The 57,671-nt window shown below is 51.1% G+C and carries 51 protein-coding genes and 1 riboswitch (1 of these 52 running past the window's edge); of the genes, 21 read left to right on the plus strand and 30 right to left on the minus strand.

What is annotated here, in order from left to right; genetic code table 11:
* Positions 1-76: 76 nt before the first annotated feature.
* Positions 77-154, minus strand: a complete 78-nt coding sequence (gene azuC, locus B4923_RS21310) for a stress response protein AzuC (RefSeq protein WP_136156311.1) — start codon at positions 152-154, stop codon at positions 77-79.
* Between the two features lie 363 nt (positions 155-517).
* Here azuC and B4923_RS11355 point away from each other — a divergent pair, with 363 nt between their 5' ends.
* The 3 genes from B4923_RS11355 (at position 518) to ydfZ (ending at position 2,396) form a co-directional block, all read left to right on the plus strand.
* Complete coding sequence (locus tag B4923_RS11355; protein WP_109054486.1) at positions 518-1,711, plus strand: multidrug efflux MFS transporter; 1,194 nt, start codon at positions 518-520, stop codon at positions 1,709-1,711.
* Between the two features lie 151 nt (positions 1,712-1,862).
* A complete protein-coding gene (locus B4923_RS11360) occupies positions 1,863-2,048 on the plus strand; it encodes a type 1 periplasmic-binding domain-containing protein (protein WP_109054487.1) in 186 nt (61 codons plus the stop codon).
* A 141-nt stretch (positions 2,049-2,189) separates the two neighbouring features.
* Positions 2,190-2,396 carry a putative selenium delivery protein YdfZ gene (gene ydfZ / locus B4923_RS11365; RefSeq protein ID WP_109054488.1) on the plus strand — a complete coding sequence of 69 codons (207 nt, stop codon included), beginning with the start codon at positions 2,190-2,192 and terminating at the stop codon, positions 2,394-2,396.
* A gap of 115 nt (positions 2,397-2,511) precedes the next feature.
* Here ydfZ and B4923_RS11370 read toward each other — a convergent pair whose 3' ends face one another.
* The 5 genes from B4923_RS11370 to manD form a co-directional block, all read right to left on the minus strand.
* On the minus strand, positions 2,512-3,198 hold the full coding sequence (locus B4923_RS11370) for a GntR family transcriptional regulator (RefSeq protein ID WP_109054489.1): 687 nt from the start codon (positions 3,196-3,198) through the stop codon (positions 2,512-2,514).
* A gap of 173 nt (positions 3,199-3,371) precedes the next feature.
* Positions 3,372-4,838, minus strand: a complete 1,467-nt coding sequence (locus B4923_RS11375) for a mannitol dehydrogenase family protein (RefSeq protein ID WP_109054676.1) — start codon at positions 4,836-4,838, stop codon at positions 3,372-3,374.
* Between the two features lie 40 nt (positions 4,839-4,878).
* Positions 4,879-6,249, minus strand: a complete 1,371-nt coding sequence (locus B4923_RS11380) for an MFS transporter (RefSeq protein WP_109054490.1) — start codon at positions 6,247-6,249, stop codon at positions 4,879-4,881.
* Between the two features lie 203 nt (positions 6,250-6,452).
* Entirely contained in the window at positions 6,453-7,472 is a 1,020-nt protein-coding gene (locus B4923_RS11385) for a Zn-dependent oxidoreductase (RefSeq protein WP_109054491.1), read from the minus strand.
* Between the two features lie 15 nt (positions 7,473-7,487).
* Positions 7,488-8,702, minus strand: coding sequence for a D-mannonate dehydratase ManD (manD, locus tag B4923_RS11390; protein WP_109054492.1), 1,215 nt, complete (start codon positions 8,700-8,702; stop codon positions 7,488-7,490).
* Between the two features lie 985 nt (positions 8,703-9,687).
* Here manD and B4923_RS11395 point away from each other — a divergent pair.
* The 3 genes from B4923_RS11395 to B4923_RS11405 are packed head-to-tail and all read left to right on the plus strand — an operon-like array spanning position 9,688 to position 12,727.
* Positions 9,688-10,392 carry a 4Fe-4S dicluster domain-containing protein gene (locus B4923_RS11395; RefSeq protein WP_109054493.1) on the plus strand — a complete coding sequence of 235 codons (705 nt, stop codon included), beginning with the start codon at positions 9,688-9,690 and terminating at the stop codon, positions 10,390-10,392.
* Positions 10,385-11,347 (plus strand): cytochrome c nitrite reductase subunit NrfD, encoded by a 963-nt coding sequence (nrfD, locus tag B4923_RS11400; RefSeq protein WP_109054494.1) that lies wholly within the window; start codon positions 10,385-10,387, stop codon positions 11,345-11,347. Before B4923_RS11395 ends, nrfD begins: the two co-directional genes overlap by 8 nt.
* A 3-nt stretch (positions 11,348-11,350) precedes the next feature.
* Positions 11,351-12,727 carry an MFS transporter gene (locus B4923_RS11405; protein WP_109054495.1) on the plus strand — a complete coding sequence of 459 codons (1,377 nt, stop codon included), beginning with the start codon at positions 11,351-11,353 and terminating at the stop codon, positions 12,725-12,727.
* A gap of 9 nt (positions 12,728-12,736) precedes the next feature.
* Here the strand turns inward: B4923_RS11405 and alkB are convergent, their stop codons facing one another.
* Positions 12,737-13,393: a DNA oxidative demethylase AlkB gene (gene alkB, locus B4923_RS11410; RefSeq protein WP_109054677.1), complete on the minus strand. Its 657-nt coding sequence runs from the start codon at positions 13,391-13,393 to the stop codon at positions 12,737-12,739.
* A gap of 26 nt (positions 13,394-13,419) precedes the next feature.
* The gene (gene ada / locus B4923_RS11415) at positions 13,420-14,574 is read right to left on the minus strand and encodes a bifunctional DNA-binding transcriptional regulator/O6-methylguanine-DNA methyltransferase Ada (RefSeq protein ID WP_109054496.1); all 1,155 of its coding nucleotides are present in this window, start codon (positions 14,572-14,574) and stop codon (positions 13,420-13,422) included.
* A 265-nt stretch (positions 14,575-14,839) separates the two neighbouring features.
* Here ada and B4923_RS11420 point away from each other — a divergent pair, with 265 nt between their 5' ends.
* On the plus strand, positions 14,840-15,574 hold the full coding sequence (locus B4923_RS11420) for a DNA-3-methyladenine glycosylase family protein (protein WP_109054497.1): 735 nt from the start codon (positions 14,840-14,842) through the stop codon (positions 15,572-15,574).
* Here the strand turns inward: B4923_RS11420 and B4923_RS11425 are convergent.
* Positions 15,516-15,980 (minus strand): multidrug/biocide efflux PACE transporter, encoded by a 465-nt coding sequence (locus B4923_RS11425; protein WP_146187256.1) that lies wholly within the window; start codon positions 15,978-15,980, stop codon positions 15,516-15,518. The genes B4923_RS11420 and B4923_RS11425 overlap by 59 nt on opposite strands.
* A 156-nt stretch (positions 15,981-16,136) precedes the next feature.
* Between B4923_RS11425 and B4923_RS11430 the strand changes: the two genes are divergently transcribed.
* From B4923_RS11430 to tehB, 3 genes are all read left to right on the plus strand, one after another.
* Entirely contained in the window at positions 16,137-17,018 is an 882-nt protein-coding gene (locus tag B4923_RS11430; protein WP_109054499.1) for a LysR family transcriptional regulator, read from the plus strand.
* Positions 17,019-17,526: 508 nt separating this feature from the next.
* Positions 17,527-19,170 (plus strand): class I fumarate hydratase FumA, encoded by a 1,644-nt coding sequence (fumA, locus tag B4923_RS11435; RefSeq protein WP_109054500.1) that lies wholly within the window; start codon positions 17,527-17,529, stop codon positions 19,168-19,170.
* A gap of 219 nt (positions 19,171-19,389) precedes the next feature.
* A complete protein-coding gene (tehB, locus tag B4923_RS11440; protein ID WP_109054501.1) occupies positions 19,390-20,256 on the plus strand; it encodes an SAM-dependent methyltransferase TehB in 867 nt (288 codons plus the stop codon).
* 190 nt (positions 20,257-20,446) lie between these two features.
* Here the strand turns inward: tehB and ribB are convergent, their stop codons facing one another.
* Positions 20,447-21,100 carry a 3,4-dihydroxy-2-butanone-4-phosphate synthase gene (gene ribB, locus B4923_RS11445; protein WP_109054502.1) on the minus strand — a complete coding sequence of 218 codons (654 nt, stop codon included), beginning with the start codon at positions 21,098-21,100 and terminating at the stop codon, positions 20,447-20,449.
* Between the two features lie 129 nt (positions 21,101-21,229).
* A riboswitch (FMN riboswitch) is annotated at positions 21,230-21,420 on the minus strand.
* 170 nt (positions 21,421-21,590) lie between these two features.
* Between ribB and ubiK the strand changes: the two genes are divergently transcribed.
* Positions 21,591-21,872 (plus strand): ubiquinone biosynthesis accessory factor UbiK, encoded by a 282-nt coding sequence (gene ubiK, locus B4923_RS11450; protein WP_109054503.1) that lies wholly within the window; start codon positions 21,591-21,593, stop codon positions 21,870-21,872.
* A 65-nt stretch (positions 21,873-21,937) separates the two neighbouring features.
* Here ubiK and yjeH read toward each other — a convergent pair whose 3' ends face one another.
* Entirely contained in the window at positions 21,938-23,191 is a 1,254-nt protein-coding gene (gene yjeH / locus B4923_RS11455) for an L-methionine/branched-chain amino acid transporter (RefSeq protein WP_109054504.1), read from the minus strand.
* A 155-nt stretch (positions 23,192-23,346) separates the two neighbouring features.
* On the minus strand, positions 23,347-24,321 hold the full coding sequence (zipA, locus tag B4923_RS11460; protein ID WP_170116048.1) for a cell division protein ZipA: 975 nt from the start codon (positions 24,319-24,321) through the stop codon (positions 23,347-23,349).
* A 221-nt stretch (positions 24,322-24,542) separates the two neighbouring features.
* Between zipA and cysZ the strand changes: the two genes are divergently transcribed.
* The 5 genes from cysZ to crr all read left to right on the plus strand — a co-directional run bounded on the left by cysZ (position 24,543) and on the right by crr (position 29,586).
* Positions 24,543-25,319, plus strand: a complete 777-nt coding sequence (gene cysZ / locus B4923_RS11465) for a sulfate transporter CysZ (RefSeq protein WP_109054505.1) — start codon at positions 24,543-24,545, stop codon at positions 25,317-25,319.
* A 162-nt stretch (positions 25,320-25,481) separates the two neighbouring features.
* Entirely contained in the window at positions 25,482-26,450 is a 969-nt protein-coding gene (gene cysK, locus B4923_RS11470; RefSeq protein WP_109054506.1) for a cysteine synthase A, read from the plus strand.
* A 432-nt stretch (positions 26,451-26,882) separates the two neighbouring features.
* Complete coding sequence (ptsH, locus tag B4923_RS11480) at positions 26,883-27,140, plus strand: phosphocarrier protein Hpr (RefSeq protein ID WP_005971891.1); 258 nt, start codon at positions 26,883-26,885, stop codon at positions 27,138-27,140.
* A gap of 46 nt (positions 27,141-27,186) precedes the next feature.
* Positions 27,187-28,914, plus strand: coding sequence for a phosphoenolpyruvate-protein phosphotransferase PtsI (gene ptsI, locus B4923_RS11485; RefSeq protein ID WP_109054508.1), 1,728 nt, complete (start codon positions 27,187-27,189; stop codon positions 28,912-28,914).
* A gap of 162 nt (positions 28,915-29,076) precedes the next feature.
* Complete coding sequence (crr, locus tag B4923_RS11490) at positions 29,077-29,586, plus strand: PTS glucose transporter subunit IIA (protein WP_109054509.1); 510 nt, start codon at positions 29,077-29,079, stop codon at positions 29,584-29,586.
* A gap of 97 nt (positions 29,587-29,683) precedes the next feature.
* Here the strand turns inward: crr and B4923_RS11495 are convergent, their stop codons facing one another.
* Together B4923_RS11495 and B4923_RS11500 are read right to left on the minus strand one after the other, a co-directional pair.
* The gene (locus tag B4923_RS11495; protein WP_109054510.1) at positions 29,684-31,030 is read right to left on the minus strand and encodes an ATP-binding protein; all 1,347 of its coding nucleotides are present in this window, start codon (positions 31,028-31,030) and stop codon (positions 29,684-29,686) included.
* A complete protein-coding gene (locus B4923_RS11500; RefSeq protein ID WP_109054511.1) occupies positions 31,030-31,710 on the minus strand; it encodes a response regulator transcription factor in 681 nt (226 codons plus the stop codon). The genes B4923_RS11495 and B4923_RS11500 overlap by 1 nt, the downstream gene beginning before the upstream one ends.
* Before the next feature lie 186 nt (positions 31,711-31,896).
* Between B4923_RS11500 and B4923_RS11505 the strand changes: the two genes are divergently transcribed.
* Positions 31,897-33,090: an efflux RND transporter periplasmic adaptor subunit gene (locus B4923_RS11505; RefSeq protein ID WP_109054512.1), complete on the plus strand. Its 1,194-nt coding sequence runs from the start codon at positions 31,897-31,899 to the stop codon at positions 33,088-33,090.
* Between the two features lie 3 nt (positions 33,091-33,093).
* Positions 33,094-35,046 carry a MacB family efflux pump subunit gene (locus tag B4923_RS11510; RefSeq protein WP_109054513.1) on the plus strand — a complete coding sequence of 651 codons (1,953 nt, stop codon included), beginning with the start codon at positions 33,094-33,096 and terminating at the stop codon, positions 35,044-35,046.
* Between the two features lie 221 nt (positions 35,047-35,267).
* On the opposite strand, the gene B4923_RS11515 is transcribed toward B4923_RS11510, so the two are convergent.
* The 4 genes from B4923_RS11515 to B4923_RS11530 form a co-directional block, all read right to left on the minus strand.
* The gene (locus B4923_RS11515) at positions 35,268-36,560 is read right to left on the minus strand and encodes a TRAP transporter large permease (RefSeq protein ID WP_109054514.1); all 1,293 of its coding nucleotides are present in this window, start codon (positions 36,558-36,560) and stop codon (positions 35,268-35,270) included.
* A 58-nt stretch (positions 36,561-36,618) separates the two neighbouring features.
* Positions 36,619-37,155 (minus strand): TRAP transporter small permease, encoded by a 537-nt coding sequence (locus tag B4923_RS11520; protein WP_109054515.1) that lies wholly within the window; start codon positions 37,153-37,155, stop codon positions 36,619-36,621.
* A gap of 109 nt (positions 37,156-37,264) precedes the next feature.
* Positions 37,265-38,302, minus strand: a complete 1,038-nt coding sequence (locus tag B4923_RS11525) for a DctP family TRAP transporter solute-binding subunit (RefSeq protein WP_245929564.1) — start codon at positions 38,300-38,302, stop codon at positions 37,265-37,267.
* Between the two features lie 100 nt (positions 38,303-38,402).
* Positions 38,403-39,170 (minus strand): SDR family oxidoreductase, encoded by a 768-nt coding sequence (locus B4923_RS11530; RefSeq protein WP_109054516.1) that lies wholly within the window; start codon positions 39,168-39,170, stop codon positions 38,403-38,405.
* A 400-nt stretch (positions 39,171-39,570) separates the two neighbouring features.
* Here B4923_RS11530 and B4923_RS11535 point away from each other — a divergent pair, with 400 nt between their 5' ends.
* On the plus strand, positions 39,571-40,824 hold the full coding sequence (locus B4923_RS11535) for an enolase C-terminal domain-like protein (protein ID WP_109054517.1): 1,254 nt from the start codon (positions 39,571-39,573) through the stop codon (positions 40,822-40,824).
* Positions 40,825-40,864: 40 nt separating this feature from the next.
* On the opposite strand, the gene B4923_RS11540 is transcribed toward B4923_RS11535, so the two are convergent.
* From B4923_RS11540 to B4923_RS11580, 9 genes are all read right to left on the minus strand, one after another.
* Positions 40,865-41,584, minus strand: a complete 720-nt coding sequence (locus tag B4923_RS11540; protein WP_109054518.1) for a FadR/GntR family transcriptional regulator — start codon at positions 41,582-41,584, stop codon at positions 40,865-40,867.
* A 185-nt stretch (positions 41,585-41,769) separates the two neighbouring features.
* Positions 41,770-42,657, minus strand: a complete 888-nt coding sequence (cysM, locus tag B4923_RS11545; RefSeq protein ID WP_109054680.1) for a cysteine synthase CysM — start codon at positions 42,655-42,657, stop codon at positions 41,770-41,772.
* 193 nt (positions 42,658-42,850) lie between these two features.
* The gene (locus B4923_RS11550; RefSeq protein ID WP_109054519.1) at positions 42,851-43,750 is read right to left on the minus strand and encodes a Dyp-type peroxidase; all 900 of its coding nucleotides are present in this window, start codon (positions 43,748-43,750) and stop codon (positions 42,851-42,853) included.
* Positions 43,751-43,876: 126 nt separating this feature from the next.
* On the minus strand, positions 43,877-44,464 hold the full coding sequence (locus tag B4923_RS11555) for an RpoE-regulated lipoprotein (protein ID WP_109054520.1): 588 nt from the start codon (positions 44,462-44,464) through the stop codon (positions 43,877-43,879).
* Between the two features lie 198 nt (positions 44,465-44,662).
* The gene (locus B4923_RS11560; protein WP_109054521.1) at positions 44,663-46,330 is read right to left on the minus strand and encodes an ABC transporter ATP-binding protein/permease; all 1,668 of its coding nucleotides are present in this window, start codon (positions 46,328-46,330) and stop codon (positions 44,663-44,665) included.
* Complete coding sequence (locus tag B4923_RS11565; RefSeq protein WP_109054522.1) at positions 46,327-49,098, minus strand: M16 family metallopeptidase; 2,772 nt, start codon at positions 49,096-49,098, stop codon at positions 46,327-46,329. Before B4923_RS11565 ends, B4923_RS11560 begins: the two co-directional genes overlap by 4 nt.
* Before the next feature lie 101 nt (positions 49,099-49,199).
* Positions 49,200-51,812: a TonB-dependent receptor plug domain-containing protein gene (locus B4923_RS11570; RefSeq protein ID WP_109054523.1), complete on the minus strand. Its 2,613-nt coding sequence runs from the start codon at positions 51,810-51,812 to the stop codon at positions 49,200-49,202.
* 70 nt (positions 51,813-51,882) lie between these two features.
* The gene (locus B4923_RS11575; protein WP_245929566.1) at positions 51,883-52,797 is read right to left on the minus strand and encodes a TonB family protein; all 915 of its coding nucleotides are present in this window, start codon (positions 52,795-52,797) and stop codon (positions 51,883-51,885) included.
* A gap of 356 nt (positions 52,798-53,153) precedes the next feature.
* A complete protein-coding gene (locus B4923_RS11580) occupies positions 53,154-53,579 on the minus strand; it encodes a GNAT family acetyltransferase (protein WP_109054525.1) in 426 nt (141 codons plus the stop codon).
* Positions 53,580-53,767: 188 nt separating this feature from the next.
* On the opposite strand from B4923_RS11580, the gene hemF reads away from it, so the two are divergent.
* Positions 53,768-54,703, plus strand: coding sequence for an oxygen-dependent coproporphyrinogen oxidase (gene hemF / locus B4923_RS11585; protein ID WP_109054526.1), 936 nt, complete (start codon positions 53,768-53,770; stop codon positions 54,701-54,703).
* Between the two features lie 6 nt (positions 54,704-54,709).
* Positions 54,710-55,165, plus strand: a complete 456-nt coding sequence (locus tag B4923_RS11590) for a YaiI/YqxD family protein (protein ID WP_109054527.1) — start codon at positions 54,710-54,712, stop codon at positions 55,163-55,165.
* A gap of 32 nt (positions 55,166-55,197) precedes the next feature.
* Here B4923_RS11590 and B4923_RS11595 read toward each other — a convergent pair whose 3' ends face one another.
* The 3 genes from B4923_RS11595 to B4923_RS11605 form a co-directional block, all read right to left on the minus strand.
* Positions 55,198-55,911 carry an RraA family protein gene (locus B4923_RS11595; protein WP_109054528.1) on the minus strand — a complete coding sequence of 238 codons (714 nt, stop codon included), beginning with the start codon at positions 55,909-55,911 and terminating at the stop codon, positions 55,198-55,200.
* A 10-nt stretch (positions 55,912-55,921) separates the two neighbouring features.
* Entirely contained in the window at positions 55,922-57,223 is a 1,302-nt protein-coding gene (gene dctA / locus B4923_RS11600; protein WP_109054529.1) for a C4-dicarboxylate transporter DctA, read from the minus strand.
* 100 nt (positions 57,224-57,323) lie between these two features.
* Positions 57,324-57,671: the 3' end of an amidohydrolase family protein gene (locus B4923_RS11605; protein ID WP_109054530.1), read on the minus strand. Its footprint extends 534 nt past the window's final position; only the last 348 of its 882 coding nucleotides appear in the window; its start codon lies beyond the right edge, outside the window; its stop codon occupies positions 57,324-57,326.

Below are 57,671 nucleotides of genomic sequence, written 5' to 3' on the forward strand. Positions count from 1 at the left end.
TTGCTGACCACCTCCATAGGAGGTGGTGTTTATGCAGGGATAAAAAAGGCCGTTTACACGGCCTTTTATCAGATAGTTAGTGCATGGCACCCGGCGGGATGTCTTTATGCGCATTGATGTAGATTTCCAGAATTTTTTTCAAAAAATTACGCATTTTATTCACCTTGAAACGTTGTCATGTTGTTATCTCTAGGTAAAAGATTGTACGATTCAGCATCATCCATTGCAATATTTTTGTGATGTGCATCACAAAAATATTGCAATTTCCTATCTCATAGAACGCTTCTCACCAGCGGTGTCAAAAAACCGCCTTATCCCGCCATGCGCGGTGACAATACGTTTTGTAGCGAATAGTTACCGGACATTTGAGCAACAAAATAGCGCGCTATGTTATGCTTTTCATAAGAGATGAAAGTTTAGTCACCCTTCGTTATTTGTTGATATTAAAACAATTCAGCGCGCGGCTGCCTGATTTTCACCGTTGGTAATCCGCTTATTGAGGCTTGCTCCGCACACCATGGAAACCTGGAAACTCAATTTATTTTCTGCCTGGCTGGGGTGCTTTTTTACCGGTCTGGCCATGAGCCAGATATTACCCTTTTTGCCGCTGTACATTGAGCAACTTGGCGTACATTCACATGAGTCCTTAAGCCTTTGGTCTGGTTTGATTTTCAGCTCTTCATTTATGATCTCTGCGGTAGCGGCGCCGCTATGGGGAAGTCTGGCCGATCGCAAAGGACGTAAACTCATGCTGCTGCGTGCCGCGTTGGGGATGGCGATTGTCATGACTCTGCAAGGCTTTGCCACCAACGTATGGCATTTGTTTATTCTGCGCGCCATGATGGGGCTGACGTCCGGTTACATCCCCAACGCCATGGCGCTGATCGCCTCACAGGTGCCGCGGGATAAAAGCGGTTGGGCATTGGGTACGCTGTCTACCGGACAGATCTCCGGGGTCATTATCGGCCCGTTATTCGGCGGATTTATGGCCGATCATGTCGGTCTGCGGGTGGTATTTTTTATTACCGGCGGCATGCTCTTCATCAGTTTCCTGATTACGCTTTTCGCCATTAAAGAAAACATGATAAAAGTCAGCAAAGCGAACCGCCTGAGCGGCAAGGCGGTGTTTTCTTCCCTGCCTTATCCGGCATTGATGGTCAGCCTGTTTGTCACCACCATGATGATCCAGATGGCAAACGGCTCAATCAGCCCCATTCTGACGTTATTCATCCGCGATCTCGCGCCCGGCACTGACAATATCGCCTTTATCAGCGGCGTGATTGCCGCCGTGCCGGGCATCTCGGCCCTGCTCGCCGCGCCTCGTCTTGGCCAACTGGGCGATCGCATTGGCGCGCATCGCATATTGATTGTTTCTTTAGCCTTCAGCGTCCTGCTTTTTTTCATCATGTCCGTGGTGCAAACGCCCACTCAGCTAGGGATACTCCGATTCATGCTGGGCTTTGCCGATGGTGCGCTTATGCCTGCCGTACAGGCGCTGCTGGTAAAATACAGCAGCCAACAGGTTACAGGCCGGATCTTTGGCTACAACCAGTCATTTATGTACTTAGGGAATGTGGCCGGCCCGCTGATTGGCTCCGGCGTGTCCGCCATGATGGGGTTCCGTTGGGTATTTCTGGTCACAGCAGTCCTGGTATTGTGCAACACGATACAGATTATCTTCAGCTTCCGTCGGGTGCCGGGAAAAACCTGAGTACATCAATCATCGCCATTTATTCTTCACCGCCCATTCATGTTGCTGTCATTTCTCCCCCCCAAAGATAGCCCTGTGCAAACGTATGCATTCATAAAAAACGCCGGAAGCGTTTTTCAACGTTGCCTGGCAGCAGCCCTAAGGGGGCGGGGTGAGGAAAATCATCGGTTGTGACGACACGCCGCTGGCGGCATGGGAAGGTTATAGACTGACCACGGCGCGCCAGCCGGTTGAACAACTGGTGGAACAGGTGCTGATCAATTTGGCATTAGTACTCACCGATACCGCGAGCGGCGGTGTTATCGTACGCGTAAAGCCCATGTTGGTCATACGTTAACATGCCGGTATTTTTATTGGCATTCGATAATAACACGATGGTTTATATATGGATTCTCTATAAAAACCGTAATCTGCTGGTGAGGGGTTCCGGAGCGCAGTAGGATCGATTCGGTTTTATCGTCAAACGAAGGAGCTTAACGTGTATAAAGCGTATGACAGATACAGAAATCCGATCAACTCCGGTTGCCGCGTCATGCAGGCCGGTTCCCGTCTGGTCGGCACTATTGCGGCGATCCACGCAGAAAACCTGAAACGCGAAGAAGTTCGTCGGGCAAAATGCGTTGAACTGCAAGGTGTGAGTGGGTACTTTGCCCCGGAAGAGCTGATGCGTCTGGGACGTTCCTAGTTAGGTTTGTTTTTTTATTAAGCCTCGTTTTTATTCGGCTTGAGTTTTGTTATTCGGGCGTCGCTATGTCGCCCGACATGGATTGTCATCCCATGCCGATGCTCACATCGCCCCGTCAGGAATGTTCGAACCAGTCGCTGTTCTGCTGCGAAATAGGTGTAATCGAGTAAATCATTTCCTGTAGGTGTTCGCGAATCGCCTTTTCGGTGGCATCCGGATCGCGCGCCTTCAACCCGCTAAAAATCAGGTAATGTTGCTGAATCAGACTCACCGGCGGCGAAACCTGACTCAGACTGAGAAAACGGACTCTGTCCATTGTGGCTTTGATGGATTCAATGGTTTCCCACGCCAGCGGACAATTGGCAATCTGCGTCAAAAACTGATGAAAGCTATCATCCAGGCTAAGAAATTCACGTATCCGATTATTCTGTGCCGCCAGTTCCTGCCGGCGCAGATTATGTTCCAGAATCAGCAGTTGCTCATCGGTGACCGCTTCTGCCGCACGGCGGGCAATCGCACATTCCAGCGCCTGGCGGATAAAACGCGCATCGGCTACCCGTTGTTCAGAAATTTTCATCACAAACGTGCCGCGTTGCGGCAGGATTTGTACCAAACCGGCTTCAGCCAGTTTAATAAACGCTTCTCTGACAGGCTGGCGAGACACGTCAAAACGCGTGGAGATTTCTTTTTCAGACAGCAGTTTACCCGGAGGAATATTGCATTCCACAATGTCTTTACGCAGCACACGGTAAATTTGTTGATTTACAGGTTCGTTGTTGTTGATCTGAAAAGAAGTATCCATACCGTCGCTTTTTACACCAAATGTTTATGGATTATGATACATGTTTCACGCTCGTCGCCCTAGGTGTAATTGTCGCTAAAATTTCAATAACCCGGGATTTCCGGTGATAAAAACCGCGTAAAAAAAGCACGGATAGCATCCGCCACCGTGCTTCTTTCCGGCAAAGTCCCTATTTACCAGTCAACGGTTGCCAACGTTCCCCGAACGCCTTTCTCCAGCAACGTCAGGTAGTACTGCATCACCGTGTCCACGAAGATGGTGTTTTTCGGTAAATCCAGACCAAAGATAGCGTCCAGGGAAAGCAGCGCCGTCACACGGGCTTCACCTTCGGCACTGTTCTGCACGGTGTGGGCGATGACATCCTTCAGCGGATCGCTGATTTCAATCGGCTGCCCTTGCTCATCCACGCCGCCGACGTAACGCATCCAGCCTGCAACCCCCAACGCCAGCGCATCGAAACGGCTATCGTGCGCCAGATGCCAGCGAATAGAGTCCAGCATACGCTGCGGCAATTTTTGCGAGCCGTCCATCGCAATCTGCCAGGTGCGGTGCTTTAACGCCCGATTGCGGTAGCGCGCCAGCAATGCATCCGCATAGGCAGCGAGATCGACGCCCTGAGTACGCAATGTCGGGGCTTGCTCCCGCAGCATGAGATGGTGAGCGGCGGCGACCAGCATGTCATCCTGCATGCACTCGCTGATATGCTGATACCCGGCAAGATAACCCAGATAAGCCAGAAACGAGTGGCTGCCGTTCAGCATACGTAGCTTCATCTCCTCAAATGGCAGCACATCCCGCACCAGTTCCGCGCCGGCCTTTTCCCAATCGGGGCGGCCGTTGACAAAGTTGTCTTCGATAACCCATTGAAAGAATGGCTCACAGGCAACGCCTGCCGGATCGACAACCCCCAGTTGCTGATGAATCGTCTCCAGTGTTTCAGGCGTAATCGCCGGAACAATCCGATCGACCATCGTTGACGGAAAGGTGATGTTTTTTCCAATCCACTGCGCCAATTCGGTGTCCTGCTGCTCGGCCAGTTGCACAATCACATTGCGGGTAACGTGACCATTTTCCGGCATATTGTCGCAGGACATCACGCTGAAAGGCGACACCTGACGTTCACGCCTGCGTTTAATGGCAGCCAGGATCACGCCGGGCAGGGAGCGTGGCTGGTCAGGAAACGACAAGTCATGGCGAATCAGCGGATGTTCGATATTTAACTGGCCCGTTGCCGGAGAATGGCAATAGCCTTTTTCAGTGACCGTAATCGATACGATAGCAATATCCGGCGCACTCAAGGCCTCCAGAACCGCATCAATACCTTCAATTTCGGCATGCAGGGCTGACGTCGCGACGCCAATCACCCGGCTCTGCCATCCGGTATCCGCCATTTCGGACACCGACCAGAGCAAACCCTGCTGGCGAATCGCGTCGATTTGCTGTTCGCCGCCAATCAGATTGATCTCGCAATATCCCCAGTCGCTGCCGAACTCTGATGCCAGCTTATCCGCACACACGGCCTGGTGCGCCCGGTGAAAGGCGCCAAAACCAAGATGGGCGATACGCGTTTTTAACTTGCTGCGATCGTACCGGGGTACGATAACCTGCGGTTTAAGTTCATTAAACTCAGTGATATTCATAATTTTCTCTGATTTTATACTCAAAAAATACAGCCTGGATTTATGCCGCGTCTTCCAGCTCATCCAAATCGCGATCTTTTACCTCAGGCATACAGATTGCGGAAAATAGACCTATCAGCGAATAAACAATCACCATTACCGCAATAGGCCACCAGGAGTCGGTGATATTACAGAAAATACCCGCCAGTACCGGACCGAATCCGACGGCAACCAATCCACCGGTTTCTTTGGAAATCGCCATTTGCGTAAAGCGGTTCCGGGCGCCGAACATTTCCGCCATCGTGATATTTTCCAGCGCAAACAGACCTAATACGGCAAAGTTATGGATAACAATGATGCAGGTGATAATAATGTTAACATCTGCATTTTTATCCACGATAATTGAGAGCATCGGATACGCTAATAAAATCGCAGAGATATTCAGAATAATATAAGGCGTCCGACGACCTATTTTATCAGAGAGCCACCCCAGCAATGGAATCGTGATAAACCCGATAATAGAGCTGATCATAAGCGCATCGGTGGGAATATATTTCTCAAATAACAGCGTCTGTACCAAATAGCCTGCCAGGAATGTCTGAATCAGCCCCGAATTACCGGCTTGTCCAAACCGTAATCCCGTCGCCAACCAGAAAGACTTGCCTTTGAACATTTCCAGTATGGATTTCGGTCTGTTTTGCTCAACAGCGGCAGTCGAAACGGTATTCACTTCCGCCGCCTCGTTGCTGACTTTTTCAAAGACCGGACTTTCCTTGAGGTTCATACGCAACCAGATGGCGAACAGCATCACTATTACGCTGGCCAGGAAAGGAATACGCCAGCCCCAGGCCAATAATTCTTCTCTGTCGAGCGCAAAGAACATCACCGCCCATATCGCCGTGGCGCTGAGTGTCCCGCAGTTGGTTCCCATCGCCACCAAAGAAGAGATAATGCCTCGTTTGCCTTTCGGCGCATATTCAGCCAGCATCGTACCGGCGCCAGATATCTCCGCGCCCGCGCCCAGCCCCTGAACAATACGTAACGTCACCAGCAGTATCGGCGCGAAAATACCGATCTGGGCGTAGGTTGGTAACACACCGATTAACGTCGTACAGATCCCCATCATCGTGATGGTAATAAACAGCACTTTCTTTCTGCCTACCGAATCGCCCATTCTGCCGAAGATAAAGGCGCCGACAATACGCGCCACATAGCCTGCGCCGTAAGTGCCCATTGCCAGAATCAACGCCATCGCCGCCGATTGTTCAGGAAAGAAGATCTCATGGAAAACCAATGCCGCACCGAGTGAATATAACTGAAAATCCATAAACTCCAATGCAGTCCCTAACCAACCGGATACAGCCGCCTTGACCAAATCAGCGGTACTCCTTACAGGCTTATTTTGTCCAGACTCTATTTTATGCTTATTCATATATACTCTCGACGGTTTTAGTTATGGGTAGAGCACAGCAATAAAATCACTGCTTATAATGGTGTCATAATGCGATCCAGGTCTCATAAAATAAGATCTGGATCAGTACAAAAAGAAATAACTGCGATTAAATAAATCGTTACATTTGAATATAATCTATATTGGCTTACCTCTTAAAAATAACCCCAATATTATTAACGTCATCAGTCGTTAAATGTCAGTAACACTTTGCAACAGTTTTTCTGATCTTTCTCAAAAACCTCAATAGCTTGAATTACCTGCTGATATTCAAATTGATGTGTAATTAATTTTGACGGATCAATGCTTTTATTTTTCAACCAGTCAATCACTATTGGGAATTTATTGGCATTCAGTCTGGACGAGAATATAGACAGTTCCTTGCTGGTTATTCCCTGCTGGCTTACCTGACAAGGCTCGCTGGAAAAACCCATGATGGCGATGCGCGCAGCAGGCGAAGCAATAGTAATCGCTTCTTGCAAAATGGACGGGTGACAAGCAGCGTCAATAATCAACGTGGGCTTGATATTCAGCGCGTCCAGTTCTTCTTTCAATGACAGCGACGTATTATTAATGACTCTGTCCGCTCCATTACGCTGCGCCATTTCCAACCGTTCGGGGATACGGTCAACGACAATGATCTCTTTAACCTTGTACACCCCTTTCAGAACCTGCACGGATGTCAGCCCCATTGGCCCCGCACCGTAAATCAGCACAACGTCCTGTTCCGTCGGTTTTACCTGCGCGGTCACATTGGCGGAAATGGTAAACGGTTCCACCATCACCGCGAATTCATCCGGGATATCATCCGGGATGTGGTATGCATTTTTCGCCGGTACGACGGAATATTCACTGAACCCGCCATCACGGTGTACACCCAGCACCACCAGTGATGTACAGACATTCGGTTTGCCGATGGAACAAGGATAGCAATGGCCGCAGCTCACCACGGGATCGACCGATACCCGTTCGCCAAGGCGCGCCGGATCGACGCCATCGCCTACCGCGTCGATGACACCAAAGAATTCATGTCCAATCACCCGCGGATATTTGGCAAAAGGATTATGTCCCCGGTAAATATGGCTGTCTGAGCCGCAAATACCCGCCAGTTTTACCTTAACCCGCACGTCTCCTGCGCTGGGCTGGGACAGGCTGCGCTCTTCGATCACCAGTGTATCCGGCTGCTGTATCACAATACTTTTCATGTAATTAACCTCTTATTACCAATTCCACAGCGTGCCATCTTCCAGGCGTGCCACCGGCAGGTAGGCAGGCTCATAGGGATATTTGGCTGCCAGCTTTTCATCAAACTCGATACCCAGCCCAGGCTTGTCGCCAGGGTGCATATAGCCATCGTCAAAGACCCAGCTATGCGGGAACACTTCCAGCATTTGTTCCGAATACCCCATATATTCCTGTACGCCAAAATTAGGCACCCAGAGATCGAAATGCAGTGCCGCCGCCATACAAATCGGTGACAAATCCGAGGGGCCATGAGAACCGGTGCGAACCTGATACAGGGATGCGAAATCAGCAATCCGGCGCATACCGGTAATCCCGCCGGTGTGGGTGATCGTGGTACGGATATAGTCGATTAACTGCTCTTCAATCAGCTGCTTACAATCCCAGATACTATTGAATACTTCACCTACCGCAATCGGGGTAACGGTGTGCTGGCGGATTAAACGGAAACACGCCTGATTTTCAGCCGGGGTGGGATCTTCCATCCAGAACAGGCGGTAATCTTCAATACTCTTGCCGAAACGGGCGGCTTCTATCGGCGTCAGCCGGTGGTGCATGTCATGCAGCAAGTGTTCCGAGAAACCGAATTTGTCACGTACCGCTTCAAACAGTTTTGGAGTGAAATCGAGGTATTTTTCTGTTGACCACAGTTGCTCTTCCGGCCAGTTTCCTTTGGTTGCCGGCTCATAGGCCAGCCCCTTCCCTTTTGCCATACCGTAAGTCGTTTTCATGCCGGGGACGCCGCATTGCACGCGGATAGCCTTAAATCCCATATCGCGGTGTTTGGCATAATCATCCAGCACTTCATCAATGGTATGCCCGGTAGTGTGGCAATACACCATCACGCCAGTACGCGATGCGCCGCCCAGTAGCTGATAAAGCGGCATATTGGCCACTTTGCCTTTGATATCCCACAGCGCCATATCCACCGCAGAAATGGCCGACATCGTCACGGGGCCGCGACGCCAGTAGGCGCCCTTATAGAAATACTGCCAGATGTCTTCAATCTGATGCGCATCACGCCCAATCAACTGCGGGCATACATGATCCTTGAGGTAAGAAGCGACCGATAGTTCACGACCATTCAGCGTCGCATCACCAATACCGGTCACACCGCTGTCTGTCGTAATTTTCAGGGTAACAAAGTTACGCCCCGGGCAAGTAACAAACACTTCAGCGCTGACAATTTTCACTTTACTTATCCTTCTCTACTCATGACTGTTCATATCTTCAATGACAACTACCATACAAGTATATCTAGTATGATAATTTGAATCACTTCACATTTATGTTGAAAAAATGTTCAAGAGGTGGGAAGGCGGCGTGTGAATGGATACAGATGAGCGGCGCTAATCAATACATTCGGCATCCCCCATCAAAACGGGAATACGATAATGAGGGCACTGAAAAAGAAATATAAATCCCGGTATTACCTATTTCCTCGGGTAAACCGGTACTTCCCCTGTCAATAAAAGCGATTTCAATATTCAGGCAACGCTTATGAAATAGCGTAAAAATGTTGTAATAGTTCAAGTGATTGAAAGTTGGAATAACATCCAATAGCAATAAGTTGCCCGATCTTTCCCCGACTTATTGCAAATGACACATTTGGCGTTCGTAATACGGAACAATACTTTATCAGCGGTCTACATTTTCATCTGAGAGCTAAAGCGTTTACACCACCTTAACAAAATCAATTAGTTATAAAAAATCAATTCAATAACCTCATTATAACATGACATAAATCAACTAATATAAAAATGCGATAACAACCAAATAAAAACAGATCTCATTACCAAAACCATTATGCAAAAATAAATACTGGTTATGCATAAAATATTCACACGCGATAAAAATGAAGAATTACCCGACTCGCTCAGATAACAGGCATTTATAATAAGCCGATAGGAAATTTATATCGCAGTATGAATAAATAAATGTGACTAAGAGCACAACTACATTCCGGCCCCTATGGTCAAATAAAATGCATAATAAGAGTATGGTTTACGAGTAAATATGTTGTCTGAAATGCAATATTTTCAGTCAATATCCCCGACCGGATTTCAAGACGCAGGACGCCAAACGCCCTGCGGTTAGAGAGCCGATCGGGTATCAATGATTTCTTATTCCCGGTGCTGTCTCAGCGCGGCTACCGCTTCAATGTGAAGGTTTAATGTTATGGAAGAATTTTCTCGCCGTCGTTTCATTGCTTATATAGGAAGCGCGATTGTCGTCACCGGGAACACCAGCCTCGCGCGAGCGCAGACGCAGGACGAACCCGCGAACACCGCCAAATCAACCGCTGTCAAATATGGTCTGTTACACAACGAACAACGCTGCATCGGCTGTAATGCCTGCATCGGCGCCTGTAAAACCACCAACAGCGTGCCCGATGGCGTTACCCGATTGGAGATACTGAAAACCGTCGATATACCGGCGACGGAAACCGCTCGCTCCTTCAAACAGTATTTCCGCAAATCCTGTCAGCACTGTGAAAATCCGCCGTGTGTTTCGGTATGTCCGACCGGAGCGTCCTTCAAGGATGCGTTGACCGGCATTGTCGATGTTAACGATAAACGCTGCGTCGGCTGCCGTTATTGCATTGCCGCCTGTCCTTATCATGTCCGCTTTATCAACCCGGTCAGCAAGACGGCGGATAAATGCAACTTTTGCCGGGAAACCAATCTGGCAGCCGGGAAACAGCCGGCCTGCGTGGAAATATGCCCGACCAAAGCGCTGGTGTTTGGCGATCTGAACGATCCCAACAGCGATATTTCAAAAATGATCAAGAGCAATTCAACCTATCGGTCAAAGGTCTACCTTGGCACCGAACCGCAACTCTATCGTATTCCGGGTAGACGGGGAGAAATCGACAATGCATAACGCCTTCCAGTTTGACTCCCTCGTCTGGGATTGGCCCATCGCCATTTATCTATTACTTGTCGGCATTTCGGCAGGGATGGTATCGCTATCGATTCTGATCAGGTATTACGTTCCTGCGGAATACAGCGGCAGCAATATTGTGATTAAATCCACGGCCATCGTCGCCCCGTTGGCCGTCATTTTGGGTCTGGTCATCCTGATTTTTCACCTGACGCGGCCAATGACGTTCTGGTATCTGATGGTGTTCTATAATCCAACCTCCATCATGTCCCTCGGGGTCATGCTATTTCAGGTGTACTTTGTGGTCATCCTGCTATGGATCATTAATCTCTATAAGGAAGGGCTACTCAGCCTGATTGAAACCCGATTGCATCGCCCGGCGCTGACGTCGCTGGCGCAAAGAATCACGGCCATCATCGCCAAAAAATCCGCTTTGATTGAAAACGTGCTGCTGGTGCTGGCTATTTTGCTCGGCTGCTATACCGGTTTCCTGCTCTCCGCGCTGAAATCTTTCCCGCTGCTCAACAACCCGGTGCTCCCCGTGCTGTTTTTGGCCTCAGGAACAACATCCGGCATTGCCGTGATGATGCTTGCCAGCGCCATGAGCCGCCAGTCCTCCGGTAATACGGCAACCATGCACTTCATTCACCGGATAGAAAACCCGGTTGTCTATGCGGAACTGTTCCTGCTGTTTGCCTTCTTTATCGGCTTGTTGCTGGGAGGGGGACAGAAAACCGTTGCCGCGCACACGGCGCTCAGCGGCTTCTGGGGCGGCGTATTCTGGATCGGTATTATCGGTGCCGGCATTGCCGTACCACTGATTGCCGGTTTTATGCGTAACCCGCATGCGCATCCTGGTAAAGGACACCTTGTTGCCATGGCGACGCTAAGCTTGCTCGGCGTGTTCCTGTTACGCCTGTTCGTGCTCTACGCCGGACAAATGACGGTGGCCTAGTCAATGAATACGTCATGGGTCTTATTCTGGATTGCATCTATCACCTTTTTTATGCAATCCCTGGATACCACCATGCTGTATATCGCTATTCCGGCCATCGCAGATTCACTGCATCAACCGGTGCTGCATATGGAAATGATCGTGATTTCCTATGTCATTACCGTCGTGGCGTTTACGCCAGTCAATGGTTGGCTGGCGGAACGTCTGGGGGAAAGAAAGACTTATTTGCTGGCGATAGGCATCTTTTCACTGGGTTCACTGTTATGCATCACCGCGAATTCTGTTATCAGCTTAAGCGCCTTTCGTTTTATTCAGGGGATCGGCGGTGCATTGATGTTGCCCATCATCAGAACCGTGATATTAAAAACGACGCCGCAGACCATGAAGCTGATCTTCCTCAATCGGATTACCCTGCTGGGTTTATTGGGAACGATGATTGGACCGGTATTAGGCAGTTTTACTGTTAATCTTTTTTCATGGCGGGCGATTTTTATTGCCAATATTCCGCTGTCGTTGGTCTGTCTTTTTCTGGCGAGGAAATATATTCCAAACGAAAACAGGGAAACAGAACGGCGAACCGATCCTTATGGCCTGATATTGCTGGTGATCACATTATTTTTAGCCGCGTTTATCCTGACCGCCATACCGAAAAACATTATCCCAATGCCTGTCGCTCTATTGTTAAGCCTGTCTGGTATCGGTTTGGCGTTTCTTTATTTCAAACAGGATATGACAAAGAAGGAGTCATTATTCCCTGCGTCGCTGTTTGAAATAAAAACGTTCTCCATTGGAATGATTGGCGGCATGTTAACCCGGATTTTACTGTCGTCCACCCCCGTCGTGCTCTCATTAATGCTGCAAACGACCCTGGCGTGCAAGCCGGTTGAAACCAGTATTATTCTGCTGCTGTTCTCCACCGGGGCGCTACTGTCAAAAGTGCTGTTCGAGCCCATGATAAAACGCACCGGCTATAAACGGCTGCTGATGTTGACGACCGGGTTTACATCGATATGCATCCTTGCTTTGAGTTTTGCCGTGCAGGAAAAATCGATGATGCAGATCGGCGTTATTGCGGCCATTCTGGGCGTATTGATTTCAACGTTGCATTCGGCGGAAAGTACGCTGGCCTTCAGTAATCTGAACCACGCCACGTATAACAGCGGTAATAATATGTTGACCATCACACAGCTTATTTCCGTTATGGTCAGTATGGCCCTGACGTTCCCTATATTACGGTTTCTCTCTCAATTTGAAGTCATCTTTAAATTAAATAGTTTCAGCCTGTTGTTTTTATTATTGGGGATTGGATTGCCGATTTGCTGCCTGATATTTAAATCACTCAATGACGACGATGGTCATCATTTTATTCACGGGCGATAAGAGAAAATATCACCCGGCTTTACGAAACGTCAGATTAAAACGATGTTCCCCCGTTACGCTGTCGGGCACCGCGCCGCTTTTCAGTGGCAATATCCCATGGTAACGAAGCCGCGACTCGCCACCCCACACGACGACGTCACTGTGCAACAGCGAACAACGCTGAGTCCGATCGCTGCGCTTCAATCCGCCAAATAAAAACAGGGCTCCCAGCCCCAGCGAAAGAGAGACAATGGGCTGGCTGAAATCACGCTCGTCCTTATCCTGATGCAGTGACATCCGCGCCCCGACATCATAGCGGTTAATCAGACAGGCATCAGGCGCAAAATCCTCAAAACCGGCTGCGCTGGCGGCACGCTTCGCCAATTGGGAAAAAACAGCCGGCATCGCGGGCCATGAGTTTCCGCTAAGTGGATCAACCGGCGAATAGCGATAGCCGGACTCATCCGTCACCCAGCCCAGCGCCCCACAGTTACTCATCGCTACCGACATGACATGCCCGCCCGGCGTCATCATATGGCGAAACGGCGCATACTTGATGACCTCAGTGATTGCCGACATCAACACCGCGGCCTCCGGATAAGCAAATCCGTGCAGGATAACCGCGCCCGATGCCAGTGTTTCCGTCCATCGCTCCGGGGCTTCATCCGCAAATAAATCAAGATTCATGACATGCGACTCCTCGTTTTCCACCATCACCCCTTGTCAGCCGAATCGCGCTTAGCCAACGTCGCAGGAGGTCTATCGCCCGCGAGTAACGTTTCCTGTGTTAACAGGGCTCGCTTGCGCTCCACGCCCCAGCGATATCCCGACAGTGCCCCATCGTGGCGAACCACCCGGTGGCAAGGGATTGCCACCGCCAGACGGTTGGCCGCACAGGCTCCCGCAACAGCCCGAACAGCCGTCGGCGATCCAACCCGAGTCGCAATATCCCGATAGCTGGCCGTCTCGCCAACGGGAATATCCCGCAGCGCCTGCCATACCCGCTGCTGAAAAGCGGTCCCCCGGATATCAAGCGGTAATGCGAGTCCAACATGCGGATCATCGACAAAACCAACGACCTGCGCCATGCGTTGTTCAAAATCCGCGTCGCCGCCCACCAGCTGGGCATGAGCGAACATAGCCTGCAATTCATTGACCAATTGTTGCGGTTCATCCCCTAACAGAATGGCGCAAACCCCTCGATCGCTTTCAGCGACCAGAACGTCACCGACCGAACAGACGCCGACGGCGAAGTAGATCGTCATACCTTGTCCTTTGTTCTGAAACGTCGTCGGCGTCATTCCCAGCAAAGCATTGGCTTCCGAGTAGAAACGCCCATTGGCGCCATAACCGGCGGCCAATATTGTTTCCGTCACCGAACCATTTTCCGTCAACTGTCGGCGAATCTGCTGGTGGCGATGGGCACGGGCATACTGTTTCGGCGTTACGCCCGTTATCGATTTAAACAGACGATGAAAATGAAAAGTACTCAACCCCACCGTCTTTGCCAACACCGCCAGCGCTGGCGCATTCTCTGCCTGTTCGATTATGCGGCAGGCATGGGCAATCTGTTCCGCCTGCTGAGCCGCCCTGGATATCCGGCCCTGACGGCAACGTTTGCAAGGACGAAACCCCGCCGCTTCAGCCTCATCAGACGAATCAAAAAAGACCACGTTTTCACGCCTTGGCTGACGCGAAGCGCAGGAGGGAGAACAATACACCCCGGTCGTTTTGACGGCATAAACAAAGTGGCCATCCGCCGCTTTGTTTCGGGTGCGTAAAGCCAGCCAACGCTGGTCTTCATCCTGATAGGGTTGAACAACCTGATGAATTTGATCGTTCTGTTGGCGTGAATCGGTCAGTTTCATTTTTCACCTCGCGCGTCATGATTAGCGGAAGCCTTTTTAAAGGCGTCCTCCACCATAAGATGAAGAGAAATGGTGAACACGCCCAACTCTTGCTTTTTAATTCCGGCCATCGCTCATGATCATCCATAGCGTAGCGGATCATCCTATAATCGCCTATGCTCAGGTTTTCTGACCGATAGGTTACATTCGTTATCTTTCAATCTCAGATGCGTAGATTACCTATTAAAACCTCAAGAATTATCCTCTCGATCATGGAAAAACAGTGATGACGCCCAACTCTCAGCGGGATTTTGATCGTAAAGCCATTACACACCTCAGCACCATTAGCGAACGCTGGGCCAGCCTGATATCGCAAGTGGGAGCATGTTGTCATCAAACCGCACCTCACAGAGAACCTTATGAGGCATTGATTCGGGCGGTCGCTCATCAGCAGTTAACCACCCGAGCCGGTGATTCGATGGTGACAAAACTGATCAATATCCACGATGGACAATTTCCCAGTGCGGAACAGATGGTTGCCTGCTCAACCGAAACCCTGAGGCAGTGCGGGTTTTCCGCCCGCAAGGTAGAAACGCTGCATGCCATCTCCCACGGCGCCCTGAGCGGTTTGGTGCCCAGCTTAAAACAGGCCGCCGGCATGGATGATGAAACCCTTATCAGGCAGTTGAGTTCATTAAAAGGGATTGGGCGCTGGACGGTAGAAATCTTTCTGATTTACTCGCTGGAACGTCGTGACATTATGCCGCTTGACGATCTGGGCATCAGGCAGGGATTGCGCTATGTCTACAATCTACAGGACATGCCGGCTCGCCATGCCCTGCGCGAACTGAGTGAACCATGCCGGCCCTACCGCACCATCGCATCGTGGTACTTATGGCGCGCGCTTGAACTGCCAGCCTATCAGGCGTTCAAACTGGCACTTCGGCCGTCATCCCCGACCGTCAGCGCAGGCGGGGGTTTACCGACTCGCCCCGCATCCCGGCGTGGCGACGATGAATGATGCGCTCTCGCAGCGTGTCATAGATCCAGTTGTAGGCCATGGTGTAAGGCAGGAAGAACAGGAAAAAGCCAATTTCTACCATCAGGGCCTGCCACAGCGTTATATTCAGCATCCAGGCGGCCAGCGGCAGGCCGATCAAAATGAACCCGCCTTCAAACCCTAATGCGTGGCCAATACGCACGGGCAAACGTCGTTTCACTCGCGTCACGGGCCACAGCCGATCAAAGACCGAGTTATAAATGATATTCCAGATCATTGCCACGCTGGATAGCATGATGGCCAGCGCGCCCATATCAAATATCGGTTTATTCATCAGCCAGGCGCCGGCTGGCGCGCAAATCATCAATGCAATCAGCTCAAAGCCGGCCGCATGGTAAATGCGCTCACGTATTGTTTTCTTTTGCATAGCACTTTCACTCATTCTTCAGATTGCGCGGCATACATACCTAGTTTCCGCTTTCACGCCGTTTCCCCTCATCAAGAGAAGCAGCGTGACGCATTTTCATCGAAATAAGTGATAGAATAAAATTAGAATCCATCGATAAAAACGATAGAGATGACAATGCGCTACTCCCCAGAATCTCTCATGGCTTTCATGGCAACCGTAAATACCGGTTCTTTTTCCGCTGCCGCCCGCCAGTTGCACAAGAGCCAGTCCACAGTGAGCGCCGCAATAGCCAATCTGGAAGCCGATCTGGGATTAATACTGTTCGATCGCTCAGGTCATCAACCGGTGCTGACCCAGCCAGGCAGAAAGGTGCTGACGCATATACAGGCAATCCTCTCGGCCAGCGATGCACTGGACGAACTGGCAATCCGCCTGGCCGATAATATTGAGCCTCGACTGACCTTCGTGCTGTCTGACACCTGGAAAACCACGCATTATGAACCGGTGCTTCAGCGCTTTGCCCAGCGCTTTCCCGATATTGAGTTCGAATGCCTGATTGCGGAAGATGACGATGTAATTGACCTGCTGCAATCCGAGCGCGCACACGTAGGACTCTTACGCGCCCAGGCCGATTACCCGCCGGATATTGCCGCTTCCCGCTTGCAAATCAAAACCGAAATGGCGGTATTCGTCGCGGCCCGCCATCCCCTGGCATCGGCAAAAAAGGTCACTCGCAGCCAGCTTGCCACGGTTCGCCAGCTCTACCTGAACACCTATAAACGCAGCGATCGGCTACAGGCGGAAGGTATCGTGTGGTCGGCCCCTTCTTATCTGCTGCTGCTGGAAATGGCGCAACAAGGTTTTGGCTGGAGTATTTTGCCGCGCTGGCTGGTTTCCCGCTATGATCATCAAATGCTGGTGGAACTGCCGGTGGCAGGGTGGCCGCAGCTCATTGAGGTCGATGTAGCCTGGTCCAAGCCACATCCGCCCGGCCCGGCGGGCCTGTGGATGATTGATAACCTCCTGGCTCAACAGGAAAATACGCCAGATTTCTGAGACCGAATCGCTTTCATATTCGTCGCAGAGAAACAGTGATATTTCCCCCACAAGAGGGTGAAGCGTGGTTTAATTGCTTATATTATTTTCGCCTTACGCAATCCGTTTAAAAAAATAACGGGATTAATTGAATAGTTATTATTGCCAAATAGCTGCATTACTTTAATTAAAAAACTTAATTAAATAACTTAATATCCTAAATAATAATAATCAAACCTATTTGATTACAATGATTTTACTTTTCCTCATTAAGACACAAACGTAAAGATAATATCGCGATTGATTGCCAATTATGTGATGTATCAAAGTGGTACTCCCCGACACAAAACCATACTATTATAAGGACTATTACTTTTGTATTTGTGCCAAATGAGAATGCCACAACGATAAAGAACCGCTTTCGATACCCGCGTGGGATAGGCGTTCGGCCTGATACAAAAGTCATTAATAGAGAATTGAATCATACCAGATACAAGCCTACTAATAATGCGAACGCGAGTGAGAAAAAATGTCGAATAAACCCTTTCATTACCAAGACCCTTTTCCGCTAGGTCAAGATGACACCGAGTATCGTCTGCTGAGCAGCGACTTCGTTTCTGTAACGCAATTTGAAGGTCAGGATATTCTCAAGATTGAGCCGGAAGCCCTTACCCTCCTCGCTCAACAAGCCTTCCACGATGCCTCTTTCATGCTTCGGCCTTCCCATCAACAGCAAGTCGCCAGCATCCTTGACGATCCGGAAGCCAGCGAAAACGACAAATATGTTGCCCTGCAATTCCTGCGGAACTCTGAAATTGCCGCCAAAGGCATTCTGCCCACCTGTCAGGACACCGGCACGGCGATCGTCGTCGGCAAGAAAGGCCAGCAGGTCTGGACCGGCGGCAATGATGCCGAGGCGCTGTCCCGCGGCGTGTACAACACTTTCACCGAAGATAACCTGCGCTATTCACAAAATGCCCCGCTGGATATGTACAAAGAGGTGAATACCGGCACCAACCTGCCAGCACAGATCGACCTCTACAGCACCGATGGCGAAGATTATAAATTCCTGTTTGTCACCAAAGGCGGCGGTTCCGCCAACAAAACCTATTTGTATCAGGAAACCAAAGCGTTACTGAACCCTGGGAAACTGAAAAGCTTCCTGATTGAGAAAATGCGCTCGCTGGGTACGGCAGCCTGTCCGCCGTATCACATCGCGTTTGTCATTGGCGGCACCTCTGCCGAAACCACGCTTAAAACCGTTAAACTGGCCTCCACCAGATACTATGATGAACTGCCCACCGAGGGGAATGAACACGGTCAGGCCTTCCGCGATATCGCACTGGAACAGGAAATTCTGGAAGCCGCTCGCGATCTGGGTCTGGGCGCACAGTTTGGCGGTAAATACTTTGCTCACGACGTGCGTATTATCCGCCTGCCGCGTCACGGCGCATCCTGCCCGGTCGGCATGGGCGTATCCTGCTCGGCTGACCGCAACATCAAAGCTAAAATCAACCGTAAAGGGATCTGGCTGGAGCAACTGGAACAGAACCCGGGTAAATACATCCCTGAACATTTGCGTGAAGCGGGTGAAGGCAATGCCGTCAAAATCGACCTGAATCGTCCGATGGCGGAGATCCTGAAAACGCTGTCGCAATACCCGGTATCGACCCGCCTTTCCCTGACCGGCACGATCATCGTTGGTCGTGATATTGCGCATGCCAAACTGAAAGAACGTCTGGATAACGGCGAAGGCCTGCCGCAGTACATCAAAGATCATCCGATCTACTACGCCGGCCCGGCCAAAACTCCGGCAGGCTACGCCTCCGGTTCATTAGGCCCGACAACCGCTGGCCGTATGGACTCGTATGTTGATTTACTTCAGGCCAACGGCGGCAGCATGATCATGCTGGCAAAAGGCAACCGCAGCCAGCAGGTTACCGACGCGTGTAAGAAACACGGTGGTTTCTATCTTGGCAGCATCGGCGGCCCGGCGGCGATTCTGGCACAGAACAGCATCAAGAGCCTGACCTGCGTGGAATACCCGGAACTGGGTATGGAAGCTATCTGGAAAATCGAAGTGGAAGACTTCCCGGCCTTTATTCTGGTGGATGATAAAGGCAATGACTTCTATCAGATGATCCAGAACGCCAAATGCACCCAGTGCGCATAAGAAAATGCGCTAACACGTTCCCCGGCGTACCACGCCGGGGATGTTATATAGGATGTCCTGATTAGCCCCAGTGCCTACCGTCGTTTCCCCCTACCCATTCCTCTGCCCTCTACCTTTATTTAGGTTGAAACAAATATTGCATTTAAAATACATATTTATTGATCATCACCCATACCGATTCATAAAATAGAGCGATGAAGCGTACACACCGAGGTAAAAATGCAAGATCTCATTTGTTATAAAAAAATGCCGCAGTGGAATAGCCTGACGTTACCCACAGCCTTTCAGGAAAAACACAATACCAAAGAAGGTACCTGGGCCAGGCTCACCATTCTTCAGGGGGAAATGACTTTTGCGCTGTTGCACGAAAACGGTGACGTTCAGGAAACGTTTCATTTCTCAGAACAAAATCAGCCGCCTTTCGTTGAACCGCAGGCATGGCACCGTATCGTCTCTTTTTCTGACAATTTCGAATGTCAGCTGAGTTTTTTCTGCACGCCAGAAGATTTTTACCATAAAAAATACGGACTGACGCGCACACATTCCGAAGTCATTCATGCCATGCAATACGTCGAACCCTGCAAAACGCTGGATTTAGGCTGCGGCGGCGGGCGTAATTCACTGTATTTGAACTTGCGTGGGTTTGATGTCACCGCCTGCGACAAGAATGAGCTGAGTATTGCTTCACTCCAGGAAATCATTAACAGTGAAGCGTTGACGGCTATTCGGGCAGGGGTTTACAACATCAATCTGGCTGAAATCAAAGAACAGTACGGCTTTATTCTCTCAACCGTCGTGTTGATGTTTCTGGAGCGCGATCGCATCCAGCATATCATTCAGAATATGCAGGAAAGCACCACAAACGGCGGCTATAACCTGATTATCGCCGCCATGTCGACCGATGATTACCCGTGCCCGATACCCTTCTCTTTCACTTTCAAAGCAGGAGAATTGAAGAACTACTATTCCGGCTGGGACATTATCAAATACAACGAAGATATCGGCGAGTTGCACAAAACGGACGCAAACGGCAACCGCATTAAACTGCGTTTCGCCACGCTGCTGGCGAGAAAGAAACCGGAGTGAAAACATCATTGCCTGTTAGCAGGCCACATCATGCGGCCTGATAATCTACGCCGCAACGCTAACCATCGCGGGTAACGGCATACGGCTTCGCCATCTGCGATAACAAGCAATCTCTGAAGATCAGAAACGCAAAAACGACAAAGGGCCGGGATAACCGGCCCTTGATGTTAATCACCACCGTACTGAGAAATCAGCTCGCCTTACGCGCCACCGCCTGACGGTAAGCCACCAAATCTTCGATGGTCAATACCGGCATATTGTGTTGTCTGGCGAACGCGATCACTTCTGGCGCATGGGCCATAGAGCCGTCATCGTTGGTCAATTCACACAGCACGCCCGCTGGCTTCAGCCCCGCTAACGTCGCCAGATCGACCGATGCTTCAGTATGTCCGCCCCGAGTCAACACGCCGCCCGGCTGCGCACGCAGCGGGAAAACGTGCCCCGGATGATTCAGATCGCTCGGTTTCGCATCGTCCGCAATTGCCGCACGGATCGTAGTAATACGATCGGCAGCGGAAACGCCGGTGGTGACCCCTTTTGCGGCTTCAATCGTGATGGTAAAGGCGGTCTGATAAGGGCTGGAGTTATGCTCCACCATCATCGGCAATGCCAGCTGTTGACGGCGTTCTTCAGTCAGGCACAGGCAAACAATGCCGCTACCGTAACGAATTGTCAGCGCCATTTGTTCTACGGTCATGCTTTCAGCTGCAAAAACAAGATCACCCTCGTTTTCACGATCTTCATCATCCAGAACCAAAACGCCGCGGCCGTGACGCAATGCATCAAGTGCGCGTTCTACACGTTCGGTGGGATTGCCAAATTCAGAAAGTAATGTCTGATTCATGGTAAAAAAACCTCAATATTTATATGGATTACCAGAATCAGGGCGAGCTTTGAGGAGTAACCATTACCACTGGCTGCATAGTAATAGCTAACAAAAATAACGCGAGCGGGCACAATGCCCGACAGGTACCGTTACTCTCTCCCATCCGGACTATCACCGTCGGCCCCGGAATTACACCGGATCTGCTGACCCCACGCTGAAAAACCAGACGGTTTCGCCGGTCAATCAAACAATGAGCGCTCGCGGGCTTCCAATCCGTATACGTTGTATATGACTGGTTTACCGCCGGTGGGGAATTACACCCCGCCCTGAGAATAAGCGAGATAACTATAGCGCTAATGAAGTAGCAGGGCAATTGATTAGCCACGGGAAATGTGACATGGAAACGATGAATCTAACGGTACAAGTTCGAGATTTTAGTTTATCCAACATTCAACTAGCATTACACTGACTAATATGATCATCCGACATAACATATCAGGAAAACGCCATGATTGACCCGAAGAAGATTGAGCAGATTGCCCGTCAAGTGCATGAGTCCATGCCAAAAGGTATCCGGGAATTGGGCGATGATGTGGAGAAGAGAATCCGTCAGGTGCTACAGGCCCAGTTTACCCGGCTTGATTTGGTTAACCGCGAAGAATTCGACATTCAAACCCAGGTGCTGCTGCGTACCCGCGAAAAAATCGCGCAGTTGGAACAACGCCTGAGCGAACTGGAGGCCAAGCTGTCCGCGACGGAACCAACGACGGCCGAGCCGGATAACGAATAACCGCCTCGACGACAATGTCGCCAACTGACAAGCGGTTGGCGACATTGTCTTAATGAAAGCCCGGTTTAATGGGAGGCCAGTTCGGCTTGCCTGCGGGGCAGGAAGGCCCATAACAGTGCCAGCATGGTCAGCGCATACAGCGATTTCCAACCAATCATCACCAGCAACGCGCAACACAACACACTGCCCGCCGCCGCCATCACTTTGGCCCGCCCTTTCAGCAAACGCCATCCCGCCAGCATACACAGCAGATAAACCAAAACAAAAATGCCATTGGCATACACAATGAGCGTCTCTAACGGCAATCGCAACCAGTAGATCAGCAGACAGCAAGCCAGACAGCACGCCACCACGATAGATAACGCATTAACCGGCGCCTGTCCGGCGGATAATTTCGCCAACGCGCTGCTCTCCGGCGCCTGCGACCACACCAGCCGGGCAAACCCTTGCGTATAAATATTCACACTGGCAAAGCAGGCCAGATACCCCACCATGCAGGCGATCCACAGCGCATGCTCGCCAAACAGCTGCACCACAATACCCGGCAAGGAAGCCGTCGCCGCCATCCCTTCACCATAGGCTTTAAAGTGTAAGACAGCCACCGTACAGCCCCAGTAAACCGCGCCGGCCAGCAGCATACCAATCAGCAAGGCGCGCGGAAAATCACGCTCAGGCGTCCGAAATTCTGTCGCCATATGCGCGAACGCTTCCAGCCCGACAAAACACCAGAACATCACCGCTAATGCGCTAAACGTATTCGACCAGGAAAGTTCGCTGATGGTCGGCCAGGGAATGTGCGCCGGTGTAATATCCCCTTGCCACCAGATGGCCGCCACCAGGCCAACCACCAGCAGAGCAATAATAATTTGAATATTAGCGCTGGACCCGGCGCTGCGCAGCCCAAGAACCCAGATGCCGCCCAGCGTCAATAGCTGTACCATCAACAATCCCAGATCGCTCCAGCCTAACGCCGCCTGCCAGAAACCGGCCGCTATCTGTAACGCTGCGGGAAGCCCCAGCGGGATCACAGAAAGAAACAGCCAACTGGTCACGCGAGCCAGCCGCGGCCCAAACGCCATATTGACGAAATGGGCGGCTCCACCGGCATTAGGGAAATGTTGGCCTAATGCCGCAAACCCGATCGCAATAGGGAACACAAACAGGATTAGCAGCGGCCATGCCCACAGGCTATCCTGCTGCGCCAGTTGAGCAACCAGCGCAGGTACGGCAAATACGCCGGTACCCAATAATGAGGTGGAAAGCAGCCCCACGCCCTGAATCACCCCAAGTTCCTGTTTTAATCCTTGAGCCTTACTCACCGCCACTCACCTTATTTTTCGTTGTTCTCCGCGCCTATCGATACCACGCAACCGTAGTAACCCATTTGGCACGGCAAAATATCAACACAATAAATAATCCGATAAAAAAAGCCTCCACGGTCGGAGGCTTTCGTTTGCGATCGCATCATAAGTCATCAGGCATTGGCTTTCAGCACATCGCGAATGCGGGCTTTGTACGATTCCACTTTCTGCGGCGTCATCATCCGACGCTCATCATCCAACACCACGCCGCCGACATCATCCGCGATACGCTGTGCAGATTGCAGCATCAGTTTGAAATTCTGGCCGGCATCGCCATAGGACGGCACCATCATGAAGATGGACACACCCGGCGTTGAAAACTCCGACATTTCATCCGGGTTGAACGAACCGGGTTTTACCATATTCGCCAGGCTGAACAACACCGGCCCGGCGCCGGCAGGATTCACATGGCGGTGGAAAATATTCATCTCGCCGAACAGGAAACCCGCCTGCAATACACTTTGCAGCAGTAACTCACCACCGATGACACCACCGTGGTGCGCGGCGACATGCAGAACCAAAACCGCTTCTTTCGGCTGTACATCAACAGGTTCATTTTCAACAGCATGCTGGGAACCGGCCTGTGCCGGCTTCGTTTCTTCATGCAGACGCGGTTCGTCAGCAGGCGTTGTATCATGTGCGAAAGTGGTGTCATTTGCAAAAACAGAGGGTTCACGCAATGGCTCCGATTGCGGCGCAGCAGGACGAGACTCTGGTTCTGTCCGTACCGGAGGGCGCGACACGTCATCAGGCGTTACTTCACCCAGTAAAGGATCGTAAGCAGACGAGGGCTGAAGCGGCTGCTTCCCAAACGGAGACTGAGGTTCCGGCCGAGGGCTTTCTTTGACGTCATAAGCACCGAAGGAAGGCTCATCTTTCGGACGCGCGCTTTTGACTCGCACCTCGCCAACGCCTTCATCAAGCTCCTCAAGCGGCGTTTCGTCGCGCTCTTTTTTTAAGCGTTTAACCGGACGATCACGAAAAAGGGACGAGCGCTCTTTACGGCTAGTCCACAAGCCGTGCAGTAATAGCGCTATTATAGCGATCGCGCCAACGACGATTAATATCAGACGCAAGTCCTGCATCATTGCTATCCCAATTGTTCCAATACATTGCCAATACGGCAGACACTTATATCACTAACTCTATTTGCCTGCGTACACAAGTGCAAGTCTGTACGATACATTCTGACAATAAAGATAGATACAACGCACTTTTTTGCTGTTTTTTCATCCAAATGCAGACTGGTCAGCATAAAATCATACCGATATGATGCATCCATAAACAAACGGCTGAGAATTATCACAACATGTCCAACTCCAACCCCAAAAATACATCGCATAGCGGAATACACTATTTTGTCGAAGGATGGCGTCTGATTTCGCTGCCAGGCATCCGGCGTTTCGTCATCCTGCCGCTGCTGGTCAATATTGTGCTGATGGGAGGCGCATTCTGGTGGCTGTTCACCCGGCTCAATGACTGGATCCCACAGCTGATGTCCCATATCCCGAATTGGCTCCAGTGGCTCAGCTATCTCATCTGGCCGCTTGCCGTGTTGTCAATCCTGCTGGTTTTCAGCTATTTGTTCAGCACCCTTGCCAATTTTATTGCCGCACCGTTTAACGGCCTACTGGCGGAGCAGCTGGAAGCCCGTCTGACCGGACACACGCTGCCGGACAGCGGCATTCTCGGCATTGCCAAAGATGTACCGCGGATCATGAAACGAGAAGTCCAGAAGCTGGCCTATTATCTGCCGCGCGCCTGCGTGCTGCTCGTGCTGTATTTTATTCCCGGTATTGGACAGACCGTCGCGCCGGTGCTTTGGTTTCTGTTCAGCGCCTGGATGCTGGCGATTCAATACTGCGATTACCCTTTTGATAACCATAAGGTCGCGTTTCCGACCATGCGGCAGGCATTACGGCGGCACAAAATCGTCAATATGCAGTTTGGGGCGTTGATTAGCCTGTTTACCCTGATCCCGTTCCTCAATCTGGTGATTATGCCGGTCGCGGTTTGCGGTGCAACCGCACTGTGGGTAGAACGCTACCGGAACCTATCGGCGACGCTGCCAAGGCAAACCGTGTAAAACAATATTGAGAACTGGCGCACAGGAACTCGTCCTGCCTATTGTAATGAAAAGATATTTCTTAAGAACATAACGATATAGCAATTCTTTACTTCACTGACGGGTGTGAACGAGTATTCTCTCTATGTTCGCAAAAATTTCATACAGTTATAAGGACGGGCTATGAGCAAGATCTATGAAGACAATTCTTTTACAATCGGCCATACGCCGCTGGTTCGTTTGAACCGTATCGGCAACGGACGCATTCTGGTTAAGGTTGAGTCTCGCAATCCCAGCTTTAGCGTTAAATGCCGTATCGGCTCCAATCTGATTTGGGATGCTGAAAAACGCGGTGTGCTGAAACCAGGTGTCGAATTGGTTGAACCAACCAGCGGTAATACGGGTATCGCGCTGGCGTATGTTGCCGCCGCCCGCGGTTATAAACTGACGCTGACGATGCCAGAAACGATGAGTATCGAACGCCGTAAGCTGCTGAAGGCGCTGGGCGCGAAACTGGTCCTGACCGAAGGGGCCAAAGGCATGAAAGGGGCAATCGCCAAAGCAGAAGAAATTGTGGCCAGCGATCCCGAGCGTTTCCTGCTTCTCCAGCAGTTCAGCAACCCGGCCAACCCGGAAATCCACGAAAAAACCACCGGACCGGAAATCTGGGAAGATACCGACGGCGCGGTTGACGTGTTCATTGCTGGTGTCGGTACTGGCGGTACGCTGACCGGCGTCAGCCGTTATATCAAAAACACCAAAGGCAAGGCGATCACCAGCGTAGCGGTGGAACCGGCCGACTCTCCGGTTATCAGCCAGGCGCTGGCGGGTGAAGAACTGAAACCCGGTCCGCACAAAATTCAGGGTATCGGTGCTGGCTTCATCCCGGATAACCTGGATCTCAAGCTGATCGACCGCGTTGAAAAGATTACTAACGAAGAAGCCATCAGCACCGCTCGCCGCCTGATGGAAGAAGAAGGCATCCTGGCCGGTATCTCTTCTGGCGCCGCCGTTGCTGCCGCGCTCAATCTTCTGAAAGAAAAAGAATTTGAAGATAAAACCATCGTGGTGATTCTGCCATCGTCTGGCGAACGCTATTTGAGCACCGCGCTTTTCGCCGATCTCTTTACCGAGCAGGAATTGCAGCAGTAACAGCCTTTCCACTCCCGGAACAAAAAGTAAGCGAATTGTTAAAAAAGCACCTATTTAGGTGCTTTTTTGTGGCACAGGTCAAACTTTTCACCACATAAAGATTGCTTTTCTGTAGTAGGTTTAGTATTTAACCGAACAATTATTTTGATGCGTGAAATTAATATCCGCCAAACATCGCGGTTTCCCGTTCAGTTGAAACCGGCGCACGATTGGGTCAATCATCGTTTTTCGAACCAGATTCAAATAATGATGCGAGAACATCGTGATATTTGATGGTATTTTATTCTGGAAACACTGTTCACCGTTTCCTTGCCGCATCCCGGCCTGCCCCTGTAACATGATCAGGTGCTAACCAAACAGGCTAAAGTTCAGTGGATAAACTAAACTTTAGTTCCACAACATTAATCTAATCCATAAGTTGGGGAAAACAGAATGTTCCAGCAAGAAGTGACTATTACCGCTCCGAATGGCCTGCACACTCGTCCCGCTGCCCAGTTTGTCAAAGAAGCTAAAGGATTTACTTCAGAAATCACCGTTACGTCCAACGGCAAAAGCGCCAGCGCCAAAAGCCTGTTCAAGTTGCAAACCCTCGGATTGACGCAGGGAACGGTAGTGACCATCGCAGCAGAAGGCGAAGACGAACAAAAAGCAGTGGAACATCTGGTTAAGCTGATGGCAGAGCTTGAGTAACAGACAAGCCTTTTTAGTGAGCATCAGAATCGAGTAAGGTAGGGTTATGATTTCAGGCATATTAGTATCACCGGGTATTGCTTTTGGTAAGGCACTGTTGCTGAAAGAAGATGAATTAGTCATCAACCGGAAAAAAATCGCTGCGGATCAGGTAGAGCAGGAAGTTGAACGTTTTCTGACTGGCCGGGCCAAAGCTTCCAAACAGTTGGAAGCCATCAAAGCCAAGGCTGGCGAAACGCTGGGCGCAGAAAAAGAAGCCATCTTCGAAGGGCACATCATGCTGCTGGAAGATGAAGAGTTCGAGCAGGAAATCATAGCCCTGATTAAAGATGAACACGCTTCTGCTGACGCTGCCGCATTTTCAGTCATTGAAAATCAGGCAAAAGCACTGGAAGAACTTGATGATGAATATCTGAAAGAACGTGCAGCAGACATGCGTGATATCGGTAAGCGCCTGCTGAAAAACATTCTGAATATGACCATTGTCGACCTGGGCGATATTCAGGAAGAAGTCATTCTGGTCGCCACCGACCTGACGCCTTCTGAAACCGCACAGCTGAATCTGAACAAGGTACTGGGCTTTATCACCGATCTCGGCGGACGCACTTCCCATACCTCCATCATGGCTCGTTCGTTGGAATTACCCGCAATCGTCGGCACAACCAATGTCACCCAACAGGTTAAAAACGGCGATTACCTGATTCTGGACGCGGTCAACAACAAAATTTATCAGAACCCGACTCCTGAAATCATTGAGGAGCTCAAGGCCGTTCAGAAACAATATCATTCTGAAAAACATGAACTCGCCAAGCTGAAAGACCTGCCTGCGATTACGCTGGACGGTCATCAGGTCGAAGTCTGCGCCAACATCGGTACGGTACGTGACGTTGTCGGTGCCGAACGTAACGGCTCCGAAGGCGTGGGCCTGTACCGTACCGAGTTCCTGTTTATGGACCGGGACTCTCTACCTACCGAGGAAGAGCAGTTCCAGGCTTACAAAGCCGTTGCCGAAGCCGTTGGCGCTCAGGCCGTTATCGTCCGTACCATGGACATCGGTGGCGACAAAGATCTTCCTTACATGAACCTGCCAAAGGAAGAGAACCCGTTTCTTGGCTGGCGTGCAATCCGTATCTGTCTGGATCGCAAAGAGATCCTTCACGCCCAGTTACGTGCTATCCTGCGCGCGTCCAGCTTTGGCAAGCTGCGTATCATGTTCCCGATGATCATTTCCGTAGAAGAAGTTCGTGAGCTGAAAGCCGAACTGGACATGCTGAAAGCGCAGTTGAGAGAAGAAGGCAAAGCCTTTGATGAGTCTATCGAAGTCGGTGTCATGGTTGAAACGCCTGCGGCGGCGGCCATTGCCCATCACCTGGCGAAAGAAGTCGACTTCTTTAGTATTGGGACAAATGACTTAACTCAGTATACTCTGGCAGTTGATCGTGGTAATGAGCTGATTTCTCATCTCTATAACCCGATGTCTCCAGCAGTCCTGACCCTGATCAAACAGGTCATAGACGCATCCCATGCCGAAGGTAAATGGACAGGAATGTGTGGTGAGCTCGCTGGAGATGAACGTGCTACACTACTGTTATTGGGAATGGGTCTGGACGAGTTCAGCATGAGTGCAATCTCTATCCCGAGCATCAAAAAAATTATCCGTAATGCAAATTACGAAGATGCGAAGGCGCTGGCGGAACAGGCTCTGGCCCAACCAACAGCCCAGGAATTGAGCAACTTGGTGAGCCGATTCATTAAAGAAAAAACGCTCTGCTGATTCCGCTCTTTACCCGATAGATTTCAGGCGCGGCTAAGTAGCAGTGAACGAACCCCCGGAAGCGCAATATCCTGTTTCCGGGGAATTAAGGAAGCCAACGTCGCGGCGACTTGAAAAATGACGGGTATATGCTGGCCCAATATTAATGCTTAGGAGAAAATCATGGGTTTGTTCGATAAATTGAAATCTCTGGTTTCTGATGATAAAAAAGACACAGGCAGCATCGAAATCATTGCTCCATTGTCCGGCGAAATCGTCAATATTGAAGATGTTCCAGATGTCGTATTCGCTGAAAAAATCGTGGGTGACGGTATTGCGATTAAGCCAACCGGTAACAAGATTGTTGCACCTGTAGATGGTACCATCGGCAAGATTTTTGAAACCAACCATGCTTTTTCCATTGAATCAGACAACGGCATTGAATTGTTCGTCCATTTTGGTATTGATACCGTTGAACTGAAAGGCGAAGGTTTCAAACGCATTGCCGAGGAAGGCCAGCGGGTTAAGAAAGGCGATCTCATTATCGAGTTCGATCTGGCGCTGCTGGAAGAGAAAGCCAAGTCGACACTGACTCCGGTGGTTATCTCCAATATGGATGAAATTAAAGAGCTGGTTAAGCTGAGCGGCACTGTGGTCGTCGGCGAAACGCCGGTTATCCGTATCAAGAAATAAATCACCCTGTCGGCATCACGCACGATCGGAAAACGGCACCTGTCTCTGGTGCCGTTTTAGTTTGTGCGATTCACCACGCGCTAATAAGACAACATCATCAAAGCGACCGGAAACGCGGCACGCACAGGCGAATGGTCAACCCTCCCTGCTCCCGGTTTTCCGCTTCGATACTCCCGCCATGCGCCAGCACAACCTTACGGGCAATCGCCAATCCCAGACCATATCCTTTGCCAGAAAGCGGTGATTCGATACGAATGAAGGGATCGAAGATACTGGATAACTTACTTTTCTCGACGCCCGGCCCTTGATCGGATACCCGGATCGTCCACTCATTATCATCACCAGTCAATGCCACGCAAACCTGCTGGGCAGGCTCAGAAAAGCGCAGCGCATTACGCACAATATTGTCGATGGCCCGCCGCATCAGTTCCGAGTTGCCCTTGACCGTATAATCGTCGTTCTCATCAGCCTGTAACAGAATCTCTACGCCGGGTATCTGCGCCTCATAACGCGCATCGTTCACCACCGCGTTAACCAGTCCCAACAGGTCGAAATACTCCTCTTCGACGCCGCTGTTTTGCGTACGCGACAACGTCAGTAATTCACCGATCATTTTATCCATACGTTCCGCTTCCCGCTCTATGCGCAGCAGCGAGTTTTCCGTGTTATCCGTATGTTGACGGGCTAACCCAATCGCTAATTGCAGACGGGCTAACGGCGAACGCAGCTCATGCGATACATCATGCAATAGCTGTTCGCGGGCGCTGACCAGAACGTCCAGCCGCTCTACCATCGCGTCAAAATCCCGTGCTACCGCACTGATCTCATCATGCCGTCTTCGCATCAGCGGGAATAACCGTACCGTGAGATCGCCCTGCGCCACCCGTCCGAAACCGGCGCGCAGTTGACTCAATGGCCGGGCCAGGTTCCAGGCCAGCAACCAACTGAAAAGCAGCCCGCCGACGCCCGCAATCCAGACAAAAGGCGTCGGGATATTCAGAAACTCCATCGGACGCGGTGGGCGGAATTCACCGCGTAATCGCTCCACATCGTATCGAACCTGATACCACTCGCCATCTGCTCCACGCAGCCTCTCAACAATATCCTCGGCGCGCCGGCTATTCGCGCCCAAAAAACCGGGGGGCGTCATGCGAGGTTTGGGCGCCGTCTCCGGGAATGGCGACATCGTGACCGAAATATATTGCCGCTCACGTTCAGACAGAAACAGCATCACTTTGCTGACCTCGGGCAAACCGCCATGGCGTAATGCCGTCGTTACCATCTCGGTCTGCATGCCGGCAATACGCATCACCGCCATATCCTCCAGCGTTTTATGCCGATCGCCATAGAGAGAAAACGCCAGCCACAGCAATTGTGAAATGACAATAAACGTCAGCCAGAATCCCAATAAAATTTTCCAGAAAAGCCACCCGCGTATCATCATCAGCGAATCCGGTATCCCACGCTGCGCACGGTTTCAATCGTCATGTGATTACCGTCCAACGCACTGAGTTTCTGACGTATATTGCTGATATGGACATCCACACTGCGATCGTAAGCTTCACGTCTGCGGCCCAGACATTTCTCAGACAGTTCGTCTTTTGACACCACGCGCTCAGGCGAACGCAGCAGCAGCTCCAGTAAATTAAATTCGGAGGCAGTCAGGTCAAAAGCTTTTCCACGCCATTCGCTGGTTCGGGTTGCCGGATTGAGCACCAGATCGCCCGATACCGCCAGACTTTCATCCACCTTTTGACTCGACTGTTCGGCATAACGGCGCAGCACCGCCCTCAGTCGGGCCACCAGTTCCCGCGGATAACAGGGTTTTGGCATGTAGTCATCCGCCCCCATTTCCAATCCGATCACGCGGTCGATATTGTCGCCTTTTGCCGTCAGCATAATGACCGGCAACTGCTGATTTTTTCTTATCTGCCGCAGCACATCAATGCCGCTCATGTCCGGTAGCATGACATCGAGAATAATCGCGGTGTATTCTCCCGACATCGCGCCATCAATCCCTTCTTTGCCAGTCAATACCCTTGATGTCGCAAACCCTTCGGCGTTCAGGTATTCGCCCAGCATATTTCCCAGTTCTACGTCATCATCGACCAGTAAGATTTTCATATCCTGTCCCCATTCTCGGATGTATCGTGTATTCTCAAGCCTGGATTAAATCTTCGCAGCCAGATTTACCGAATCCTTACCATTTCTTTCAGCAAAGATTACCGATTCCTGTACGCACTCAGAGTAGATTAGCCCTTTTGATATTTACTTTGGCACTGATGCATTTATTAAGGACCAATTCCCCTGATGCAATCACGATTTTTCACCTTTCGCCGCATGGCTATTATCGTTGGCGCCGTGTTCGCGGCTGTGCTGATTTACCTGTTTTTATCAAAACCGGCCCCAGCACCAAACTATATCACCGCAACGGCGGAAGTGGCCGATCTTGAGCAAACCGTGCTGGCAGACGGCACAATTGAAGCGCAAAAACTGGTTAGCGTTGGCGCACAGGCTTCGGGGCAAATCAAAGCTCTGCATGTCGCATTGGGTGATAAGGTCAAAAAAGGGCAGTTGATCGCAGAGATTGATGACCTCACCCAACAGGATGCGCTGAAGAACAGCGAAGCCGCATTGAAAAATGTCCAGGCGCAGCGGGCAGCCAAGCAGGCTGAATGGAGAAATAGCACCTTAAGCTGGCAACGTCAGCAGATGCTGATGAAACGCGGCGTGGGCGCACAGGCCGATTATGACAGCGCCAAAGCGACGCTGGACGCCGACAAAGCCAACATCGACGCGCTGGATGCACAGATTGTACAGGCACAGATTGCCGTTAATACCGCACAGTTAAATCTGGGCTATACCAAAATCGTCTCCCCGACAGATGGCACCGTCGTTGCCATTCCGGTGGAAGCCGGGCAAACCGTCAATGCGATTCAAACGACCCCCACCATTGCCAAAGTAGCCAATCTGGACACCATGACGATCAAAGCTCAAATTTCAGAAGCCGATATCGTTAAAGTGAAAACCGGTATGCCGGTCTGGTTCAGTATTCTGGGTGAACCCGATAAACGCTATGAGGCGAAGCTTAGCTCAATTGAGCCGGCGCCAGACTCTATCGATGATGATACGACGACGTCGTCCAGCTCGAGCAGCAGTACCACATCCACCAGTAGCGCGATCTACTACAATGGCCTGTTCGATGTGCAAAACCCTGAAGGCGTCTTACGCATTTCGATGACAGCTCAGGTTTATATCCTGCTGTCGTCCGTTAAAAGTGCCGTTGTCGTACCGGCTACCGCGCTGAGCACCCATGATGGGAAATGGTATGTCCAGGTGGTTGACGCGAATAAAAAGGTTGAATCCCGAGCCGTTACCATTGGGCTGAATGACAACATCCGCACCCAGATTCTCTCGGGTATCAGCGCGGGCGAACAGGTGATTATCAGCCAGCAATCCGGTAACACGGCCACGACCCACCCCGGTCCGCCAATGGGGAGGTAATCGATGTCCACGCCATTACTCAAGCTGACCAATATCACCCGGCGCTTCGCCAACGGCGAACAGGCCGTCACCGTATTGAAAAACATCAACCTGACGATCAATCAGGGTGAAATGGTTGCGATTGTCGGCGCATCGGGTTCCGGGAAATCCACGCTGATGAACATTCTGGGCTGCCTGGATAAACCGTCGGCAGGCGATTATCTGGTCGCCGGACGCGCCGTAGGTCAACTGAGTAACGATCAGTTGGCTGAACTGCGCCGGGAACACTTTGGTTTTATTTTCCAGCGTTACCATTTGCTGGGCGATCTGACCGCACAAGGCAATGTCGAAGTCCCGGCGATTTATGCCGGAAAAGGCCGCGAGGCGCGGCGTCAACGGGCAGCAGAACTGCTTACCCGACTGGGGCTGGAAAACCGCCTGAATTACCGTCCTAACCAGCTTTCAGGCGGCCAGCAGCAGCGGGTAAGTATTGCCAGAGCATTGATGAACGGCGGCGGCGTCATTTTGGCGGATGAGCCAACCGGCGCGCTGGATACGCAAAGCGGCAACGAAGTGCTCAACATTCTTGGCGACCTGCATGCGCAGGGCAATACGGTCATTATCGTGACGCACGATATGCAGATTGCGGAGCACGCTCAGCGGATCATTGAACTACGCGACGGGGAGGTTATCGCCGATCGTGAGACAAAACCGGCGACCACCCCGCGTTCACGTCAGGAAACGTTCACTCCGCCTGTGACCTCTGCGTTGAATCAGTTCAGGGATCGCTTCGTTGATGCCTTCAAAATGGCGCTGCTGGCCATGAACGCCCAGCGAATGAGAACGTTTCTGACCATGCTGGGGATCATCATTGGCATTGCGTCGGTGGTTTCGGTCGTGGCGCTGGGCAAAGGCTCTCAGGAACAGGTACTCGCTGATATCAATTCCATGGGCACCAGTACGCTGGAAATTTTCCCCGGTAAAGATTTTGGTGACATGAACGCCAGCGCGATCCAGACATTACGCGCCAGTGATATTTCCCCTCTGTCACAGCAGTCCTATGTGCACAGCGTGACCCCCTCCATCTCAACCAGCGTCACGCTGCGCTACGGTAATATCGCGGTATCCGCGAGTGTCTCCGGCGTAGGTGAGCAGTTCTTCACCGTGCGGGGCTACACGGTAAGCCGCGGCATCATTTTTCCCCGCAGCAGCGTTGATAATCTGACGCAGGACGCCGTGATTGATGAAAATACCCGTGACAAACTCTTTCCTCATGGTGAAGACCCCATTGGGCAAGTGATTCTGCTGGGTTCGCTTCCCTGCCGGATTATCGGCGTGGTCAGCAAGAATAAAAGTGGGTTCGGGAGTGATGAAAATCTGAACGTCTGGGTGCCCTATACGACAGTCATGAAACGTATGGTCGGGCAGTCATACCTGAAGAGCATTACTATTCGGGTTAAAGACGATATTGACATGAGCGTTGCAGAACAAGGCATTACACAACTTCTGACGCAACGGCACGGCACAAAAGATTTCTTTGTCATGAATACCGACAGCATCCGCCAGATGATAGAGAAAACCACCACGACCCTGACGCTGCTCATTTCAATGATCGCGTTGATCTCGCTGTTGGTCGGCGGGATTGGCGTGATGAATATCATGCTGGTTTCAGTCACCGAGCGTACCAGGGAAATTGGCGTGCGCATGGCGGTAGGCGCCCGAACCAGCGATATCATGCAACAGTTTCTCATTGAAGCCGTGCTGGTTTGTCTGTTTGGCGGAATGCTGGGCGTCGCGCTTTCTCTGGCTATCGGCGTGGTATTTAGTCAGTTCAGCAGTAACTTCGCGATGGTCTATTCCAGTACATCCATTGTGGCTGCCTTCCTGTGCTCCAGCCTGATTGGCATCGTCTTTGGCTTTTTCCCCGCCCGTCGCGCCGCGCGGATGGAACCCATCCATGCGCTGGAGCGGGAGTAAGGCTGAAATCACGCCTCTGCGGCCCCCCACTGATGGGCCGCAGAGGCGCGGTTCAGGAACGCGCCAGCCTCATTTTTTCCTGGCGCGGACGACTGACCGTCCGGTGCCTGAAACGACCATCAACTGAATAAAAAAATAAACCCTGGTGTTAGCAATAATTAAATAACAAATATAATCAACTAATTTTATTAATTTACTATAAAACAACCATCTTGTTACTATCAGGACGTTAGCCATGCCAACGGCGCCATGACCAACTGCGGGAAAATCACCAGCAGGAATAATACGACGAACTGGGCCAGCACAAACGGCCACACGCCTACCAGAGCCTGATTCATAGAAAGTCCGGCAATTCCCCTGACCACATTTAATACATTCCCGGCCGGCGGTGTTAATAATCCAATCGCGTTATTCATAATAAACAGCACGCCGAAATAGACAGGATCAATACCAGCTTGTACCACAACTGGCAATAATACCGGGGTGAGAATCAGAATGGTTGGCGTGAAATCCATAAACATTCCGATAATAATGATAATCACCATCATGATCAGCAGCATCACCATGGGCTTATCACTAAAAGGACGTAGCATATCAGCGAATTCCGCTGGAATATTGGCAACGGTAATCATATAAGCGGATAGCATTGCGGCAGCAACCATCAGCATAATCACTGCGGTTAATTTAGCGGCATTCAGACACAATTCAAAAATATGACGTAACTTTATTTCCCGATAAATCACGACGCCGACAAAAAGCGAATAAACGGCGGCAACAACCGCAGCTTCTGTCGGTGTAAACAGCCCCATTCTCAAACCGACAATAATAATTACTGGCAGCATTAATGCCCAGACACTGCGACGTGTTTCGAGCCAACGCTCGCGCAAACTGACTTTCGGAAAAACTTTCAACTGGCCTATTTTATCAGTACGCCCCATCAATATATACCAGGTCACCACCAGAGAAAGAGCCATTAATAAACCGGGGACAATACCAGCCATAAATAATTTCGTAATAGAAACGTTGCCAATAATTCCAAATAAAATCAACCCGACTGACGGCGGCAACACCGGAGCAATAACACCGCCAGCCCCCAGCAAACCAGCAGAACGCCCCAGATCATAGCCCCCCGCCCGCATCATCGGTAATAGCATGGCAGCCAGCGCGGCCGTGTCGGCCACTGCCGAGCCGGACAGGCTAGCCATAATCAGGGCGGCAAAAATGACCACATAACCAAGCCCACCGGGAACATGACCGACCCAAGCTACCGCCAGATTGACAATACGCTTTGACAATCCACCCGCCAGCATAAACTCACCGGCCAGCAGGAAAAAAGGGATCGCCAGCAATGCAAAATTATCAGCACCAGGAATAATGGTTTGAATAATAATTTGTGGATCAAACATCCCCTGGGACACCATTAACACCACACCACTGAGCAACAGTGCGAATGCCACTGGAACGCCTAATGCCAGAGCACCTAACAGGGTGATAATAAATAGGGTTATAATCATATTTTATCCTAAATTAACTGACAGTCTAATATGGTGGCATATGGCGAATCACACCGAATTATTCTATTTCAGCATCTATCTCTTCGGATTTCTTTTTCCCGCCGGGCGCCATTGAGTACTCATCCTCACTGACTTTATTCATCAATAATCGAGAAATATTATAAATACATATTAACGCCATACTTCCTGATGAAATATAAATCACCCCATAGACTAACAGTAGCGGAACACCGCTGACCGGAGCAGGATCGTCGACAAATAATTCATGTTGTAACCAGAAACCATAAAACATCAGCACACAGCAAACCATAACCAGTAGCTGCGCTATCCCCCAACATATTTTTCGAGATAATCGGGGTAATAGCTGCTGTACGGTATCCACACTTAAATGACGCTGATCGCGCGATGCGCTAATAACACCTAAAAAAATCACCCAGAAAAAGCAGAACCGAGATAGCTCGTCAGAAACAGGAAAGCCGGAATGAAAACCATATCGCATAACCACATTGCCAAAAACCATCACCACCATACTGATGATGCATATCACCAAGATAATATCCACTAACCTGAATAATTTATTTATGATATAAGCCATATATTCCTCATTACCAGCACGGCTATCGGTATAGAAATATTTATCTTCTATGTATCAAGGTCCGACACGCTGCCGCCGGACCACAGTAAAAACCGTTTAGCCACTCACTTTATTGCACTGTCTGCTGGCGAACTTTCTCTATCTCATCAATAAATTTTTTGACAAAATCAGCGCCGATAATATCGGTATGTTTTTCGATAACCGGCTTAACAACGGTACGGATTTTATCCAGTTCTTCTGGCGGAAGAACGCTGATTTGCATACCAGCCTGTTCCAGTTGATTAACCGCATCGTCAGCCTGACGTATTTCTTCGGCGCGCTGGAATACCTGAGTTTCCTGAGCAACTTTCTGAATAATATCCTTCTGCTGAGGGGTAAGCGCATCAAACCATTTCTCCGCCACGACCAGCACTACCGGGGTGTAGACATGACGAGTAACGGTAAAATATTTTTCGACCTCGTATACTTTGTTCTGGTACATATCAACCACCGGATGCTCATGCCCATCCAGTACCCCGGTTTCCAACGCCGTAAAAACTTCGGTATAAGAAAGAGGAACCGGATTCATACCGATAGTCTGGAAACTGTCGATCGCCACTTTCGTCGGCATCACGCGAATCTTCAGCCCTTTCATATCGGCCATGGTATTCACCGCATGTTTATTGTTAGCCAGGTCACGAAATGCACCGCCGCTCCACGTTAATCCATGCAGCCTAAGTTTCGACAGATTCTTCAGCATCTCCTGTCCAATGGGACCATCCAGAACGTTGGCGACTTCGTCATGGTTCTGGAATAAGAAAGGAAAGTCGAAAATCTGCAACGTTTTTTGTCGGCCGGCCAACGGTGAAACGGATCCCAGATAAAATTGTTGTACGTTGCTCTGGGTAGCCTGCAACATCTGTTGCTCCGATCCCAGCGAAGCGGAACCGAAAACATCAATTTTAATTTCGCCATTGGTGGCTTTATTGACTTCATCGGCAAATTTCTGCATGGCAATGCCACGCGGATGATGATCGGTAAAGCTGTGTCCCAAACGGGCTGTTTTTACGGTCTGAGCACTACCCATCTGGGCAAAGGTTACGCAACAGAAAGTAATCGCAGCGATCAGTCCGGTTTTCTTTAATCCGACAAACGGTTGAAATGGCATAGTAGACTCCGTATTTATTATCGGTCAGAGGTATTTGTTATCGTTATCGGCGCCGCCGGTGCGGGGACAGGAAATCGCACCCTCGTTACCAGAGGCAAAATTACAATACGGCCAGCCACCCACCATCAACATAGACGATCTGTCCATTCACATAGTCCGAAGCGGATGAGGACAGATAAATCGCCGTACCGATCAACTCTTCCGGATGACCCCATCGTTTAGAGGGGTTGCTGGCTTTCACCCAGGCGTCAAACTCCTGATTTTCAATCAGCGCCGTGTTCATATCGGTAAGAATGTAACCTGGGCCGATGGCGTTGGTCTGAATATTAAACTCCGCCCATTCCGCGGCCATGGAGCAGGTGAGCAATTTAATCCCTCCTTTGGCGGCGGTATAAGGCGCGACAGTAGGACGGGCAGCCTGACTGGTGAGTGAACCAATATTGATGATTTTCCCGCCCTTTCCCCGGGCAATCATGCGTTTTGCCGCCGCTCGTGAAACAATAAATGTGCTGGTCAGGTTGGTATCAATCACGCGTTGCCATTGTTCCAGCTCCAGATCGACCATCGGTTTACGATATTGTATACCGGCGTTATTGATCAGGATGTCCACTTGCAGGCCTTGCTGATCCAGCGTGGCGAATGCACTTTCTACCGCGTCTTCGCTGGTGACATCAAAGGCGATGCTATGTGCCTGATACCCTTTTTCGCGCAGTTTTTGTACTGATTCATCCAGTAACGTTTCTCGTATGTCGTTTAAGATCACACGGGCGCCGGCAGTGGCTAGCCCTTCAGCATAGGCCAAACCCAGACCACGTGCGGACCCCGTGACCAGTGCCGTTTTTCCAGTCAAATCAAACAGAGCAGACATAGAAAATCCTCATTTTTATCATTAAGAGAGATGAACGCCATTGACTTGTATGACATCACTCATATTTAACTTGTTCTACGATTACTTTTAAATCAACAGACATCGGTTAATTTTGCAGAACCGATCACAAAACTAACTTACACTTCCTTGTCTACATTAAAAATATTAAATTAATATTTTGATTTTAATCAGTTATTTTTCATTTCAAATGAAAAGACATAATACTTAAAAGCTTCTTCAACAATTAATTGAACAATGATATAACTAAAATAAACTTGTAGGACGACTACCAACATTGCAACAACAATAGCCAGACGTTGGTTGTTGGTGGAAAGCCGGACATACAACTGCGCACTGGACAGTGAAATATAATATTTAACTTTAAAAATAAGGAGTTACTGTGAGTAATATAAAGATTACTGCGGTGAAGACGATCCTGACAGCGCCAGGCGGTATTGACCTGGCGGTAGTGAAGGTTGAAACCAGCCAACCGGGTCTTTATGGGCTGGGCTGCGCGACCTTTACCCAGCGCATTCATGCGGTTAAAACGGCTATTGATGAATATATGACGCCTTTCCTGATCGGTAAGGATCCAACGCGTATTGAGGATATCTGGCAGTCTGCCTGCGTAAGTGGTTACTGGCGCAGCGGCCCGATTATGAACAACGCTTTGTCAGGCGTAGACATGGCGCTGTGGGATATCAAAGGCAAACTCGCTGGCATGCCGGTCTATGAATTGCTGGGGGGTAAATGCCGTGACGGCATTCCTCTGTATGTCCATACCGATGGCGGCGACGAATTTGAAGTCGAAGACAACATTCGCACACGCATGGAAGAAGGATACCAATACGTCCGTTGTCAAATGGGTATGTACGGCGGTGCGGGCACTGATGATCTGAAATTGATCGCCACACAACTGGCACGAGCGAAAAATATCCAACCCAAGCGCTCACCGCGTACCAGCACACCAGGCATCTATTTCGATCCCGAGGCCTATGTAAAGAGCGTACCGCGTCTGTTTGAGCATCTGCGAAACAAACTCGGCTATGGAATCGAGTTCATCCATGATGTCCATGAGCGTGTGACGCCGATTGCCGCTATTCAATTGGCAAAAACATTAGAACAATATCAATTGTTTTACCTTGAAGACCCGGTAGCGCCTGAAAATATCGACTGGTTGAAGATGCTGCGCCAACAGTCCTCCACACCGATTTCGATGGGAGAGCTATTTACTAATATCAATGACTGGAAACCGCTGATCGCCAATAATCTGATCGACTATATTCGCTGCCACGTCAGCACAATAGGCGGTATTACGCCAGCGAAAAAACTGGCAACGTTAAGTGAAATTCATGGCGTGCGAACAGCCTGGCACGGCCCCGGAGATATCTCACCGGTAGGTGTTTGCGCCAATCTGCATCTGGATTTGAGCGTAACCAATTTTGGCATTCAGGAATACACGCCGATGAACGATGCGTTGCGTGAGGTCTTCCCCGGTTGCCCAGAGATAGAGCAAGGCTATGCCTATCTGAGTGAACGTCCTGGATTGGGAATCGATATCAATGAGAATAAGGCTGCGCAATATCCTTGTATTGGCGGTATCCCGTCCTGGACAAATGCCCGCACTCCGGATGGTACGGCGTCTCGTCCTTAAGCGGTCAGGCAATGGCTGCTAGGCAGCCATTTTCAAGCACTCATTCGGCGGCGTCTGATTCCTGCTGCTTCAGCTTTTCAATTGCTGTCACATTCTCTGACATCGCCTCATCAAGCACCGCGACAGCCGTTGAAGAGTCGCGGTTCTTAATCGCCATAAATACCTTAATGTGAGCCTCGACGCTCTCAAGTGAGATACCGAGCGCGCGATTCAATTCTTCCAAATAATAGTAGTAAATATCCTTAATGGAATTCATCACATTATAAAAAACTTTATTCTGAGAAGCTTTCGCGATAGCCAAGTGAAAATCGAAATCGGCCTGGGAATATTTTTTATAATCGTCTTTGTTTATCAGCATACGATTCAATGCCTGTTCCAGCGCCGCAATATCCTCTGCGGTGGCATTCTGAACCGCTAATTCCATGCATTTGAATTCAACGGTTTGACGAAATACCATCATGTCATGAAACTCTTCTCTGCTGAGATGCATGATCGGCTGCTGTTCATTGAACAAACTATGGTAATTGAGATTTTTGGTAACGAAACTGCCCTTCCCCTGTTGGGTAATCACAATACCCAGATCGCGTAATCGCTGTACTGCGCTGCGGATGCTGACACGGCTAACGTTGAATGAGGTAGTAAGTTCAGACTCAGAGGGAAGTTTACTGCCCGGCGGCCAACTGCCATCCAGCAGTTTTTCCTTAATCTGCTCATAAACGGCATTGACCACATTGTGTTTCTGGATTGATTTAATGCTCATGAAGCCTATCGCATATAAGTTGTCCTACAACATATTATTGATATAGCATGCGGGGTGCGGCATGTGAAGTCTTCGCTGCTGTTTTGTGTTCTGAATCTAACTGAAAATTGACCGCACTCACTCTTAAATCCCTTTCCTGGCGCACCATGGCATTATATGGGCATGACTCCATTCTTGTTATGCTTTCAGAAAGCATCAAACACGTGCGTCGATAAATAGCGATCGCCACGATCGCAGGCTATCGCCACAATCATACTGCCCGGATTTTCTGCCGCCAGACGTAATGCGCCAGATACGGCCCCGCCGGTGCTGACGCCGCAAAAAATGCCTTCTTTACGCGCAAGCTGACGTAGCGTGTTCTCCGCATCCGACTGTGAAACATCCATGATGCGATCGACGAGATCGGCGCGGAAAATCCCCGGCATATAATCCGCGGTCCAGCGACGGATGCCGGGAATATGGCTACCTTCCGCGGGCTGTAATCCCACCGTGCAGATTTCATGATTCTGCTGTTTCAGATAGCGGCTGACGCCGGAAATGGTGCCGGTGGTTCCCATGCTGGAAACAAAATGCGTTAATTTACCCGACGTTTGCCGCCAGATTTCCGGGCCGGTGGTTAAAAAATGGGCGAGCGCGTTATCCGGATTATTGAACTGGTCGAGAATTTTACCCTCGCCCGACTGCGCCATCTGACGAGCTAAATCGCGCGCGCCCTCCATTCCCAACTGACGGTTGACCAGCACCAGTTCCGCACCATAGGCGCGCATCGCCATCTGACGTTCATGGCTCATATTTTCTGGCATCAGCAGGCGCAGGCGATAACCTTTCACCGCCGCGATCATCGCCAGCGCAATGCCAGTATTCCCGCTCGTCGCTTCAATCAGCCGGTCACCGGGCGCGATCTCACCGCGTTTTTCCGCCTGCTCGATCATGGAAAGCGCGGCACGATCCTTGACTGAACCCGCCGGATTATTGCCCTCCAGCTTCAGCCAGATTTCGCTGTCCAACCCCTGCGTCAAACGCTGTAACTTCACCAGCGGGGTATTGCCAATACAATGCTCAAGTGTTGTCAAAAAACCTGTCCCCGTAAATATCATGTTCGACGCTTATCAGATATCCACCGCCCCTTAAATGCCCTGGTTATCATACCCCGTTATTCATCATTCGGACTACTTCTGACGGATTTGTACAGATCGGCGGAAAGGAAGAGAGCGGTAAGACAGGCGGTCCCGTCATATGACGGGACCGCTGCAAAAACAGGAGGGATTACAGCGTCAGCAGACGAGTCAAAGAAGGCGCAAAGAAATAGCTGCCGCTCACGGCGCGGGTAAAGCGCAGCATGTCGTCGCGCTTGCCGTCCCGCTCACCAAACATGCTGAGCAATTGCTGCTCGATATTGTGCAAGCGCGCACAATAGGCGATGAAGTACAACCCATGTTTACCGCTTGCCGTACCGTAAGGCAGGCTCTGACGCAGGATCTTCAGCCCTTTTCCATCTTCTTTCAAATCAACGCGGCTGAGATGCGAGGTGACAGGGCGCTGTTCAGCATCAAGCTCTTCATTATCCTGCTTGGTCCGGCCAATTATCCGTTCCTGCTGTTCAACGCTAAGGCGCTGTAACTGCTTCAGGTTATGCTCCCAGCGTTGGACAAAGACATAGCTGCCGCCGGCGTCGGGTTGATCATCGGGGATAATCGCCACCGTTTGGCGATCTTCACCCTGCGGATTCTCCGTACCATCGACAAAACCGCTCAGGTCACGATCGTCTACCCAACGAAAGCCATGCGTTTCTTCTTCGACATGAATGGCATTGCCAAATGCCGCCAGCGCGGCCTGCGCCAGGCTGAAATTGACATCATGCCGCAGTGACTGAATATGGATCAGCAGATCGCGCTGGGTTGCCGGCGCCAGACCTTTACCCAATGGCGTGAAGGACTTGAGCTCCGCCGCGCTGTTTTGGCAATCCAGATCGCGCCAGATATCATTGCCAAACGCCAGAACCGCGCCCAGTCCGGCATCAGGAAACTGCCGCTGCAAGTCCGACAGTGTCTGACAAAACTTTTTGCATCCCTGCCGGATGGCATCAAATTCCCCCTGGACCATGGCTTCCATAAAAATGGCAAAACGGCGATGCTCCAGCAAAATACCGCTTTGAATTGGTGTCATTTCTGCTCCCTCAATGTCAGATTCTTCTTTTGTTGTTATTTTTAATACAGTTGCGACGTCGGATGCCGACGCAATGCCGCTATCATACCGGAAGATGCCTGATTTTTACTTTGCGTGAAAACAAAATTAGTCTCGTGCCTGCGCATGCCAGACGATCTTGCTCACCCGCCACCCCTGGAGAATATCGTCGGACGGCATCAACCCTTCCGGCCCGCTCCATTCGCCTGAAAACAGGTAGCTGACATGTTTACTTTGCGGCGCGACGCACTCGACGCTTTGCGCGTCATCGCCCTGCCCCAGCTGACATGAACCAAATGCCTTGCTGTAAGACGAGGCAAAGGTATCCCCGAGTTTAACGCCCCACGCGCTGTTGATAGCGCTATCCATTACCTCGACTTTCTGGACGCTACTCCGGGGCTTGCCGCTGATGACCAGCTTCACGTCCTTGCCGTCCAGCGCCTGATAAAACGCCACCAGTTGACCATCGGACGTGCCCATACCGCTGCGAAGCTGATAACCGCCATTCAGTGCTTTTTGCAAAGCCGCTTCGGACAACGGCGTTCCCGCATTAATGCCGCCGACTCCCGCATCCGACACCTGCAATGTGCTGCCGAACCAGTTAAACGGCGACAAACTGGACCAGGAAAAATTGGCCAGCGTACTGCACCCGGTCAGTAATAGCGGTAAACCCAATAACAGGGGGCGAAGTCTCATTACATTTACTCCTCAATATTGAACGGCGTCGGTCTTTAACCGTCATCACCTGATGAGGTGTTTGAGTATAAGGTTGACGGAAAGTGCCGTAAAAAACAGGATAGTCACGGTGAGGATTATAGGGACAATGCGACGAGAAACCTACTCGCCCGTTGGTTTCCCGGAGATCGGGGAAACCAACGGACAAAATGAACTCTATCAGGCGTGTTGAAAAGCCGTCAGGTCATATTGGTGAGGGAACATATCATCCAGCTCATTCTGATGCGTGACCGCGACCACCGTACACATCGGCAATTCCTGTTTGATCAACAGCAGCAGCTTCCTCGCCGACGCATGGTCAAGGTTGCTGGTGGCTTCATCCAGATACAGCGTTTCCGGTTTGGCGATCAGCGCGCGGGCAAACGCCAGACGCTGCCGCTCGCCGCCGGAAAAAATCCGATCCCAGTTCCGTTGCTCGCTCAGCTTGTCGCGCCAGACGCTCAATCCGACTTTATCCAGTATCTGACTCAGATATTCGCTATCAGTCAGCGCGGGCTGCGGATAGCACAGGATTTCCGCCAGCGAGCCATGGCCCAGATAGCTTTGCTGAGGCAACAGTAAACTGCGTCCTTCAAGCGCCTGCCACTGACCGTCGTAATAAGGCCAGAGTCCGTTCAGGGTGCGCAGCAGCGTCGATTTTCCTAATCCGCTATGCCCGGAAAGTTTGCTCCAGCTCCCCGCTTCACAGCTAAACACCACGTCCTGAAGCAACGGGGTTCCCTGCGGCGTCGCAAAAGAGAGTTTATCCACCTGTAGCCGTCCACCAACCGGGACGTCTCCTGCTTCGGACTGACAACGCCGAATCTCCTGTTTGAACTGGCTGAGACGCTCCATACTGGCGGACAGCGTCACCATCTCAAGATACATGCGGATAAACCAGCTCAGCGCGATATGTACCTGATTAAACGCGCCGCGGATCTGCATCAACCCGCCCAGCGTCACCGTTTTACTGAGAAACGCCGGCAGCGCGGCAAACACCGGCACAATCTGGCTGACGCGCATATAGCCGGTGGTGAAAAAGCCCAGGTTACGTTCGGCGTTCATAAAACGCCGCCAGTTGGACACGATAAAGGAGAAATGGCGTTTGAGGTGCATTTTCTCCTGTTGCTCGCCGCCATACAGCGCGATTTGTTCGGCGTTATCATGCTTGCGCAGCAGCGCGGCGCGGAAATCCGCTTCGGCACGCTGCTTTTCATAATTGATGCCGTGCAGTTTCTTACCAATAACATGGGTCATCACGCTGCCAAACAGCGTGTAAAGTATCACCACCCAGACCAGATAGCCTTTGATCACCCACTCCTGCCCGAACAGGGTAAAACGCTGAACGCCCGAGAGTTCCCACAGAATAAACAGGAAAGACGAAAGCTGCGCCGCCACGATCAAAAACGAAACCGACAGGCTGACCACTTTATCCACAAACAGATTGATATCCTCGGCGATACGCTGATCCGGGTTATCGATTTTGCCGTTCAGCGACATGCGATAGAACGCCCGCTTCGCCATCCAGCTATTGACCAACTCCTCGGTTAATACGCTGCGCCAGCGAATAATCAGCAGCTTGGTGAACCATTCCTGATAGACGAACACCGCGATATAAATCAGGATGTAAACGCCATAATCTTTCATCAGAGAAAACAGCAGGCCGCTGTTGAATGCCCCCAGCGCATCGTAAAACGCTTTGCTCCATTCATTAATGAGCACATTGAGATAGACGATCATCCCGCCCATCGATACCGCTACCAGCAATAACAGCCATGCCTTCCAGCTTCCCGCGCCCCACCAGAAAGGGCGGCAGAGATCGCCAAGCTGCGCCATAATTTTTTTCATTCCTGCGCCTCGCGTGGCAATGAGATATACAGAACGCTATTCTGCGGGTTGAACAACCGTGTCGACATGGCGCGCACGCCTTCCAGCGTAATGCTGTCCGCCAGTTGGGCGACATCGGTCAAATAACGCGGATCGTCATAGTGGCGATAGCTCAGGATCAGACGACGCTGTATTGTCGGAAGATCGTGCCGACGCCCTTGTTCAGCGCGGATAAACTGCTGCTTTTGCTCATCCACATCTTCCCGGGTAATCTTCGCCGGCAGTTCCGCGAACACCCGCTCCGCCAGTTTCCATAGTTCCTGCGCCCGCTCAGGCGCACTGGTGAAACTGACTTCGGTTTCAATGCGCTGCCTGCTGTCCTCCAGCCCGCTGTCCAATCGCATGCGATAAATGCCGAGTGCGTCGTCACGCAGGCTGGCTTTGAGATATTTATCCGCCAGATTACGGGCGATACTCACCTGAACCGCCGCCTGCGGCGTCCAGGTATAAGGCGTGAAGCTCCAGGTACGAATGTCGGCGCGGGGCTCAATGCTGATCGGTGACAAAACCTCGCGTCTGCCTTCCCGCGCCAGATGAGATCGGATCTCTCCGATCGGACGGCGCGGAATCGACGCCAGATAACGTTCAACCTGCGGTAACAGTTGTTCGCCGTCCATATCGGCCAGCAGATAATAAGTCACGGGTGCGGCTGAAGCCTTATGCCACTGCGCCATCAGCGTGGAGGCCGTGAGCTGCTTTAACTGGGTAATTTCCGGCTCCTGCCAGGCGGGAGGACCAAAACGCAGCATGGCTATCTCGCGCGAACGCATATCCATCACCGATTGTTCGCTGTTTATCCGCTGGCGCACCAGCCGCATCATGCTCTCTTTCATCACATCAGGATCAATCCCCGGGGAAACATTCAGCGCACGATACAGCCCCAGCAGATCGGCCAACTGCTCGACCGACGCCTGACCGCTCATCGTTAACCGATCCGCTTCCTGATTGATACTCAGCGACAGTGATTTTTCCTGTTTCCAGTTTTTCAGATCTTCTGCACGCCAGTCAGCCGGACCACTTTGGGAAACCAGCTGGCTTGCCAACTGTGATTGCCATGGATTCAGCGAACCTGCCATGTATCCTGCCTGACTAATCGCGGTCAGATAGATCTTTTTGTCAGCCTCTGGCGTACGCAGCCATACCACGCGATCGCCGTTACTGAGCTGCCATTGTTCCACGTTTTGTTCAGCAACGATTTTTACCGCCGTACGTTTCCCGCTTTGCGTTACGGAAGGCAATTCAGGAATAACTTTCGCCTCCGGAACGCGCGGCGGCGTCAGCGCCGCCATCGCCCACTGTTGTTGCTGTGCCCGGATAGCATCGGGCTGAGGCAATGTGAAGGGCGTGACGCCCGGTACGCTGAACTGGACCAGCGTATCGGTTGCAGACAGCCAGTTTTGCAGGTGTTTATTGACGTCTTGCGGCGTAATGGAAGCCAAAATAGCCATCACTTCCTGAGCTCTCTGTCGGCTTCCGACATACGGGCGTCCTTGCAGCCAGACCGTCGCCAGCTGTTGCACCCAATCAGCAAAATAACGCTTCTCAGGTTTGCTGACCATCTGCTGAGCGGCTTCACGTATCTCAGATTTGATGTCAATAATGTCGCGTTCACGCAGCGGATAACGTTTTACTCTTTCCAGCTCCTGCAACAGCACGGACAGCGCGACATCATGCCCCCCCGGCATAACATCCGCGAAAAATCCCAGAGCAACCGTGGTTTTGCCAATATCCGATTTACGCACCACCAGACTACCGACTTCCGGCGGCAACGCCGCTTTCTGTCGGCGCACCTGGCGAGTCAAGGCAGAAAGCGTAATCTGATTAAGCAGGCGATGACGAAGGTTTGACTGAACGTTCGCGTCGTTACCCTCAAAGCGATAGACGAATGACACCTGGCTGCTGCCGCTCTGGCTATCCTGCAACCGCATCACGTTCAACTGTGGTTGTAAACGCGGCTCATAATAGTCCCGCTGCGGGACGGCAACGTTCGGCAAAGCCGAAAAAACGCGCTTAATCTCGCGCTCCGCTTCTTCTATCCGCACATCGCCAATCAGCAACAGACGCATATTCGCCGGGCGATACCAGCGTTGATAAAACGTCTGCAACACGCTGGCCGGCGTTTCTTTAATCGATTGCTCCGACCCCATCACCGGGCGGGAAGGGTAACGGGAGCCGTGGCGAATAGCCTGTACTCGCTGCTGGTTCATCCGCTCCGCCACGCCCAGTTTGCCACGCCACTCTTCGAGAATGATTTTACGCTCATCGTCCAGATCGCGCGGTAGCAGGCTGGCGTGGCCGACCATTTGGTTCAGCGCCTGCAACGTAAACGCGAGATCGCGACCGCCCGCCGGCGGACTCATCATGTACGTCGTCCGCTCATAGTTGGTCATGGCGTTATAGTGCTGCGCCCTCACCCACCCCTGCTGATGCAGGGCGGTGCTCACGCCCTGTGGGAAAGCCTCGCTGGCGCGGAAAACCATATGTTCCACCATATGCGCCACGCCAGACTCATTATCCTGCTCATCAACCGAACCCACTTCGACGCTCAGACGGATATCTACCCGTTTTTTCTGCCCTTCCAGCGGCACCAGCGTATATTTAAATCCATTCGCCAATACGCCTTCTTTTATTATCGGTAACGGACTCTTTATTTCTTCAGCCTGGCTGATAGCGCTGGCGATTAACAAACTGATGGTTATCGCCAGCCGATAAAATGTCTTCCAATTCATAACGACCTTTCATTTTTCTTATTTTCACGCTGAGGCTGTCCTGACATGCAAAAAAGCCTTATCCCGCTACGCCGGACACTCGGCGTAGCGGTTATGGGGTTTTACCAGGTGTAGGCGACCCCCAGCCAGAACTGGCGGCCGGGCTTGTAGGAGATAACACTGGTATTGGAATTTGCGAAGGTCTGAGAGGCTTCCACTACGTTATCAAACACGTTCAGCACATCCAGCGTAATATCTACCGTCTGGTTTTTATAGACCGGTTGCGAGTAGGCGAAACGCCAGTCATAGGAGAAGAAATCGCTATACTGCACTCCGGCATATATGGTCGGTCTGATGGGCTCACCCGAATAATCACCGCACAAGGCATCGGCCCCCGGGCAAGTGATATAGCCAGAGTTGAGATATCCTTTATAGCCGGAGGTATAGCTCAGCCGCTGCCCCCAGGTCAGACGCGCAGCGGGAAAATAGGTATCCACATTCAGGAACGCCTTCCACGGCGTGTTGAAGTTCAGAGGATCCATATCGCGTCTCTGCATCAACTTCTCGTTAAAGATAACCCAGACATCATCCTGATTATTGTCATCATAGACCATCTGAGAGCTGGATTTGTTCTTCATGATATTGGCGCCCAGCGCCCACTTCACTTCCGCCCACTGGAACTTATACGGACTGATCGGCTCAACCGTCAGAGAGAAGGTATTGCCTTCGGTGCTGGCGCTGTTGCTCAGGTAATAGTGCCATTTATTATTGGCATCACGATAACTTTCCTGGCCGAACTGCTCACGGCCTTTACGATGCACCCATTTTACCGTCCAGATGGTATCCATCACACGCTGCGACAGTCCCAGACTCAGTTCATCGCTAAATGGCGTATTCAGACCTGAAACATCATAGGTCGCCACGTTGGGCGTAACTGGCGCGCTCCAGTCGCCGCTGGCGCTGGTTCGCGTTTGAGTGTAGCGCTCGTTGATGCCCGACCGTAGCTTATAAGCCAGCATATTCTGCGCATAATAACGGTTGGCACCGCCGAACACGCGAGTGGAACGATCGCCAAACACATCATAAGAGGCGGCCAGACGCGGCGCGATATTCAGGTTTTCCAGATAATCGTCATAAGACAGGCGCACGCCCGGCGTCACCTCCAGACGTCCAAACGTGATGCTGTCCTGAAGATACGCGGCATAGTTGGTATAATCGCCTTTAACAGAACGAGCCGGATATACCGTGCGGAAGTAAGCGAACTGTTCACCATCAATACACATGGCATCACCCGCCTGACAAACAACGCCGGCATTGACATATCTTGCATTGGCAGACACCTGGCCGACATAAACATCGCTGAAGCGGCGATATTGCGCGTTATAGAAATCCATCTGCCAGCCGAAATCCAGCTGATGCTGCGTGCCCCACAGGGCCAGCGGATTCAGTTCGTAATCCTGTTTCAGCGTGGTGGTGTTTTTTTCCGTGGCATAGGTGCCATACCCGCCGATCTGGGAAGCGTTAGCCGTCGTTTGCCAGTCAAGCGCATCAGAGGTAAAACCTAACGTCGGACTGTAGTAAACCCAATTCATGAACACATCGGATTCATGCTCAATCTTGTTCTGCTCATGCTGATATCCCGCCAGACTGGTCATTTTCCCCCAGTTGGCGTTATGCTCCCATTCAATATTGAAGCGATAACCACCCCCGGTATTGGTATAGGAACCGTCTTTCACATTTTGCTTGTAATATTTGGACTCATGCGGCGCGTACATGCCGGTCAGGCGCACGGTATCGCCGTTGTCGGTCAGGTAAGTGCCTTTCAACAGGTAGGTTTCGGCAATTCTTTCCTGATCCGTCCACTGATCCAGCCAGGTGTGATAGTACGGGATATCTGACTGCTGGCGGTTATAGGCAAAAATAAAGCCCGCCTTATCGCTCAATGGTTGGTTAAAGGTGGCCGTGTAAAACTGCTTCTTGAACTGCGGTTGGTAATAAACCTGGGTTGCTGATTCAAAATTTTCCCGATTGTCCGCGTCAACATGATAACGCGTCCAGCTATCACGCGTGGTGCGATAAGAAATTCTTCCTGACGCCTTACTAAGATCCGGATCTTTCAGCTTGGCGTCCACCACCCCGCCGGTGAAATCGCCATATTTGGCAGAGACATTACTGTCAAATACCTCCAGTTGTTCAATCAGTTCGGAATTAATCCAAAAGGATTGCGCGCCGCCAGCCGGTAAATCCCACGGGTTATAACCATCGGGATTTTTAGGCAACCCCGTCTCCTCATAACTCCCGCCGCTGGCGCCGGGATTCAGATTATTATTGTTTGACAGACCATCGATCATGTAATTGTTCTGGTAAAACTTCTCGCCGTGAAACGACACATTCTCCGGTGCGATTTCCCCCGGCGTATTGCTGTTTTCCGCCACTTTGGAAAACTGCACGTTGGGATTGTTTTTCAGCAGTTCCGTAATCGATCCATTGCCAGTCGGCAACTTACTGATTTGCTCGGCATTGATAATCTGCGTCCCCATCGACTGACTGGTCGGCGTGGAACGGACTAAAATCGTGTCTTCACCCTCATCCTGGGATGCGTCATCCAGAGAATCATCCTCTGTTTCAACATCCGTTTTCTGCTGATTGTTATTGGTTGACGTATCATTCTGCTGTGCGAGCGCCGGCCCGGTTAATAATGCCACCAGCATCACTAAATAGACGTTTTTATCCATTTATTCAAAATCCCCAGTGAACTTTATTATTTGAAAAATAAACTTATTGTTTTAATTAACGCGTTTAATGCTAATTATCGAACTGAATACGACCATCCAGTTTGAAAACAATGGAAACGACCTGATTTTCAACAGACGTCTGCGTTTGATAACGCCAACGCGCCATGTCTTTCATCACGTCATCGCCAAAGACACCATCAGGGTTTTCCGACAGAACCCGGATATTGGTCACCGTACCGCTGCCAGTGATATCGAATTTGACGCGAACTTTACCCTCAACGCCCATGGCTTTCGCCCGGGCGGGGTAGTTCACACGGCGATGCAGCGCCTTCAACCTTTGGGTATTCGCACTGCCCGCGCCCTGTTTCGCCTGACCGCTGTCGCTTTCTCCCGTCTTCGCGGTCACGGCGCCGGAGGACATGGCGGAAGTCGATGACGAATTAAGCGAAGGGGTATCACTGACCTCACGCGCGGCGACTTGAGAAGGGGGCTGTTTTTCGACCGGTTTTACCTGCGATTGTTGGGAAACGCGCGTTTCCTGACGTGTCTTTTCAGGCGGTTTTTTCTCGCGCGCCAGCGGCTTTTTTTCGACCGCGGCAGTGACAGGCTTGGGTTCGGCGACAGGCAGTTTAATGACCGCGGTTGGCTGGCTGGGTAAGGTCACTGAGGGTTCGGGTATGCTGGCCTGTACGACGGGGACGGGTTGTTCTGAAAGCTCGGCAGACGGTTCCGGTAAAGCGATAGCGGATGACATCATCATGACTTGCATGCTTCCACCTTCGCTGCCCGCCATTTTCTCCATATTTTCCTGTGGAGAATAGCGCCAGAGAAAGAGCATCACTAAAACCGCGTGAGCAAGAAGCGATAACGTAAAAAACGTCACGGAACGCCAGCCAGACCGGTATCCCAACGGCCCTGTAGTCAGATATGGATGAGTAAAGGAGGCCACCTGCGTCCCCGATACATGAAGATTGTCACTACGCACGATCCAGCTCCGTCTTTTTAACAACAATTCCCTGGGTTACAGCGTTGGTCACAATCTTCCAGGCGATAAAAATGCTTGCGTTATTCCCGCTCACACGGCGTTGCCCGACATATGGCGGGATAGCGAGATTAAGGCTGTACAAATTACATTCGCGAATAATAATACAAATGAGAATTATTTTACAAATAAAAGCTATTTGTAAAATAAATAAAATATATAAACGATCACAAAAACAGAAAGTAGCAATATGAATTAGTTATGGATGAAAAGAGATGCGCTATCGGCGGCGCATCCGGCTTTCTTTCAGGAGGGCGCCAGGCTGAGGGAAATGTGTGGGCTACGAATATGAGGTTAGCTTAATACTCCTGATCCTCAATCAGGCGTTTTCCCAGCGTTACGCTGTCAACGATTTCGTAATCAAGCTTTTCGTACATGCCGATAACCGCGTCATTATCTTCACGCACCATCATATGGATCTTGGGGCAACCGCGGGCAATGAGTTTTTTCTCCAGTCGACTGATCAAGGCGTTGGCAATACCGCGGCCGCGATAATCCGGATGTACGCCAAGATAGTACGCGGCGCCACGATGCCCATCGTATCCGCCCATCACTGACCCCACCACTTCGCCACTTACTTCCGCGACCAGAAACAGATCCGGATCATGATTCAGCTTACGTTCAATATCCATTTCAGGATCGTTCCACGGACGCAACAAATCACAGCGTTCCCAAAGGGTGATCACTTCTTCAAAGTCATCTTGCCTGAATATGCGGATTTCCATCACGTTAGCCACTTTGTAATTAGGTCTGTTCTGATTATCGCGTGATTTTTGTCAGACGCAATCTCAAATTGCGGTTCACAGGCGGAGGCCATCACGCGCTGGCGCCGCGACCGTCTTTATCGCGCATCAATAATCGTTATACTGGCCGCATTTGTTGTCGACTTCGGACCAGATAAAAGGATGTGCGCATGTCAACCATCAGTGCTGTAAAACAATTTCTGCTTAATTTGCAGAATGATATCTGCCAGCAGCTCGCCGCCGCAGATGGCACAACCGATTTTGCTGAGGATATCTGGCAGCGGGCCGAAGGCGGCGGCGGACGCACCCGGGTGCTATCCGGCGGCGATGTCTTCGAGCAGGCCGGGGTTAATTTCTCCCATGTCACCGGCCGTTCGCTTCCGCCATCCGCCAGCGCCCACCGCCCGGAGCTGGCCGGCCGCAGCTATCAGGCGATGGGCGTATCACTGGTCATTCACCCGCAGAATCCCTATGTTCCCACCAGTCATGCCAACGTACGTTTTTTCATCGCGGAAAAACCGGGTGAGGAGCCCGTATGGTGGTTTGGCGGCGGCTTTGATCTGACGCCGTTTTATGGCTTTAAAGAAGACGCGGTGCACTGGCACAAAACCGCGCGCGATCTGTGTCGTCCTTTTGGCGCCGATGTCTATCCGCGCTATAAAACGTGGTGTGACGACTATTTTTTCCTGAAACATCGAAATGAGGCGCGCGGCATTGGCGGGCTGTTCTTTGACGATCTGAACGCCCCTGATTTTGATACCGCTTTTGCCTTTACCCGTGCGGTTGGCGAAGGATTTCCGGATGCTTATCTGCCGATTGTCGAACGCCGCAAAGCGCTACCGTGGGGAGAACGGGAGCGCGAATTCCAGCTTTATCGCCGCGGACGCTATGTCGAGTTTAATCTGGTGTGGGATCGCGGTACGCTGTTTGGCCTGCAAAGCGGCGGGCGTACCGAATCGATTTTAATGTCCATGCCGCCGCTGGCGCGCTGGGAATATCAGTATCACCCTCAGCCCGATAGCCCAGAAGCCGCACTGTACCGGGATTTCCTCCCCGTCAGAGACTGGCTGGGCAATGATGACGACAATGTCGCCGAAATGGAGTAACACACTATGCAGATTTGGGTTGATGCCGACGCCTGTCCCAATGTCATCAAAGACGTGCTGTACCGCGCGGCGGAGCGTACGGAAACGCAGACCACGCTGGTGGCCAATCAGTCGCTGAAAGTGCCGCCGTCGCGTTTTATCCGCACGCTGCGCGTTTCAGCCGGGTTCGATGTCGCCGATAACGAAATTGTCCGCCGCGTTGGTCCAGGCGATTTAGTCGTAACCAGCGATATCCCGCTGGCAGCCGAAGTGATCGAAAAAGGGGGCATCGCGTTAAATCCCCGCGGCGAACGCTATACGCCCGATACCATCCGTGAGCGGCTTAACATGCGGGATTTCATGGATACGATGCGGGCCAGCGGGATACAAACCGGCGGCCCGGCGACGTTGAGCCAGCGCGATCGGCAGCAGTTCGCCAACGAGCTGGATAAATGGTTGCATCAGCTCAGGGGGAAGCCATAAATCTTGCCTCCGCCCCGGCTGACTCCTGACGTTCAGCCGATATAAGTGGCGCGATGATAGGTGCCGTCTATTATTTCACAGCGCTGATCCGTCAATTCACGATCGACCCATGAACGCTCGGCCTGCCCGGCCTGGGTAGCCGCCAGTTTTTGGCTGTCGCGGATTTGATACTTCCGCGCTTCCTCCAGTAAAGACGCGGCGTCAGCAGAGGCGATAGCAATCACGCCATCTCCGTCGCCGACGATAATATCGCCTGGATTCACCATAATACCGCCGCAGGCGATCGGGACATTGACCTCCCCCGGTCCCGATTTAAACGGCCCGCCCGGGGTGCTGCCCGTGCCATAAACCGGCAGCGTCATGTTCTGAATGCTGTACAAATCACGCACCGGGCCATCCAGCACGATACCCGCCGCCTGTTGCAGCCCGGCGTAGGTAATCATGATTTCCCCCATCAGCGATTGATTTTCCGCGCCGTCATTTGATACCACCAGCACATCGCCGGCGGATAACATATTCAGCGCCTTGTGCACCATCAGGTTATCGCCGGGTCTGGCCTTTACCGTCAGCGCCACCCCGACCATGTTGTCGCGCAGCGGCGCGGACAGCAGACGGATCCGGCTCTGCATGGCGCTGAGCCGCCCCATGCAATCCGCGATATTCGCCACCGGAATGGTTCTGAATTGTTCAACCAGTTCCCGGGCAGGTAAGTCACGCCGCGTAAACACCCTGAATCCAATACTCATTATCGTTACCTCATTCTTCTTTGATGAGCCGGGAATGCTGGTTTGACGAACCAGTCCGTTCCGCCTGAAACGTCTTCTGCATCATTTCTCTGTCCAGCACGCCGTCCCATACCGATACAATAATGGCGGCGATACCATTGCCGATGAGATTCACAATCGCCAGTCCGGTACCGACAAACCGGTGAATGCCTAAAATCAGCACCATCCCCGCGACGGGAACCACCGGCAGTACGATGAGCGTACTGGTCAGCATGACAAACGCGGCGCCGGTGATGCCGGCCGCGCCTTTTGATGTCAGCATGGCCACCAGAATCAGAATGATCTGGCTGGTTAATGTCAGTTCCGTATTGGTCGCCTGCGCAATAAACAGAATCGCCATCGTCATATAAATATTGGTGCCGTTGAGATTAAAGGAATAACCGGCCGGTACGACCAGCGCGACAACCGATTTAGGACAGCCCATCCGTTCCAGTTTTTCCATCAGGTGCGGTAATACAACGGAAGACGATCCGGTGCCGAGAATAATCAGCAATTCTTCTTTGATATAACGTAAATAGGCCAGCAGACTAAAACGGTAGAACCAGGCAATAAAACCGTAGACCGCCAGCACGAAGGTAATTAATAAGACATAGAACCCCAGCACCATTTTTATCAGAGGGATCAGCGACGACAGGCCATAAGCGCCAATGGTATAGGCTATCGCGCCAAAGGCGCCGATGGAGGAAAGTTTTGAAATAAGGTGAACATTGTGAAAGAACACTCGTGATGCGCCTTCAACGAAGGTGAAAACGACTTTCCCTTTTTCCCCGATGGCCGACAGGGAATAACCAAACAGAATAGAAACCAGCAGGATAGCCAGTACATTGCCGGAAGAAAATGCATTAACAAAGGTTGAGGGGATAATGCTCATCGCAAAATCAACCAGATTAACGTCTTTCGCACTTTCCGTATATTTGGCTAATGCCGACGTATCCAACGTTGAGGGGTTAACATTAAATCCCAGACCTGGCTGAATAATGTGCCCGCCAATCAGACCAACGATTAATGCGACGATGGAAATCACCGTGAAATAAATTAACGCCTTTCCGCCCACTCGCCCCAGTTCTTTCATGTCGCGCATGCCGGCTATACCGACCACTACCGTACAGAAAATAATGGGGCCGATGATCATGGCGATCAGCTTGATAAATCCATCCCCCAGCGGTTTCATTTTGACAGCCAGATCGGGAAAGAAATAACCTAAAGATACGCCAATCACAATGCCGACAATCACCTGGAAATAAAGCTCTTTATAAAATGGTTTTTTTTTCATTTTTATCAGCCCAGTATCGTTATCCGGCGCTGTCTGATAGCGATTCCGATTCAGACAGTGCCGAAGGTATTGACCGAATAACGAATCCCTTCATTTCGCTTTATTCGTGTATTTCCGGAAACCCGTAGAGACGCGCGGGATTATCAACCAGCAATTTCTGCCGCAATGCCGTATCAGGACAAAAATCGAGCATCAGATCGACCAGTTCGCCATCATTCGGCATATCGTTGCTGATATTGGGATGCGGCCAGTCGGTTCCCCACAATACCCGGTCTGGCGCGGTATCAATCAGCGCCTGTGCGAACGGGATCGCATCATTAAAGGGGCGCTTGCCGGCGGAAATACGCTCCGAACCGCTGACCTTTACCCAGGCCAGCGGATTATCCGCCAGCAGCCCGCGTAACTGGGTAAACGCCTCTTGCTCCAGGCCGCGTTCCGTTTTCACCCG

Origin of the sequence: Brenneria roseae subsp. americana, from assembly GCF_003115815.1 — a bacterium.
GTDB lineage: Bacteria > Pseudomonadota > Gammaproteobacteria > Enterobacterales > Enterobacteriaceae > Brenneria > Brenneria roseae.

Excerpts from the sequence above, each read along its gene's own strand:
- azuC (WP_136156311.1), bottom strand. The coding sequence starts at position 154 with ATGCGTAATTTTTTGAAAAAAATTCTGGAAATCTACATCAATGCGCAT.
- B4923_RS11355 (WP_109054486.1), top strand. The coding sequence starts at position 518 with ATGGAAACCTGGAAACTCAATTTATTTTCTGCCTGGCTGGGGTGCTTT.
- B4923_RS11370 (WP_109054489.1), bottom strand. The coding sequence starts at position 3,198 with ATGGATACTTCTTTTCAGATCAACAACAACGAACCTGTAAATCAACAA.
- B4923_RS11375 (WP_109054676.1), bottom strand. The coding sequence starts at position 4,838 with ATGAATATCACTGAGTTTAATGAACTTAAACCGCAGGTTATCGTACCC.
- B4923_RS11380 (WP_109054490.1), bottom strand. The coding sequence starts at position 6,249 with ATGAATAAGCATAAAATAGAGTCTGGACAAAATAAGCCTGTAAGGAGT.
- B4923_RS11385 (WP_109054491.1), bottom strand. The coding sequence starts at position 7,472 with ATGAAAAGTATTGTGATACAGCAGCCGGATACACTGGTGATCGAAGAG.
- B4923_RS11395 (WP_109054493.1), top strand. The coding sequence starts at position 9,688 with ATGGAAGAATTTTCTCGCCGTCGTTTCATTGCTTATATAGGAAGCGCG.
- nrfD (WP_109054494.1), top strand. The coding sequence starts at position 10,385 with ATGCATAACGCCTTCCAGTTTGACTCCCTCGTCTGGGATTGGCCCATC.
- B4923_RS11405 (WP_109054495.1), top strand. The coding sequence starts at position 11,351 with ATGAATACGTCATGGGTCTTATTCTGGATTGCATCTATCACCTTTTTT.
- alkB (WP_109054677.1), bottom strand. The coding sequence starts at position 13,393 with ATGAATCTTGATTTATTTGCGGATGAAGCCCCGGAGCGATGGACGGAA.
- ada (WP_109054496.1), bottom strand. The coding sequence starts at position 14,574 with ATGAAACTGACCGATTCACGCCAACAGAACGATCAAATTCATCAGGTT.
- B4923_RS11420 (WP_109054497.1), top strand. The coding sequence starts at position 14,840 with ATGACGCCCAACTCTCAGCGGGATTTTGATCGTAAAGCCATTACACAC.
- B4923_RS11425 (WP_146187256.1), bottom strand. The coding sequence starts at position 15,980 with ATGCAAAAGAAAACAATACGTGAGCGCATTTACCATGCGGCCGGCTTT.
- B4923_RS11430 (WP_109054499.1), top strand. The coding sequence starts at position 16,137 with ATGCGCTACTCCCCAGAATCTCTCATGGCTTTCATGGCAACCGTAAAT.
- fumA (WP_109054500.1), top strand. The coding sequence starts at position 17,527 with ATGTCGAATAAACCCTTTCATTACCAAGACCCTTTTCCGCTAGGTCAA.
- tehB (WP_109054501.1), top strand. The coding sequence starts at position 19,390 with ATGCAAGATCTCATTTGTTATAAAAAAATGCCGCAGTGGAATAGCCTG.
- ribB (WP_109054502.1), bottom strand. The coding sequence starts at position 21,100 with ATGAATCAGACATTACTTTCTGAATTTGGCAATCCCACCGAACGTGTA.
- ubiK (WP_109054503.1), top strand. The coding sequence starts at position 21,591 with ATGATTGACCCGAAGAAGATTGAGCAGATTGCCCGTCAAGTGCATGAG.
- zipA (WP_170116048.1), bottom strand. The coding sequence starts at position 24,321 with ATGATGCAGGACTTGCGTCTGATATTAATCGTCGTTGGCGCGATCGCT.
- cysZ (WP_109054505.1), top strand. The coding sequence starts at position 24,543 with ATGTCCAACTCCAACCCCAAAAATACATCGCATAGCGGAATACACTAT.
- cysK (WP_109054506.1), top strand. The coding sequence starts at position 25,482 with ATGAGCAAGATCTATGAAGACAATTCTTTTACAATCGGCCATACGCCG.
- ptsH (WP_005971891.1), top strand. The coding sequence starts at position 26,883 with ATGTTCCAGCAAGAAGTGACTATTACCGCTCCGAATGGCCTGCACACT.
- ptsI (WP_109054508.1), top strand. The coding sequence starts at position 27,187 with ATGATTTCAGGCATATTAGTATCACCGGGTATTGCTTTTGGTAAGGCA.
- crr (WP_109054509.1), top strand. The coding sequence starts at position 29,077 with ATGGGTTTGTTCGATAAATTGAAATCTCTGGTTTCTGATGATAAAAAA.
- B4923_RS11495 (WP_109054510.1), bottom strand. The coding sequence starts at position 31,030 with ATGATGATACGCGGGTGGCTTTTCTGGAAAATTTTATTGGGATTCTGG.
- B4923_RS11500 (WP_109054511.1), bottom strand. The coding sequence starts at position 31,710 with ATGAAAATCTTACTGGTCGATGATGACGTAGAACTGGGAAATATGCTG.
- B4923_RS11505 (WP_109054512.1), top strand. The coding sequence starts at position 31,897 with ATGCAATCACGATTTTTCACCTTTCGCCGCATGGCTATTATCGTTGGC.
- B4923_RS11510 (WP_109054513.1), top strand. The coding sequence starts at position 33,094 with ATGTCCACGCCATTACTCAAGCTGACCAATATCACCCGGCGCTTCGCC.
- B4923_RS11515 (WP_109054514.1), bottom strand. The coding sequence starts at position 36,560 with ATGATTATAACCCTATTTATTATCACCCTGTTAGGTGCTCTGGCATTA.
- B4923_RS11520 (WP_109054515.1), bottom strand. The coding sequence starts at position 37,155 with ATGGCTTATATCATAAATAAATTATTCAGGTTAGTGGATATTATCTTG.
- B4923_RS11525 (WP_245929564.1), bottom strand. The coding sequence starts at position 38,302 with ATGCCATTTCAACCGTTTGTCGGATTAAAGAAAACCGGACTGATCGCT.
- B4923_RS11530 (WP_109054516.1), bottom strand. The coding sequence starts at position 39,170 with ATGTCTGCTCTGTTTGATTTGACTGGAAAAACGGCACTGGTCACGGGG.
- B4923_RS11540 (WP_109054518.1), bottom strand. The coding sequence starts at position 41,584 with ATGAGCATTAAATCAATCCAGAAACACAATGTGGTCAATGCCGTTTAT.
- B4923_RS11550 (WP_109054519.1), bottom strand. The coding sequence starts at position 43,750 with ATGACACCAATTCAAAGCGGTATTTTGCTGGAGCATCGCCGTTTTGCC.
- B4923_RS11555 (WP_109054520.1), bottom strand. The coding sequence starts at position 44,464 with ATGAGACTTCGCCCCCTGTTATTGGGTTTACCGCTATTACTGACCGGG.
- B4923_RS11560 (WP_109054521.1), bottom strand. The coding sequence starts at position 46,330 with ATGAAAAAAATTATGGCGCAGCTTGGCGATCTCTGCCGCCCTTTCTGG.
- B4923_RS11565 (WP_109054522.1), bottom strand. The coding sequence starts at position 49,098 with ATGAATTGGAAGACATTTTATCGGCTGGCGATAACCATCAGTTTGTTA.
- B4923_RS11570 (WP_109054523.1), bottom strand. The coding sequence starts at position 51,812 with ATGGATAAAAACGTCTATTTAGTGATGCTGGTGGCATTATTAACCGGG.
- B4923_RS11580 (WP_109054525.1), bottom strand. The coding sequence starts at position 53,579 with ATGGAAATCCGCATATTCAGGCAAGATGACTTTGAAGAAGTGATCACC.
- hemF (WP_109054526.1), top strand. The coding sequence starts at position 53,768 with ATGTCAACCATCAGTGCTGTAAAACAATTTCTGCTTAATTTGCAGAAT.
- B4923_RS11590 (WP_109054527.1), top strand. The coding sequence starts at position 54,710 with ATGCAGATTTGGGTTGATGCCGACGCCTGTCCCAATGTCATCAAAGAC.
- B4923_RS11595 (WP_109054528.1), bottom strand. The coding sequence starts at position 55,911 with ATGAGTATTGGATTCAGGGTGTTTACGCGGCGTGACTTACCTGCCCGG.
- dctA (WP_109054529.1), bottom strand. The coding sequence starts at position 57,223 with ATGAAAAAAAAACCATTTTATAAAGAGCTTTATTTCCAGGTGATTGTC.